The sequence below is a fragment of the Pseudomonas sp. 57B-090624 genome, from assembly GCF_003234055.1.
Taxonomy (GTDB): domain Bacteria; phylum Pseudomonadota; class Gammaproteobacteria; order Pseudomonadales; family Pseudomonadaceae; genus Metapseudomonas; species Metapseudomonas tohonis.
In genome coordinates, this window is sequence record NZ_QKRU01000034.1 from 1 (window position 1) to 57,671 (window position 57,671).

Genomic DNA, 57,671 nt, shown 5'->3' on the forward strand with positions numbered 1-57,671 from the left:
TCCCACCCCCAGGCCAACGCCACCCGTGGCTGGATCAACGGCTTCATCGGCGTACTGATCTTCAGCGGCTCGCTGCCGGCGACCCGCGTGGCCGTGCAGGAGCTCGACCCCACCTTCCTCACCGTCGCCCGCGCCAGCATCGCCGGGCTTCTCGCCCTGTGCCTGCTCCTCGCATCCGGCGAGCGGCGGCCCACCCGCCAGCAACTGCTGCCCCTGATCGTCGTCGCGCTGGGCGTCGTCCTCGGCTTCCCCCTGCTCACCGCGCTGGCCCTGCAATACGTGACCTCCGCCCACTCCATCGTCTTCCTCGGCCTGCTGCCCCTGGCCACCGCCCTATTCGGCGTGGTGCGCGGTGGCGAACGACCACCTGCCGCCTTCTGGGCGTTCTCGGCAATGGGCAGCCTGCTGGTGGTGGGTTTCGCGCTATCACAGGGGCTGACCGCCTCCCCCCGGGGCGACCTGCTCATGCTGCTGGCCATCGTCGTCTGCGGGCTCGGTTATGCAGAAGGCGCGAGACTTTCGCGCACGCTCGGAGGCTGGCAGGTGATCTGCTGGGCGCTGGTCCTGTCGCTACCGGTGATGCTCCTGCTCACCGTGGCCCTGATGCCGCCGAGCCTCGCCACCCTCAGCGCGCCGGCCTGGGCCAGCCTCGCCTACGTGTCGCTGTTCAGCATGCTGATCGGCTTCGTCTTCTGGTACCGCGGCCTCGCCCAGGGCGGCATCGCCGCCGTCGGCCAACTGCAATTGCTGCAGCCCTTCTTCGGCCTGGCGCTGGCCGCCGGGCTGCTCCACGAGCGGGTCAGCCCCGCCATGCTCGGCGTCACCCTGGCGGTGATCCTCTGCGTCGCCGGCGCGCGCCGTTTCGCCCGCTGAACCCCTCCCCGGGCGGCGCGTCGCAAAGCGTCTACAGTGAGTCCGGAGGCGCGCCGGCCACCCCGGCGTCCCGCCGACAATCCCGTCGTCGCCCTACCGGCGGCGACCGTTTCGGCCCCGGCCACGAGCCGGGAGCAACCACTGGAGGGTGCCGCACATGCCGAAGACCGCCTTGAACCGCTTCATCGAACACGCCACCGAACTGAGCCACCAGCAAGCCTCCCCCTGCGACTGCGTCGCCGCCCTCGCGCCCGCCATGGCCGAGTTGCTGCACAACGCTCCCGGCTTCCTCGAACCCGGGCACTACCGCAGCGACCCCACGCACTACGCCCGCAACCTCATCCACTGCGCCGCGAACGACGAACTTTCGCTCTACGCCATCGTCTGGCTGCCGGGCCAGTGGACGCCCGTGCACGACCACGGCAGCTGGGGCGTGGTCGGCATCCTCGAAGGCATGCTGCAAGAGCACACCTTCATCTGCACCTCCTCCGCCAACGATCGCGACGATGGCATCGAACTGGCACGCGGCGGCACCCTCCTGCTGCCACCCGGCGCCGTCACCAGCTTCGTGCCCAACCCCGACCACATCCACATCACCGGCGTGCCCGGCGGTCGCCAGCGCGCCGTGAGCCTGCACCTCTACGGCCGGCTGATGCACAACTTCCACGTCTACGACCTCGCCTCCGGCACCCGCCGGCTCACCGAAGTCGAGCACAACGCGACACGATAGACAGCGCATCACAGCGCCCTCCTCCTCTTCTCGACAAGCACCCCGCCGCGCCCCTAGCATCCGCCGGCGGCTCGAGGCCGCGCCATAGAGGAACGAGGGCCAGGCCCCGACAAGGAAGACAAAACATGGAAAAGACCGATCTCGGCGTCGCTCGCTTTCTCATCCGGGGCTTTCTGTCCCGCGAGGAATGCCAGGCCCATATCCGCATGAGCGAAGCCATGGGCTACGAGGAGGCGGCCATCCAGATGCGCGACGGTGCGCACGAGATCCACAAGAACATCCGCAACAACGACCGCATCCTCTTCGACGACCCGGCACTGGCCAGCCAGTTGCTGGAGCGCGCGCGTCCCTGGCTGCCGGCCTGCCTGGACAACGAATGGCAACTGGCGGGGCTGAACGAGCGCTTCCGCTTCTACCGCTACACGCCCGAGCAGTACTTCAAGTGGCACCGCGACGGTTTCTACCGCCGCAGCCAGGACGAGATCAGCCAGCTGACCTTCCTGCTCTACCTCAACGACGACTACGAAGGCGGCGAGACCCAGTTCCGCGACGAAGACCGCATCCGCCCCGAGGCCGGCATGCTGCTGGTCTTCCCCCACCCGGTCATGCACCAGGGCGCCGCCATCAGGGCCGGGGTGAAGTACGTGCTGCGCAGCGACGTGATGTACCGCCGCCTGCCCTGATCACCACGGAGCCGCCGGCCTTGCGCCTGCGGCTCCTCAAGCCCCCATCACGGCTCGCTGAACGAACGGTGCATGCCGTCGGTGAGCGGGCCGGCGATGTAGTTGAACAGCGAGCGCTCGCCCGTGAGGATCGCCACGCTCACCGGCACGCCCGGCAGCAGCGGGTAGCGCGTGCCACGGTGGACGAAGGCGTCCTGGGCCGGGCGGATGCGCACGCGGTAGTAAGGCACCTTCTGCTCGTCGAGCACCGAGTCCGGGCTGATGTCCACCACCTCGCCATCGATGGGCTGGAAGCCCCGTGCAATCGAGGACACCAGCTGGATGCGCGCCTGCTGGCCCGGGTTGACCATGCCGATGTCGCCCACCGGCAGGCGGGTCTCGATCATCAGCGGCTCGTCGGCCGGCACCAGGGTCATCAGCGTGCCGCCGGGCTGGATCACACCGCCCTCGGTCACCACCTGCAGGGTCATCACCACCCCCTCGATGGGCGAGCGCACCACCTGCCGCTCGCGGCTGTCGGAGAACTTGCGCAGGCGCTCCTGCAGCTCGGTGATCTGCCGGCGCGCTTCGGCCAGTTCCTTCTGCAGCTCCTCGTTGCCGCCGGAATCCAGCGAGGTCAGCGCCGCCTGCTCCTGGCGCTGTGCCGCCAGCACGCGGCCGAGGGAGGCCTGGGTTTCCTGCAGGGTGCCGCGCAGCTGCTCCTCGTCCTTGAGCAGCTCCAGGTGCTCGTAGCGGTTGGCCAGGCCTTCCTTCATCAGCTTCTCGCTGATGGCGATCTGTTGCCGCAGCAGCTTGAGCTTGGCGTTCAGGTGCGCACTGCGCGCCTTGAGCTCCTTCTCCTCGGCATCACGCTGGAGAATCTTCTGCTGCTGCTCCTCGTAGCGGCTGCCCAACCGGCTCTTCTGGGCGATGAACAGGTCGCGGTTGACCTTCACCTGCTCGGGGTAGTCCCTGGCCAGCTCCTCCGGCACCTGCATGGCGTCGGCACCGGCGAGCTGCGCTTCCAGGCGGATGGCGCGGATACGCAACGAGCTCAGCAGCGCCTCGGTCTCGCGGCCTTCGGAGAGCATCGCCACGCGCTCCACCTCAGCCAATGGCTCGCCGGCGGCCACGCGCTGCCCCTCGCGCACCAGGATGCGCCGGACGATGCCGCCCTCCAGGTGCTGCACCAGCTTGGTCTGCCCCATCGAGGCCACCTCGCCGGTGGAGTGGCTGGCGATGTCCAGGGTGAACAGCGCCGACCACAGCAGCAACGCCCCCAGCAGCAACGCCAGCAGGCGGATGGTCAGGCGGCTGCCCAGCAGCTCGTCACCCGGCAGCGCATCGCCCCTGCCAGGCAGGAAGACACCGATCAGGCGGCGCAGCACCGGGTTGTTCTCGAAGGCGCCCAGCACGCGATCAGTGGCGCGGCCGAGGCGGGTCGGCTGGTCGTCCAGTGGCAGGCTCTGTTCAGACATGGCTGGCTCCTGCGCGAGCGGGCTCGCGGGCGGGTTCACGCAGCACGCGCGGCACCGGCTTCTGGTTGAGGTCGATGACCACGTCGGCGGCCCCGAGGATGAAGGGTTCGTTACTCATCACCACCAGCGTGCGGCCTTCGCGCACCAGGCGGCTGAGCAGCGCGGCGATGGCCTTGCAGCCCTCGGCGTCGACGCCCTCGGTGGGGTCGTCCAGCACCACCAGGCGCCCCTCCCCCAGCACCGCGCGCACCAGCGCCAGGCGCCGGCGGATGCCCAGCGGAATGTTCGCCCCGCCGTTGCGCAGCGCCAGGCCGAGGCCTTCGGCGCCACCTTCGACGAAGGCGCCCACGGCCAGCTCGCGGCAGGCCTCCAGCACGCGCGCGTCCGGGGTTTCCGGCGCCAGCACGCAGAGGTTCTCGCGCAGGGTGCCGTCGAAGAACTGCGGCTCCTGGGGCAGGTAGGCCACCTGCCGGCGCCACCATTGCGGGTCGGCCTGGCGCAGGTCCATGCCGTCCACCAGCAGGTGCCCGCGCAGGGGTTCCAGCAGGCCCACCAGCAGCCGCGCCATGGTGGTCTTGCCGCTGCCGTTGGCGCCGGTGAAGGCCAGCACCTTGCCGGCTTCCAGCTGGTAGTCGAAGTGCTCCAGCACCGGCACCGCCTGCTTGGGATAGGAGAACGCCATGTCCTCGAAGCGCAGGGCGCCCTGCATCTGCCCCAGGCGCACGCCCTCGGCGCGCTCGCGGGGGATGGCGCAGAGCTGGCGCACCAGGTCCAGGGCGCGCTGGCCGCGGCCGATCTGCTCGCCCAGGCCCAGCGCCCGGGTCAATGCCGCCAGGGCGCGGCTGGCGAGGATGTTGCAGCCGATCAGCGAACCGACATCGAGGTTGCCCGCCAGCACCTGGCGGGCGCCCAGGCCCATGATCACCATGCCGAGGATCAGCGTCCCGGCGTAGCTGGCGTTCTGCATGGTGTTCTGCAGGCGGTTGAGTTGCGCACGCTGCTCGGCCTGGTCGTCGGCGCAGGCGCGCCATTTTTCCTTGAGCGCATCGGCCGCCGAGAAGGCGCGGACCATCTCGCCGCCAGCGGTGAGGTTGTGCTGGTAGCCGGCCATCTGGATGGCGATGCGGCTCTGCGCTTCCATCGGCTCGCGCAGGCGACGCTGGGCCAGCAGCGAGACCAGCGCCACGCCGGCCATCACCAGCAGCGTCATGCCGGCGAGGAAGGGGCTGAGCATGCCCAGCACCACCACGAAGACGAAGGCGAAGGGCGTGTCCAGCAGGGTCACCAGGTTCGGCGCGCCGAAGCACTGCTGCACCGTGCCCTGCCCGGAAAGGATCTCGCGCCGGGCGCTGTGGGGCAGTTGCTCCACCAGCGCGTACTGACCACGGGCGCTGCTCTCGAACAGGGTCTCGCCCAGCTCGGCATCGGCGCGGGCGCACAGCCACTGCGCCACCCGCAGGCGGGCGTTGCGCAGCAGCACCTCGAAGCCCACCGCCAGCAGCGCGCCCAGGGTCAGGGTCAGCAGGGTCGCGTCCACCCCCAGGGCCAGGTAGCGGTTGAGCACGTGGATGCTGTACAGCGAGCTGGCCAGGCCGAGCAGGTTGATCAACAGCGAGGACAGCAGCAATTCCAGGCGGAGCCTGGGCTGCAGGGCGATGCGGCGGAGAAACTCGTTCATCTCGGTACTACTCGGTAAAAGCGGAAATCCCCTCCGCGTTGCAGCGCGGAGGGGATCGGGTCACACCGTGTGGGGTTGGATCACGTCCTGTGGCAGGTTGTGCGCATCGGGTTGGTTGGCCAGCTCGGCCAGGGCGACAAGTCCGCTGCCGTCCGTGCCGCTGGCGGTGTCGGCGTCGTAGTACAGCCGGGTGACGTCGCCGTTGGAGATCAGGAAGAAGGCCGAGCCACTGTGCTGGCCACTGCCGCTGATCATCGCCTCCAGCTCGTCGAGCTGGCCGTTGCTGCCGGTGCCGAACTGGAACTGCCCGGAGGCGAAGCTCACCCGGTAGACGTCGGCATCGCCTTGGGCCGCGAGCTGCGCCAGGGTGTCCATCACGTCCCCCGTGAAGGCCTGGGACACCGAGGTCAGGTTGCTCAGCCCACCGAAGGCCGTCGGGTCGAAGGTCAGGTGATCGACGCCGGCCTGGAAGTCCAGGATCGCGTCCATGCCGTCGCCCGGCGAGGTGTAGTGGAAGCGGTCCGCACCGGCGCCACCGCGCAGTACGTCCGCACCGCTGCCACCCACCAGCAGGTCGTCGCCGGCGCCGCCGTCGAGCACGTCGCTGCCGGCCCCGCCGAACAGCCGGTCGTTACCGCCCAGGCCAGCCAGGTTGTCAGCACCCGAGGTGCCGGTGAGCAGGTCATCGCCAGCGCCGGCGACATCGTCGTTGCGCAGGGTCACGTCCTTGCTGATCAGCACATAGGGGCTGTTGGCCGCCGAGCGCAGGACGATGGACATCAGCTCATCGGCCTCCACCGCGCGGTCGCCGTTCACCGAGAAGCTGAAGCTCGCGGTGGTGCTGCCGGCAGCGAAGGTCACGCTGCCGGAAGGCCAGGCGCCGCCGAAGTCATCGGCATCCACGCCCTGGCCAGCGCCCGGTTGCAGGCTCCAGTAGAAGGTCTCGGCGCTGGCGGACGGGTTGCGGGTCACCTGGTAGGTCACCAGGGTGGCGCCCGCGTCGCCCTCCAGCACGCTGTCCGGGCCGCTGATGCCCAGGCCCAGGTCGTCGTCACGGATGGTCCCGCCGAGGCTGGTGGAACCGCCGGCGATGGCCGGGTGGCTGAAGGTCAGGGTGAAGGACTCGTCGCCCTCGCGCAGGGCGTCACCACGGATCGGCAGGCTGAACACCATCTCCGAGACGCCAGCGGCCAGGGTGATGGTGCCGGTCAGCGGCAGGGTGAAGTCGTTGGCGTCCACCGCACCGGCGATGCTGTAGGTGAGGGTCAGCGCTGCGTCGTCCGGGCCCGCCCGCAGGATGCGGTAGGTCAGCGGCGTGGTGGTGCCGGGGCCGCCTTCCAGGCGGCTGCTGTCCATGGCCAGCACGGTCAGGGCCACGTCGTCGCCCTGGATGGTGGCGCGGGCGCTGCCCTGCAGCGGGTTGACGCTGCTGCCACCGCCGCTGCTGGAGAGCTGCACGGTGAACTGCTCGTCGGACTCGCCCAGGTCATCACCGTACACCGCCACTTCCAGCACCTTGCTGGTCTCGCCGGCGGCGAACTGCAGCACGCCGCCGGGCAGCACGCCACCGACGAAGTCAGCCGCATCCGCCGGTGCCGAGCCGCTGCCGGCCACCGACCAGTCGATGCTCGCCGCCGAGCTGGTGTCGCCGCTGCGGGTCACGGTGAAGCGGAAAATGGTGGTCGCCCCGCCGTTGCCTTCCGCCAGCACGCTGTCCACCACGCGGATGGCGAACTGGTTGTCGTCGTTGACGATAGTGCCGCTGGCGCGGTCGTTGATCAGGTCGATGCCCTGCGGGCCGCTGAGCACCACCTCGAAGCCCTGGTCCGGGCCGAGCACGTCGTCGCCCTGCGCGCGGATGACGATGTCCTTGTAGGTCTCGCCGTCGGCGAACACCAGCGAACCCGACGGCAGCACGCCGCCGACGAAGCTGCCGGCGTTGGCCGGGTAGGTGCCTGCGCCCTGCAGCGCCCAGTCGACGCTGACGCTGCCGTTGCTGTCGCCCACCCGCTCCACGCGGTAGACGAACTCGGTCACCTGGCCCTGGTTGCCCTCGTCCTGGCGATCACTGCCGAGCACCGCGATGCTCAGGCCACGGTCGTCGTTGAGGAGGGTGACGCTGGCCTCGCCCGTGAGGATGGTCGCCCCCTCGGCGTCGCTGAGCACCACGGAGAAGGTCTCGTCGCGCTCGCCCAGGGTGTCGGCATCCACGTAGACGGTGATGGTCTTGCTGGTTTCGCCGGCGCCGAAGGCCACCACGCCGCTGAGGAAGATGCCGCCGAAGTCCTCGGCGTTGACCGGGTTGGCGCCACTGGGCAGCAGGTCCCAGAGCACGCTGGCCGGGCCGGAGAGGTCGCCGCCACGGGTCACGGTGAAGGTCACCGCGGTCTGCTGGCCGTCGCTGCCTTCCACCACCTGGGCGGCGTCGGCGGCGATCCACAGCACCGGGTCGTCGTTGAGCACCACCGACTCCACCGGGCCGGTGGTGATGGTGGAACCGAAGCTCGGGTTCTCCAGCCACACCTGGAAGCCCTCGTCCTCCTCGCCCAGCTCGTCGCCGCGCACGGCCACGGTGAAGGTCTTGCTGGTCTCGCCATCGGCGAAGTGCACGGTGCCGCTGAGGGCGGCGAACTCGGCGTCGCTCAGGGCATGAGCGCCCACGCCGGCGGCGCGCCAGTCGACGCTGGCGGCGCCCACCGAGCTGCCGCTGCGGTCGATGCGGAAGGTGAACAGGGTCAGGCCGTCGTCGCCTTCCACCGCTTCGCGGGTCACCGCGCTCAGGGCGAGGCTGTCGTCGTCGTTGCGAAGGGTGCCGACCTGGCCGTTGCCGACGATGTCGGCATGGGCGCTGGGGTTGGACAGTTGCAGGGTGAACTGCTCGTCGCCCTCGTCCAGGCCGTCGCCCAGCACGTCGATGTAGATGTCCTTGTGGGTCTCGCCGGCGGCGAACACCAGCTGGCCGCTGGGCAGCACGCCACCCGGGAAGTCGGCGGCGCTGGCGCTGCCGGCCTGCACGGCCCAGTCGACACGGGTCTCGCCGCTGGAATCGCCGCTGCGGGTCACGGTGAAGTGCAGGCGGCCCGGCGTGCCGGCGTCGCCCTCGTACACCTGGGCGGTGACACTGGCCAGGGTCAGGTCGACGTCGTCGTTGCGGATCACCCCGGCGGCGCTGGAGCCGGCCGGGTCGATGCTGCTGCCGGCACCCGGCTGGTACAGCTCGACGCTGAAGCCTTCGTCCAGCTCCACGTCGCGGTCGCTGCGCACCGGAATGCTCAGCACCATCTCGCTCTGGCCATCGGCGAAGGTCAGGGTGCCACTGGTGACGCTGAAGTCGCCGGCATCGGTGTCGCCGTGGACGATGCGCCAGTTCACGGTGGAGGTGCCTTCGGTGCTGCCGGTACGGGTCACGGTGAAGGTCAGCGCGGTGCCTTCATGGGCCTCGGCGGCGCGCGGGGCGATGGCGAACACGTCGTCATCGTTGCGGATCACCGCCTCCACCTGCTGGTTGGCGAAGGTGTGGCTGAGGCTGTCGCCGGGCGCCTGCAGGCTGAGGGTGAAGCCCTCGTCCGCTTCCAGGCGGCTGTCGCCGGCGACCCAGACGATCACGGTCTGGCTCATCTGGCCCTCGGCGAAGGTCAGCTCGCCGAAGGGCAGCTGGCCACCGACGAAGTCATCCGCCGAGGCCGGGTTGGCGCCGCTGCCGGCGACGCTCCAGGCCAGGCTGGTGGCCAGGCCGCTGCCGGTGCGGGTGACCAGGAAGCTGTAGCCGGTGGAGCCGTTGTCGCCTTCCACCGGGGTGGCGACGACGGCGAGGTTCCACTGCACGTCGTCGCTGACGATGGTGCCGGTGGCGCTGCCCACCTTGATGTCGGTGCCGGCGGAGGCGTTGCCCAGCACCACCTGGAAGGACTCGTCGCCCTCCAGGGTGCGGTCGCCGAGGACCACGATGCTGATGGTCTGGCTGGCCGCGTCGCCCGAGGCGAAGCTGAGGCTGCCGCTGGGCAGCACGCCGCCGAGGAAATCGGCGGCATCGGCCAGGCCCTGCAGGCTCCAGTCCAGGCTCGTGGCGCGATCCAGGTTGCCGCTGCGGCTGACGGTGAAGGTGTAGACGGTCTGCAGGCCGTCATGGCCTTCGACGTGGCGCGCGTCGCTGGCGACGATGCTCACCGAGACGTCGTCGTTGACGATGGTGGCGTCCGCCGTGGCCTGGCTGAAGACCACGCCGTCGGCGCTGTTCAGGCTGAGGCGGAAGTCCTCGTTGGCCTCGCCGCTGTAGTCGCCGCGCACCGGCACGCGGATGGTCAGCTGCTCCTGGCCGGCGGCGAAGGTGACGCTGCCGCTGGTGGCGAGGAAGTCATCCGCCGAGGCCGGGTTGGCGCCGATGCCGGCGACGCTCCAGTTGATGGTCTCGGTGCCGCTGAGCTTGCCGCTGCGGGTGAGCACGAAGTCGAACCAGGTGGTCTGGCCGTCGTTGCCTTCCGCCTGGGCGGCGGGGGCGGCGACGTCGATCACCACGTCGTCGGCGCGGATCAGGCCGTCGGCGCTGGCCTGGCCGATCACCAGGCCGCTGGACGGGTTGCTCAGCACCAGGCTGAAGCCCTCGTCGCTTTCGGCCAGCAGGTCGCCGCGCACGTTGACGGTGAGGGTGACGCTGGCCTGGCCGGCCGGCAGCACCAGCGAGCCGGAGGGCAGCACGCCCAAGGCGAAGTCGCTGCCATCGGCCGGGTGCGCGCCACTGCCCACCACCGCCCAGTCGACGGTCTTGGCCTGCTCCAGCGAGCCGGTGCGGGTGATGGTGAAGGTGAAGGCGGTGGTGCCGCCGTTGCCTTCGGCCTTGCTCGCGTCGGTGGCGGCGATGCTGATGCTGGCATCGTCGTTGAGGATGGTGCTGCTGGCGCTGCCGGTCTGGATCTGCGCGCCACTGGCGTTGCCCAGCACCAGGTTGAAGGCCTCGTCGCCCTCCACCTGGGTGTCGCCGTTCACCAGCACGGTGATGGTCTTGCTCGACTCGCCGTCGGCGAACACCAGGCTGCCGCTGGGCAGGCCGGCGTTGTCACCCAGCAGGTCGGCGCTGGCGAAGTCCGCCGCGTTGGCCGCGCTGGAACCCAGGCGCCAGGCCACCGAGGCGCTGCCGCTGGTGTCGCCGGTCCGGGTCACGGTGAAGGTGAAGGCGGTGGTGCCGCCCTGCCCTTCGCCACGGCTGACCTGGTCGGCGCTGATGTTGAAGGCCGCGTCGTCGTTGAGGATGGTGCCCTCGGCCGTGCCCTGGGCGATGGTGTCGCCGGCAGTGCCGGCGCCCAAGGTGATCTGCACGCTGTAGGTCTCGTCGACCTCGGCCACGGCATCCTGGCTGGACTGGATGCTGATGGTCTTGGTCAGCTCGCCCGGGGCGAAGGTCACCGAGCCGGACATCGCCTGGCCATTGAGGTCCGCCGCATCGGCGCTGCCGTTGAGCAGGATCTGCCAGTTGATGGTCTGGTTCTGCTCGGTGCCGTGGCTGCGGGTGATGACGAAGGTCTGCGCCTGGCCCTCGCTGGTCGCCCCCTGCAGCGGCGCGATGGAGAAGGTGGCGTCGTCGTTGCGGATGGTGCCGGTGGCGGTGGTGCGGATCGGGTCGCTGATATCGCCGCTGAAGCTGCCCAGGACGATGCGGAACTGCTCCACCTGCTCGGGCGTGACATCACCGACCACGGTGACGCTGATGGTCTTGCTGGTCTCGCCGGCGGCGAAGCTCAGGGTGCCGCTGGTGGCGCCGCTGAAGTCGGCGGCGCTGGTGCTGTCGTGCAGCAGCGACCAGCTCATCGACGAGCTGCCGCTGGTCACGCCGGAGCGGGTGACGGTGAAGACCAGCACCTGGTTGGCGTCGCTTTCGGTGATCGAGGCGTCGGCGATGCTGATGCCGGTGTCGTCGTTGGTGATGGTCAGGGTCGCGCTGTTCTGCGACAGGCTGCGGGTCACGCCCGGGCCGTTGAGTGTCTCCTCGTAGAACACCACGCGGAAGGTCTCGTTGGCCTCCACCGTGCCGTCACCGCGCACGCTGAAGGTGATGGTGCCGGTGGTGACGCCATCGGCGAAGCCCAGGGTGCCGCTGGGCAGCACGCCGCCGGTGAAGTCGGCCGCGTCCGCCGGGTTGCCGCCGATGCCTTCCACGCGCCATTTCACCGTGCCGGAACCGATGTAGCCGCTGCGCACCACGTTCAGCGAGAAGGTCGCGGACTGGCCGGCGCCGGTTTCCGCCAGGCTGGTGGCGGTGGGGGTGATGCTGTAGGCGGTGTCGCCGTCGTACAGCGTGCCGCCGATGTCCATGCTGGTAGCGGTGCTGGCTGCGATGGAGTCGATGCCGAAGCGCACGGTGGAGCCGGTGCTGTCGCCCGGCGCGCTGAGGCGCAGGGTGAAGCCTTCGGTGCTCTCGATGCTGCCGTCGAGCTTGAGCAGGTTGGCCAGGGAAATGGCGTAGCTGCTCTGCCCACCGGCCAGGGTGAAGCTGCCGCTGGTGCTGACGAAGTCGGCACTGCCGGCGGTGCCGCTGACCAGGGTGTAGTTCAGCGTCACGTCGTTATCCAGGCGGCCGGAGCGCACCAGGGTGAAGTTCAGCGGCTGGCCTTCGTAGCCGGCGACGCTCGGGGTGGCGTTGCCGAAGCTGCCCACCCACAGGCGGATGTCGTCGTTGCGCAGCGTGGTGCTGGCGCTGGCCTGGGCCGGGTCGATGTTGGTGGGGCCGTACTCGTCGCGGTAGCTGCCGCTGATGAACCCGTTGTCGTAGGCGGTCCGCGGGTCCAGCAGGGTCATGGTCAGGCCGGTGTCCGGCTCGATCACGGTGTCGCCCCCGAAGGTCACGGTCACCTGCTTGCTGGTCTCGCCGGCGGCGAAGCTGACCACGCCGTAGGTGGTGTTGGAGTAGGGCGAGGTGGACCAGGCGGTGTTGCCACCGTAGCCACTCACCTGGCCGCCGTTGTTGCCGCCCCAGTTGATGTTGTTGCCGACGATCTGCCAGGCCACGGAGCTGGCGTAGTCGATGCTGCCGCCCGGCTGCACGGTGCGGGTGATGGTGAAGGTCACGCTGGTGCTGGCGGCGCTGCCCTCGAACACCTGGGTGCTGCCGGCGCTGACGCCCAGCAATGCGGCCGGCTCGTCGTCGTAGACGCGGCCCGTGGCACTGGAGCCGATGGAAGGCGTCTCGATGTCGCCGTCCAGGTTCTGCGGGTTGCCCAGTACCAGGGTGGCTTCCTCGCGCCAGGTCTCGGCGAGGCCGTCGTTGATCGTGCGCAGGGTGACGGTCCTGGTCAGCTCGCCATCGGTGTAGGTGAAGCTGCCGCTCAGGGTGCGGGTGCCGGCGTTCCAAGACAGGCCCGGGTTGTTGGCCAGGATCCAGTCCATGTCCAGGTCGGCGGGGTCGAGCTTGTACCAGGTGCTGCGGGTGTTGCTGGTCTCGTTGGTGCTCTCGGAGCCGCCCAGCTGGATGGACCAGTCCACCGAATCCGTGCCGCGCTGGTCGCCGCTGCGGGTGATGGTGTAGACGAGGTCCTGCCCTTCGTTGACATGCGCCACGCTGGCGTCGAAGCGGGTGTCGTCGTTCTGCAGCACCACGTGGTTGTCGACGTAGCCGGGGTTGGCGCTGGAGCCGCCCTGGATGCTGCTGCCCGGGCTGGCCTGGGTCAGGTAAAGGCGGAAGGCCTCCTCCTGCTCGCCGGCATCGTCCACCTTGGTGCGGATGGTGACGTAGGCCACCGACTGCCCATCGACGAACTCCACGCGGCCGGACGGCACGGTGTCGTTCCAGAAGTCGCTGGCATCGGTGGCGGTGTAGCCGCTGACGCTGGTCTGCACGGCCCAGTCCACCCAGGCGCTGCCGGCGGTGGAAACGGTGCGGTACACGGCGAAGGTGTGCTCGATGTAGCCATCGGCCGCGCTGCCGCCGTCGGCCACCGTGTCGCCCTCGACGCGGGTGCGCCCGGTGGTGGGGGTGTCCTGGATGTAGAACTCCGCCTCGTCGCGCTGGATCTCGCCGAACAGGTACACGCCACTGGCGCTGGTGTTGGTCTGCAGCGTGGTGTCGCTGGTGTAGATGTTCTGGCTGCCGGTCTGCGGCGCCACCAGCTCGTCGATGCCGCCCGCATTGCTGAACAGCACCTTGAACCACTGGTCGTCCTCCACCGTGTCGTCGCCGCGCACGGTGAGGGTGATGGTCTTGCTGGTCTCGCCGCTGGCGAAGGTCACGCTGCCCGACGGCAGGGTGCCGCCATTGAAGTCGGCCCCGTCGGCCGCGTATTCCCAGCGGCCGTTGCTGTAGGACCAGACGTCCTGGCCGGTGGTGCTCCAGTTGACCGTGGAGGTCTTGGCCAGGTCGCCGCTGCGGGTCAGGGTGATGGTGTAGGTGGTGTTCTCGCCGGCCACCTTCTCGGCCTGGCTGGCCTGGACCCACTCGACGGTGACGCGGGTGTCGTCGTTGGCGATGGTGCTCTGGTAGCTGCCGTTGGCGCCGATGGAGGTGCCGCTGCTGGCGCCGCTGAGCACCAGGTTGAAGCGCTCGTTGCCCTCGATGCTGCCCACGCCGGTGTCGCCGTAGGCGTAGACGGTGATGGTCTTGCTGCTCTCGCCGGCGGCGAAGCTCAGGGTGCCGGAGGGCGTCAGGTAGGCCGAGCCGTTGGTGAAGTCGGCGACGTTGGTGTCCAGGTGCTGGACGCTCCAGTTCACCGTGCTGGCCTGGTCCAGGTTGCCGGTGCGGGTCACGGTGTAGGTGAAGGGCGCGCCGGTGCCGTGGGCGCCGTCACCTTCGCTGCGGCTGGTGGTGCCGGCGGTGATGTTCAGCTCGGCGTCATCGTTGCGCACGGTGCCGGTGGCGCTGCCGGTGGTGATCTCGGTGCCGGCGGAGGCGTTCTCCAGCACCAGCTTGAGCACCTCGTTGGCCTCCAGCTTGCTGTCGGCGGCGATGCGCACGGTGATGGTCTTGCTGTTCTCCCCCGCAGCGAAATTCAGGGTGCCGTAGGGGATGCCGTCGCCATCGAGCAGCACACCGCCCGGTTGGCTGCCGTAGAAGTCGGCGCCGTCCACCGCGTTGGCCACGCTCGGGTCGACACGCCACTGCACGCTGCTGGCCTGGTTCAGGTAGCCGCCACGGCTGACGCTGAAGGTGAAGTCCACGTAGCCGCTGTTGCCCTCGCCCTTGTCCGCCGACAGCGCGCCGATGCTCAGGGTGGCGTCGTCGTTGGTCAGGGTGGTGGTGGCGCTGGCGGCACTGATGCTGCTGTTGGCCGGCGGGTTGGACAGGGTCACGGTGAGCGCTTCGTCGCCCTCGTACACCGAGTCGCCCTTGACGCGGATGACCAGGGTGGCGGTGGCCTGGCCGTCGGCGAAGCTGAGGGTGCCGGTGCTGCCCTGGCCGGCGCCCAGGTCGCTGGCGTCGAGGCCGCCGCTCAGGGTCCAGGTCAGGTCGCGGCTGCCGGCGAGCGAGCCGCTGCGGGTCACGGTGAAGCTCACCAGGCGCTCGCCACCGTTGCCTTCGGCGAGGCTCGCGGCGTCGGCGACGATGGCGAAGCTGGCGTCGTCGTTGAGGATACGCGTGCTGGCGCTGCCCTGCCCCGCTTCGACGGTGCCGCCCTGCGGGTTGAACAGCTCCACCTGGAGCACCTCGTCGGCCTCGACCAGGATGTCGCCGCGCACGCGGAGGGTGATGGTCTGGGTGTCGCTACCGTTGGCGGCGAAGGTCACGGTGCCGCTGGGCAGGCCACCGTTGTTGCCGTTGCCGTCCTGGCCGCTGGCGAAGTCGCTGGTGTCCAGGCCGGTGGCACTCTTCAGGCGCCACTGCACGGAGCCGGCGGCATTGCTCAGGCCGCTGCGGGTCACGGTGAAGGTGATGTCGGTGAAGGCACCCTGGGTGCCTTCGGCCTGCGCCGCCGGGGCACTGATGCTGAAGTTGGTGTCGTCGTCCTGCACCGTGGTGGTGGCCGTAGCACCGGTCACCAGGCCGGCGCTGGGGTTGCTCAGGGTCAGGGTGAAGGCCTCGCTGCCCTCCACGCGGCTGTCGCCGGCCAGCTCGAAGCTGACGGTGAGCTCGGACTGGCCCGGGGCGAAGGTCAGGGTGCCGCTGGGCAGGCCGCCCAGGGTGTCGCCGGCGTCGCCGCCATTGGCGCCGCTGACGGCGTAATCGACCGTGGCGCTGCCGGACAGCTCGCCGCTGCGCACGATGCGGTAGATCACCGTCTGGCTGCCGCCGGTGCCTTCGCTGACGGTGGCGCGCTCGGCGACCACGGCGAAGCCCTGGTCGTCGTTGCGGATCACGCCTTCGGCGCTGCCGTCCACCACGTTCTGCGGGGTGCCGTCGCCCAGGCGGGCGTTGCCCAGGTTGACGCTGAAGGTCTCGTCGGCCTCCACCACCAGGTCGCCCTTGACCAGGAGGGTCAGGGTCTTGCTGGCCTCACCGGCGGCGAAGCTCAGGGTGCCGGTGCTGGCGTCGAAGTCGGCGGCGTTGGCGATGCCGGCCAGGGACCAGTCCACCAGCGCGGCCGAGCCCAGGTCGCCGGCGCGGGTCACGGTGAAGGTGAAGGCGGTGGTGCCGCCGTGGCCTTCGGCCTTGTCGGCGGCGAGCGGGCTGATGGAGAAGCCCAGGTCGTCGTTGTCGATGCGGCTGTCGGCGCTGCCGACGGTCAGTTCGGTGTTGCCGTCGCGGGCCTCCAGGCTGACGCCGAAGGTCTCGTCCAGTTCGATGTGGCCGTCGCCGGACACGCGCACGGTGACCTGGGCGCGGGTCTGGCCCTCGGCGAACTGCAGGGTGCCGGACGGCAGGCCGCCGTTTGCGCCCAGGGCGTCCTGGCCGCTGATGAAGTCGGCGAGGCTGGCGGCGTCGACGCCCTGCCCCACCGCCACCTTCCAGTCGACGCTGGTGGCGCGCAGGTCGCCGGCGCGGGTCACGGTGAAGGTGAAGCTGCGTTCCTGGCCGGCATCGCCTTCGGCGGCGCTGGCCTGGTCGGCGACGATGGACAGGCCGACGTCATCGTTGCGCACCAGGGTGCTGGCGCTGCCGGTGAGCAGCTGGGTCTGGTCGTGGGCGGGGTTCTCCGCCGGGTTGCCCAGGGTCAGGGTGAGGGTCTCGTCGCTTTCCAGCAGGGCGTCGCCGGCCAGGGTCAGCTCGATCACCTTGCTGGTCTCGCCGGCGGCGAACTGCACCAGGCCGTTGAGGGCGGTGCCGGCGGCGAAGTCGTCGGCCTGCAGGCCGCTGGCGGTCCAGGTCACGCTGACCGGGCCGGACAGGTCGCCGCTGCGGGTGACGGTGAAGCGCAGCACCTGGGTCTCGCCCGTGGAGCCTTCGGCCACCTCGGCCTGCTGCGCCTGGATGCGGATGCCGACGTCGTCGGAAACGATGCTGCCCTGGGCCTGGCCGGTGAGGATCTCGGCGTGGCCGCTGGCATTGCCCAGGGTGAGGGTGAAGGCCTCGTCGCCCTCGACGTCGCGGTCGCCACGCACGGCGACCTGGATCACCTTGCTGGTCTCGCCCGGGGCGAAGGTCAGGGTGCCGGCCGGCAGCACGCCACCGGCGAAGTCGGCCGCATCCACCTGGCCGGAGAGGCTCCAGTCCACGGTGGTGGTGCCGCTGGTGACGCCGGAGCGGGTCACGGTGAATTCATGGATGACGCTGCCGTTGTCGCCTTCCACCAGGCCGCTGCGGGTGGTGGCGATGGAGAGGCCGGTGTCGTCGTTGGTGACGCTGGCCGACGCCGTGGCGGTGCCCAGGCTGGAGCCGGTCGCCGGGTCGTAGAGCTCCACGCGCAGGCCTTCGCTGGCCTCCAGGCGGTAGTCGCCGGCTATCTGCAGGGTGATGGTCTGGCTGGTGTCACCGTTGGCGAAGTCGAGGATGCCGCCGGGCAGCACGCCCCCGACGAAGTCGGCGCCGTCCACCGGGTTGCCGCCCTCGCCCACCACGCGCCAGGCGACGCTGCCGGTGCCGCCGAGGTAGCCGCTGCGGCTGACCACGAAGCTCAGCTCGGCCACCTGGCCATCACCGCCTTCGTTGACGCTGCTGGCCTGGGCCTGGATGGCGAACTGCTGGTCGTCGTTGAGCAGCTGGCCGTCGATGCTGCCGTTGCCCACGGTGGCGCCGGGGTTCGGCGTGCCGAGGCTGAGGACGAAGCTCTCGTCGCCTTCGAGCTGGGAGTCGGTGGCGATGTGCAGGACGATCTCCAGGCGATCGACGCCCGCAGCGAAGACCAGGGTGCCGCTGGGCAGCACGCCGCCGACGAAGTCGCTGCCGTCCACGCCGTTGATGGCGCCGGGCGCGAGGCTCCAGGTGATGGTGTCGCTGCCGGCGAGGTCGCCGCTGCGCTCGACCACGTAGCGCAGCTCACGGGTGCCGCCGCTGCCCTCGAAGCTGTCGGCCTGGGACAACAGGTTGAACACCACGTCGTCGTTGCGGATCACCCCGGTGGCCTGGCCGACGGAAATTTCGGCGCCGGCACTGGGGTTGCTCAGCACCACCTGGAAGGTTTCGTTGGCCTCCAGCACATTGTCCGGGGACAGCGGCAGAGTCACCACCAGGCTCTGCACGCCGCGGCCGAACTCCAGGGTGCCGCTGAAGGCGGTGCCGGAGAGGAAGTCGGCGAGGCTGGCGGAGTCGGCGTCGTTGCCAAACACCAGGCGCCAGTCGACGCTGACGCTCTGGGTCAGGTCGCCCTGGCGCTGCACGGTGAAGTTGAGCTGGCGCGGGGTGTCGCTGTTGCCTTCGGCGGCGGTCAGGCCGCTGCCGTCGAGGGTCAGGCGCGCGTCGTCGTTGATCAGGCTGCCGGTGGCACGGTCCTGGACCACGGTCATGCCCGGGGTGCTGGTGGCGATCACCACCTGCAGGCCCTCGGTGGGTTCGTACTGGCTGTCCGGGCTGGGGCTGAAGCGGATCACCGCACTGCTCTGGCCGGCGGCGAACTCGATGGTGCCGGACGGCAGGGTGCCGCCGAAGTCAGCGGCGTCCACCGGGTTGTTGCCGTAGCCCTGCACCTGCCACTGCACGGTGCCCGGCAGCGACAGCTCGCCGCTGCGGGTGACCACGAATTCCAGCACCGGCGCCGCGCTGGTGCCCTCGCGGACGTTGGCGCTGCGCGCGGTGATGGACACCGCCTGGTCGTCCGGGTCGATGCTTGCCAGGGCCGCGCCGACGTCGATCTGGCTGTTGGCGTCCTGGGCCTGCAGGGCCACGGTGTAGCTCTCGGTGCCCTCGATCAGGCTGTCGCCGTTGAGGCGCACGTAGATGACCTTGCTGCTCTCGCCGGCGGCGAACTGCACCACGCCGCTCATGGGCTGGTCGGCGGCGAAGTCGTTGACGTCGGCCGGCAGCTCGCCGTAGCCGGCGATCTGGTAGCCGATCTGCCCGGCGCCACTGGTGTTGCCGGTGCGGGTGATGACGAAGGCCTGCACGCCACCGGTGCCGTTGCCCTCGGTGGTGGACGCGGTCAGCGCCTCGATGCTGTAGGTGGATTCGTCGGTGCGGATGGTGCCGTAGGCCTCGCCGTTGATGACCTGCACGCCGGCCGGCGGGTTGTGCAGCACGATGCCGAAGGTCTCGTCGGTTTCCGCCAGGTTGTCGCCCTTGACCCAGACAGTGACCAGCTTCTGGGTCTCGTTGGCGGCGAAGGTGACGCTGCCGCTGGGCATGCCATCGGCCATGCCCAGCTGGTTCTGCCCGGCGATGAAGTCGTTGGCGTCGGCGGCGTGGGCGCCGACCCGCACGAAGCGCCAGTCGATGGTGAGGTCCTGGCCCAGCAGCTCGGAGCGGGTCACCAGGAAGGTGATCGCGGTCTGCTGGCCCTGGCCGCCCTCGACCACGTCCAGGGTCACGCCGCGCAGGCTGACGCCGGTGTCGTCGTTGACGATCTGGGTGCTGGCGCTGCCGCCGGAAACCCGCAGGTTGCTCTGGTCGCTCTGCAGGCTGACGGTGAGGGGCTCGTTCTCCTCCACATTGCGGTCGCCGCGCACGGTGAGGACGATGTCGCGGCTGGTCTCGCCGGCGGCGAACTCCAGGGTGCCGCCGTCGATGCCTTCGACCAGGTCGTCGGCATCGACGCCGCTGACCGACCAACGCACCGAGCCGCTGCTCTGGGCGTCGGTACGGGTGACGGTGAAGCTGACGGTGGTGGTGGTGCCGCTGTCGCCCTCGGTGACCTGGGCCTGGTTGGCGCGGATGGACACCAGGCCGTCGTCGTTGACCACGGTGGTGCTGGCGCTGGCGGTGCCGATGATGAGGTTGGCGCTGGGGTTGCCCAGGGTGACCGTGAGCACTTCGCTGGGCTCGACCACGCGGTCGCCCAGCAGCGGGATGGTAATGGTCTTGCTCACCTCGCCGACGCCGAAGACCAGGCTGCCGGAGGGCAGCGGGCCGCCGATGTCGGCCGCGTCCAGACCGCTGGCGCTCCAGTCCACGGTGGCGGCGGCACGGCCGTTGTCACGAGTGACGACGAAGGTCAGCAACTGCTGGTCGCCCTCGTCGCCTTCGAGCACCTGCAGGCGGGTGGCGACGACGCTGACGGTGGCTTCGTTGTCGAGGATCTGGGTGCTGGCGCTGGCCTGGCCGCCGAGCTGGCTGCCGGCGCTGGGGCCGCTGAGGGTCACGGTGGCGGTGCGGTCGCCCTGGGCCAGGTAGTCGCCGGGCACCTCGATGCGGATCTCCTGGCTCATCTGCCCTTCGGCGAAGGCCAGCAGGCCGCCGGGCAGGTTGCCGCCGAACAGGGCCGGGTCCAGGCCTGCGAGGCTCCACTGCACCTGGCTGGCGCCGATGCCGCCGCTGCGGCTGACGGTGAAGACCAGCACCAGGGTGTCGCCGTCGTCGCCTTCGAGCACCTCGGGGGCGCCGGCGACGCTGAGCACCGAGGCCGGCTCGCTGGTATCGCGCAGGGTGGGTGCGGGGGTCGGCTCGAAGCCCGCCGGCAGCTCGCTGTTGGTGCCCGCGGACAGGCTGCTGCCGATGCCGGTATCGCCGCGCAGGTTGGGGAACACGCCGAGGCCGCCGCCGGCCACGCCCGAGGTGCCCTGGCTGGCCGCACCGGTGCCGATGCCGGAGCTGACGCCGCCGAGCAGGCCCGGGCCCATGCCGTCGAGGTTGAGCATGGCCAGTTCCGGCGGTACGCCGGGCGGCAGCATGCCGCTGCCGGTCATGTCGCCGGTGAGCGCGGCCTGCTCGGGGCGGAAGGTGACGTTGGGCTGGTCGAGGTCGATGTCCTGGCCGAACAGGCCGGTGATCTCCGGGCGGTAGGTGCTGTCGAAGGGCGCGGGGCCGGGAATGGTCGAGCCGTCCGGTTGGCCGGGGAGCGGGGTCGCCTCCAGGGCCTGGACGCCATCGTGGCGCTCGGCCGGTGCGTCCGGCTGGGCGGTGAACGGGGCCTCCGCGAGCCAGCCCTTGACCCAGGCGCTGGCGTCCACCGCAGCGTTGCCGGCGACGGCGGCGTTGGCCTGGGCCGCCATCGCCTGGCGCAGCGCGGCAGCCATCTGCATCGGGATGCCGGCAGCCAGGAGCATGTCGTGCATGGTCTGCAGGGCCTGCTCCAGCGAGGTGACCTCGGCGGGCGCATGGCCGGTCAGGAAGTCCGTGACCACCTGAACGGCACGTACCAGGGTTTCGATCTGCGCGCTCGTCAATTCAGCCATCTCGGCTACTCCTGCGGATGCTGTTTACAGCCTGTACTGGGAAAAACACGCACGCACCCGGGACAGGTGCGTGCGCTGGACGGATCGGTCGTGCAACGGGCCTCAGCGGGCCTCGGCCTGGCCGGCATCGAGGGCGGCCACGGGCAGTGCCCGATCGGCCGGGAGCACGATGCCGGGCTGGCGGAACAGCTCGGGGCTGAGGCGGCCGGTGGCGCGCAGCAGGCGGTAGGCGGCGATGATCTCGTCGATACCGGCGGCGGTCGCGTCGCTCTGGGCGTTGATCAGGCCGATCTCGCCGTTGAGGATGTCCAGCAGCGAACGGCGGCCCATCTCGCGCTCCTTGCGCGCCAGGTCGAGGAAGCTCTCGGCGATGTTCACCTGGTTGCGCAGGTGCTCGGAGCGCTCGCGGGAGGTCTGCCAGGAGTCCCAGGCGTTGCGGGCTTCCTCGATGGCCTGGATGCGCACGTAGTCGGCCTTCTCCTCGGCGCTCAGCACGGCCTGGTCGGCGGCACGGGTGACGTGGTCGGCACGCATGCCGAGGTCGAACTGCCAGTCGAAATTGACCATGGCCTTGGTGTCGTCGCGGCGACCCGGGGAGCCGTCGTAGTCGTCGAAGTGGGCCTGGCTCAGGCGGAACGACAGGCGCGGCATCAGCTCCTTGCTGCGGGCGGCGTCGCGCTCGGCGAGGGTCACCTCGGCACGCTTGATGGCGGCCAGCACGTCGGGGTTCTGCTGGCGCACGCTTTCGATGATGTCCACCTCGGAGGCCGGCAGGCGCGCACCGGGAATGGCCAGGCCCTCCAGGCTGTCGGCGGCGATGGCGGCTTCGCCGAAGATCACCCGGTAGCGGTTCAGCGCTTCACGCATGCGGCTGTCGGCCATGACGCGACGCGCCTCGGCACCGGCCAGCTGCGACTTGGCCTGCAGCACGTCGGTGGCGTAGCCGCGGCCGGCCTCCATGCGCGCGTTCTCCAGGGAGGTCTGCTGCTTGATGTTCTGTTCCGACTGGCGGGCGTAGGCCTGGGTGCGCTGGGCCTGGATCACCTGCAGCTGTGCCTCGATGGCGGCCAGAGTCAGGTTCTGCACCTGCAGCTCGCGCTCGGCCTCTTCCTTGACCAGCACCACCTTGGCGGCCTGCACGCGGGACGAGGTGGCGCCGAAGTCGGTGATCAGCTGGTTGATGCCGACACTGGCCTCGGACGGGTCGTAGCTGCCGTTGCCGCCGTTTTCACGGTCGATGTGCTGCTTGCCGGCGCTGCCGTTGACGGTGAGCTTGGGGAAATAGGCGGTCTTCTCGACGGCGACCTGCTCGCGGGCGGTCTCGACGTCGGCATCGACCATGCGCACCAGCTGGTGCTCGCGCAGGATGCGTTCGAGCCTGTCGGCGAACCCCTGTTCCGCGGATGCATTGGCCGAGCACAGCAGCAGGCAGGTGGCGAGCAACTCTCGCCGCGCTTGAAGGACGGGTTTCAAAGTAGAAAGCATGGAGGGCTCACCGCTACAGGTCATCGTGATGGTCCGGCGGCAGGGCACCGGGCATCGCGATGGTAGCTTTATGCCACCTCGCGAAACTGACAAATGCTGACATTCACTCCCTCGCGCGCCCTTTATCCATCGCTTGCGGCGCTCTGGAACGGGCCTCACACAGCACCCTGCCGCTGCGCTCGGGCAAGCGGAGCGGCACCAATCCGTGCTTTTCCATCCCCATGAAGGTTCGATAAGCTGCAGGAAATGTTGTCACTTGAAGGACAGCGCTTTACCGAATGGATGTAGGTAAAGCGGAATTCGAACCAGGGAAGATGCCGTATCGAACCCCGTGAATGATTGATCTGATCCTGCTCGAAGACGAACCGATCCTCGCCCGGGAACTCAGCGAGTTCCTCGGTGAAAGTGGTTACCGCGTGACCCCGGCGAACAGCCTGGCGAGCTTCGCCGAGGCCTTCGACGAGCAGCGCCACCACCTCGCGGTCATCGACCTGGGCCTGCCGGACGGCGACGGCCTCGATCTGATCCAGCAGTTGCGCGAACGCGGCAGCACCCTCGGCATCGTCGCCTTCACCGCCCGGGGCTCCACCGACCACCGGGTCACCGGCTTTCGCGTGGGCGCCGACCACTACCTGGCCAAGGGCTGCGACCTCGAGGAACTGACGGCGGTGCTCGAAGCCCTGCGTCGACGCCTCGGCCTGCAACGCGGCGGCACCCGCTGGGAACTGGAACTGGCCTCGCGCCAGCTGCGCACGCCCAACCAGCAGCGCCTGCGCCTGTCGCACCAGGACATGCTGGTGCTGCAGTGCCTGATGCAGCGCGCCGGTGACATCGTCTCGCGGCGCGAGATCGTCCACGCCCTCGACGAGGACTACATGACCTACGACCAGCGCCGGCTGGACACGCAGATCCGCCGCCTGCGCCGTAACGTGGAGCAGGCCGCCGGCCTGGAACTGCCGCTCAAGACCCTGCGCAACACCGGCTACTGCTTCTACGAGAAGGTGCGCATCGTCGCCTGAGCGGCCCGGGATCAGCCCGCGCAGAGCAGGCGACCGATGAATGCATACCCCTGGTTGCGCAGCGAGCGGATGGGCGCTGGCGCACCATCGAGCCCGGCGATCTTGCGGCGCAGGCGACTGACGATGGCCTCCAGGCGGCGCTCGTCGTAGGTCAGGTAGTCCTCGCCCAGCCCTTCGGCCAGCACGCGGCGGTTGGCGGTCTGTTCCGGCGCTTCACGCAGCAGCCCCAGGATCCGGCATTCCTTGCGGCTCAGCTCCAGTTGCTGGCCGTCCGGTGCGCTGAGCGCCTGGCGTTTCGCGTCGATCACCCAGCAGTCGCCCAGCGGTGCGGCCTGCATGCCGAGGCGCCGCATCAGCGCTTCCATGGCCGACAGCAGTTCGTCTTCCGCCACGGCGCGGCCCAGGCAGTGGTCGGCACCCAGGGTGTAGCCCGCCAGGCGCTGGTCGAGCCGGCCGGGCTCGGTGAGCAGGATCAGCCCGATGCCCGGCCACAGATTTCGGATGCGGGCGGCCAGCTCGAGCCCGGCACGACCCTCACCCTCCAGCTCCAGGAGGACGATGTGCGGCCCGAACAGGGCGATCTCGGCGTCCTGCAGGGCACCGACGGTGCTCATGGTCACGAAGCCGGCCTTGCCGAGCAGGCGCAGGCACAGGTCCGGCTGGCTGTCCGGCGCGGCCTCCACCACCAAAAGGCGCATGTGCGCGAGCGATGCGGCGGCCCCGCCAGCCATGCGCAGGACGGATATCGGCGAGTTTGCCCGGCTGTGTTCCTGCACGGCGATGCACCCTGGCGGCCCCTTGCTGACGAACGGCGTTCCGGAGGCCGCAAGCCCGAAACACGGCGGCACCCTACCCCACGCAGGCCCCGGCAAAACCGAGCAAATCTGAGCGGCGCAGCGAATCGCGTCGCTGCCCGGTTAGAATCCCCGGCTTCCGAAAAGCCCCGGCGCCCAGCGATGACCCGTCCCCTGCACTTCCTGCTGTTCTGCCTGTGCCTGCTGCTGCCCTGGCAGGCAGGCGCCGACACCCTGCAACTGGGCGAGCGCACGCACGACACCCGGGGCTACCTGGAGCGCCTGGACGACCCCGATGGCCGCCTCGACGCCGCTGGCGCCATGCAGGCCGAAGGCTGGAAGGCGCTGCCCGGTGCGCTGAATGCCGGCTTCACCCGCAGCGTGATCTGGCTGCGCCTGCAGGTGCAGGCCGGCCCCGAATCACCCGAGCGCTGGATGCTGACGCTGAACAACGCCCTGATCGACGGCGTGACCCTCTACGACTACGAGACGGGCGGCGCACCCCGGGTAGCCCAGGGCGGCGAATCCATCAACCGCAAGAACTGGGAGGTGGACTACCGCACGCCCTCCTTCGCCCTCACCCTGCAACCCGACCAGCCGCGCTGGCTGCTGCTGCGGCTGGAAGCGCGCAACGCCATGTCGGTGAGCGTGCGCCTGATGCCCACCGCCGAGTTCGGCGACCGCACCCGCGTGGAATACCTGGGCTCGGGCCTGTACTTCGGCATCTACCTGGCGCTGATCGTCTTCCACAGCGTGTTCTGGCGCATGACCCGCGCGCCGGAAAGCGGCTGGTACCTGATCTACGTGAGTTGCTGCATCGCCATCGAGAGCCTCAGCTACGGGCTGCCGCAACAGGTCTTCGGCATCCCCGGGAGCATCAGCGACCGCATGCTGGGCTGCGGCCTGGCCGCCAGCCTGCCGCTGGGCTTCATCTTCGCCCAGCGCCAGCTGAGGCCCAGGGACATGGTGAACCTGCGGCGCGTGCTCACGGTACTCAGCGTGGTCATCGGCCTCGCCTCCGCCACGGCAGTGCTCGCCGGGCACTACCAGACCGGCGCACCGCTGGTGCAGATCGCCTCCTTGCTGACCATTCCGCTGCTGATCGGCATGGCCGTGCGCATGCTGTTCCAGGGCCATGCCTCGGCGCGGGTGTTCCTGCTGATCTTCGGCATCTACTACGCCGGGGTGATCGTCAGCTTCCTGCGCAACCTCGGCATCGTCCCCACCTCCTTCGCCACCGACAACGCCGCCGCGCTCGGCACCCTGCTGCACATGCTGCTGATGAGCATGCGCATCATCAACCACTACCGGAAGCTGAAGGACGAAAAGAGCCGCGCCGAAAGCAGGCTCAAGCACGTGCTGCAGGACCAGAACGCCCACCTCGAACGGCAGATCGACGCCCGTACCCTGGAACTGCGCGACGAGATCCGCCGGCGCACCGAGCTGGAAGGCGAGCTGCGCGAGCTGCTGCGCCAGGAGCAGCGCATCCGCGAGGAGCAGCGCGACTTCGTGGCGATGGTCTCCCATGAATTCCGCACGCCACTGGCGATCATCGCCACCTCGGCCCAGCAGATCGCCCGCAACCTCGGCAGCGCCCCCGAGCGCAACGAGCAGCGCTGCCAGAACATCCGCGAATCCACCACCCGCCTGCTGACCCTGGTGGACAACTACCTCAACCACGACCGCATGGCCGAGACCAGCACCGAGCTGCGCCGCACCGAAGAGAACCTGCCCGAGCTGCTGGCGCGCAGCACCAGCGACGTGCCCCCCGGTCGCGCCCGCATCGAGTACCACAGCCAGCGCCAGACGCTGCATTGCGACACCGGCCTGACCCGCATCGCCCTGCGCAACCTGATCGCCAACGCCGACCGCCACGCCCCGGCCGACAGCGTCATCCGCCTCGACGTGCGCGAGCGCGCGGACGCGGGGATGCTCGACATCCGCGTGGTCAACGAAGGCCCGGAAATCCCCCGTGAACAGGCGCCGCTGCTGTTCCAGAAGTACTTCCGTGGCAGCCAGGCCCAGCAATCCCCCGGCGCCGGCCTGGGCCTGTACCTGGTCAAGCGCATCGCGGCCCTGCACGGTGGCGAGATCGCCCTGGAAAGCACCGGCAAGGACGGCCCCATCTGCTTCCGCCTGAGCCTGCCGGTGCAGCCCGAGAGCCTCGCCACCGGTTGAACGCGCAAGGCAGAGCGGCGCACAAAGATGTAATTGAGAAGTGATTGCATACGCATTAATCTCGCAATCCCTTTCAACGAGTCGCTGCCTGCCCACCCATGAGCAAGCCGTCGCCCTTCCTGGCCCTCTACCTGCGTGAACAGAACCGGCTGCTGCAGCTGATCCGGCGCATCGTCGGCGATCGCAGCACGGCGGAGGACCTGGCCCAGGACACCTTCCTGCGGCTCTGGGACCGGGAGCTGGGCGATGGCGACCGCAGCCTGCTGTTCCGCACGGCGCAGAACCTTGCCCTGGACCACCTGCGGGCGCGCCAGGTGCGCAACCGCCATGCCCGCGAACAGGCGGAGGACGAAGGCGACGGCCTCGACCTGCAGCAGCAGGCCGAAGCGCACCAGGAACTCGAACACCTGCTGCGCCGCCTGCAAGGCCTGCCCCGCCGTTGCCAGCAGGTCTTTCTCCTCAGTCGCCTCGATGGCCTCTCCTATGCGAGCATCGCCGAACGGCTCGGGGTTTCCCTGAGCACGGTGGAGAAGGACATCATTCGCGTCCTCCAACATTGCCAGCGCACTGAGGGCTGACCCGGTGTCGCACGTTGTAATGGCAGCCCCCTCGATTCGTGGAACGCAAGCAGAGTGAAGACCTCGCCCGAACAGCAAGCACGGCAGGATCGCCAGGACATGGCGACCCGCTGGTACGTGCGCCTGCAGAACCCGCAGTTGCCGGCGAGCGAACGCCTGGACTTCCGCCGCTGGCTGGACAGCGACCCGGCCAACGCCGAAGCCTTCCAGGCGGTGGAGCAGCTCTGGCAGAAACTCGGCGAGCCCGCCCGGCAACTCGCCGGCGATGGCTGGCACCGGCGCCGCCCCGTGCAACGCCAGCGTTGGCCGGCACTGGCCGCCGCCTGTGTGCTCGGCCTGGCGGTAGGCACGCTGTTCTGGCGCGACCCCGGCCTGCTGCAACGCTACGCGGCCGACCACGCCAGCGCCCCCGGCACCCAACAGCAGCTGACCCTGGCCGACGGCAGCCAGGTGCTGCTGGATGCCGACAGCGCCCTGGACCTGCACTTCAGCGATGGCGAGCGCCGCGTCACCCTGCTGCGCGGCCGTGCCTGGTTCGACGTCAGCCACGACGCCAATCGCCCCTTCGTGGTGGAAAGCCCGGGGCTCCGCACCCGGGTGCTCGGCACCGCCTTCGCCGTCGACGCCAGCGGCCAGGGCGAGCGGGTCACGGTCAGCCGTGGACGGGTGGAGGTCCGGGGCAACGCCGCCGACTCGCTCGTCACCCTGATCCCCAACCAGCAGGCCAGCCTCGATGGCAGCGGCCTGCACGGCCCGGAAACGGTGAACAGCGAGCGCGCCCTGGCCTGGCAGCGCGGGCTGCTGATCTTCGATCGCACCCGCCTCGGTGAGGTGCTCGACAGCCTCCGCCACCTCGGCCACCCGCCCGTCGTGCTGCTGGACGATAGCCTGCGCAACCAGCGCATCTCCGGCACCTTCCGCACCAGCGATCCCCAGGCGGTGCTCAGCGCCCTGAGCATCGAACTGGGCCTGAAGACCACGCAGATCCCTGGGTTGGCGGTGGTCCTGCATCGCTGATGCAAAAAATCTGAAAATTTCTTGAGGGGTTTCCCGGTCTCGCCCGTTGTATCGGCAGTGAATCATTCGCATTTGCCATTCCCGGGGGAGAACCACCGCATGACCAACCGCCACCGCCTGGCCCGGACCCTGCTCGCCAGCGCCCTGCTCACCACCTTCGCCGCGCCCATGCAGGCCCATAGCAGCGAGGCCGCCAGCGAGCAGCGCCAGCCGCAGTTCCAGTTCGATATCCCCAGCCAGCCGCTGCTCGACGCCCTCGGTGAATTCACCGCCACCACCGGCATCGCCGTGCTGCGCACCACCGAGGAGCAGCTCGCCGGCCAGGCCCCCGCAGTGCGCGGCCGCTACACCGCCGACCAGGCCATGGGCTTGCTCCTCCTGGGCAGCGGGCTGAGCTTCCGCCACGGCGCGGGCAGCATCACCCTGGAACGCCCGAGCGGCGACGGCACCCTCGACCTGTCGCAGATCGACATCAACGCCAGCGGCCAGCAGTCCGCCTTCGGCCCGGTGAGCGGCTACGTGGCCACGGCCGCCGGCACCGCCACCAAGACCGACACGCCGATCATCGAGACGCCGCAATCCATCTCGGTGGTGACCCGCGACCAGATCACCGACATCCATGCCCAGAGCCTGCGTGACGTCCTCGGCTACACCGCCGGGGTGATCGCCACCGAGGCCGACGACCGCCTCACCGACACCTTCGTCCTGCGCGGCTTCCAGATCAGCGGCAGCACCTTCCGCGACGGCATGCGCTACATGAGCAACATCTACGACGGCACCCAGGAGCCCTACGGCATGGAGCGCGTGGAAGTGCTGCGTGGCGCCTCCTCGGTGCTGTTCGGCCAGGCCGCGCCGGGCGGCATCATCAATGTGGTGAGCAAGCTGCCGACCCGCGAAGAGCTGCACGAGATCAAGGCCGAAACCGGCAGCAACGACCGCCACCAACTGGCCACCGACCACGGCGGCGCCCTCACCGACACCCTCAGCTACCGCTTCACCGCCCTGCAGCGCAAAAGCGACACCACCACCGACCACGTGCCGGACGACCGCACCTACATCGCCCCGTCCCTCACCTGGCAACCGGACGACGCCACCAGCCTCACCCTGCTGGCCACCTACCAGAAGAGCCGCACCGCCTATGTCTACGGCCTGCCCGCCGAAGGCACCGTGCTGCCCAACCCCAACGGCCATATCTCGCGCCACACCTTCACCGGTGAGCCGGGCTACGACAAATCGGTGATCACCGCCTGGGACATCGGCTACCGCTTCGAGCACGCCTTCAACGACGACCTCAAGGTGCGCCAGAACCTGCGCTACTTCGAATCGGAAAACGAGATGCCGTCGGTGTGGCTCGACAGCTTCATCGACCCGCAGATGACCACCGTCGCACGCGGCGCCCAGGACCGCGTCGACGACTCGCGCAACTTCGTCGTCGACACCCAGCTGGAGGCGCGCTTCCACCACCAGCGCGTCGAGCAGACGGTTCTGGCCGGCGTCGATTACGGCGATCGCCACCTGCAGACCGACCGCTACGACTACGACCTGACCCCGCTGAATGTCTTCAACCCGGTCTACGGCGGCACCTTCACCGCCAGGGGCCCTGCGCCGTACAGCTCCAGGAACCGCACCCGCCAGAGCGGCGTGTACCTGCAGGACCAGATCAAGTTCGACGAGAGGTGGGTGCTGCTGCTCGGCGGCCGCCAGGACTGGGCCAAGCAGAAGGAAGATGCGCTGTACGGCAACGACCGCTCACGCCAGGACAGCGACGCCTTCACCAAGCGCGTGGGCCTGGTCTACCTCGCCGACAACGGCCTGGCGCCCTTCGTCAGCTACAGCGAATCCTTCGAGCCCCAGGCAGGCCGTAGCCGTGCCGGCCAGGACTTCGACCCCACCGAAGGCGAGCAATACGAACTCGGCATCCGCTACCAGCCACCCGGCAGCAACGCCCTGTACTCCGCCGCGCTGTACCAGCTGACCCGCAGCAACGTACTGACCACCGACCCGGTGGACACCAACTTCCAGGTGCAGACCGGTGAGATACGCTCCCGTGGCCTGGAACTGGAGGCCAAGGCCGACATCGGCAGCAACGCCAGCGTCACCGCCTCCTATGCCTACACCCAGGCCGAAGTGACCAAGAGCAACAGCGGCAATGAAGGCCAGAAGACCGGCGGCATGCCCCGCAACATGTTCTCCGTCTGGGGCGACTACCGCTTCGGCCAGGTCGGCCCGGGGGAATTGCGCGCCGGCGCCGGCGTGCGCTATGTGGACGAAGTGCCGGGGCTGTTCAGCACCCGCATCGTCGCGCCCTCCTACACCCTGGTGGACGCCATGCTCGGCTACGCCATGGGCCCCTGGGACCTCACCCTCAACGTCACCAACCTCACCGACGAGGACTACCTCAGCTACACCTACGCCGCCTTCTACGGCGCCGAACGCCAGGTCACGGCCGGCGTCGCCTATCGCTGGTAAACCCCAGCGCATATGGCGCACGGAGCAACCTGCAGGTTGGCGCCGAGCGCAGCGAGGCCCAACGCTGCGAAATCCAACCCGCAGGTTGGGCCTCTTGCTTCTAACCCGCCGACAAAAGAGCTAGCCCCAGCGGCGTTCAGCACCGCACACTGCGCGTCCCAATCCGCTCCCTCGACCACGGACGATCACCCCATGCTGCGCACCACCTCCGCCCTGCTCCTCACCCTCGCCGCCACCCCTGCCTTCGCCGGCACGCTCACCGAGCAGGCCGAAGAAATGCTCGGCGGCACGGTGCTGAACTGGACCAGCGACACCCAACTCGAAGGCCCCGCCGGGCTCAACGCCACGGTAGTGGTACCCAAGGACGGCAAGGCCAACTACGCCACGCTGGCGATCGTCCACCGCACCCACAAACCCGTCATCGAGCCCTGCGGCATGATCACCTGGACGGTCGATGGCGCTGTCGCCAACGAAGGCTATGGCGAGCTGCAGCTCGACGCTGAAACCTCCAGCGAGAAGGTGGTGATGATGGTGGACCTCGGCCTGTTCAAGACCCTCGCCACCGGTGGGAAAGTGGCGTTCAGCAGCTGCGGGCTGGAGGGCACGGTGAGCGAGGCGGACCAGAAAGGGCTGCAGACGATCCTCGGCAAGCTCTAGGCAAGCATCCGACTCGCCGTAGGTTGGCGCCGAGCGCAGCGAGGCCCAACAGGGGGTGCTGAGCCTCGTGCAATGGCCGAGCCTTATCGCGGATGAATCCGCTCCCACGGCAGCCCTTTGGGCTGCTGGGCGACTCAAGTCGCCCCTACAGGGCAGTAGCCTGGGCTTCAGCCCAGGGTTACTGCATCAGAAAGCTCTGCGATAACGCTGCTGAGGACTTCGTGGGGAGTCCGGGGCGGTCATCTCGATCAAACCCGCCATCAGTGCTGGCTTCAGGTAGTTCTGCGTAAAGGTCGGTCGGTGACTCAACTGCAGATGCTGCATCAGCTCACTCGTTTTCATGCTGACACCCGGTGCGAGTACCTGAAGCAGTTGCGCTACTTGATCGGTTACTTGATCGGTTACTTGATCGGTCAGAGCCACTTCGAGCAACGCCTGATGCAGCGCCGCCAGCATGAACTCGACAAAGGGCGTTGCCTCCCCCGCTCGGTCGGCAGCCGCCAGGGCCGCGTAATAAGCGCCCTGTTGTTCGCGGATAACCGATTCGACAGGCAGATAGGCAAGTACCGGCCGCCAGCGGCTCAGGATCAATGTCTGCCACAACCGGCCGATACGCCCATTGCCGTCCGCGAACGGGTGGATGAACTCGAACTCGTAATGAAATACGCAGCTGGCAATCAGGGGATGCAGCTCGCAGTTCGATAGCCACTGCAACAGATCCCCCACCAGTGTTGGTACACGATCCGCAGGGGGAGCCATGTGCAGAAGCTCGCCATCTCGATAGATGCCGACGCCTCCCTGGCGGTACTGACCTAGCTCATCGATCAGCCCCTGCATCAACACACGATGAGCCTCGAGCAAGTCTGCTCGCTGGCCGGGCTGCCAATGCTCCATGGCCTCGTAGGCCGCGAAAGCATTACGCACCTCCTGAATTTCCCGCGGCAAGCCAAGTACCCGCTTGCCATCCAGCACGGCTGTCACCTGCTCGACGCTCAGCGTGTTGTTTTCGATGGCCAGGGATGCCTGGATGGTTCGAATGCGATTGCCACGACGTAACTGGGGTGCCAGTGAGCCGTCCTGCTGAATCGCCAAACTCCCGACGCGCTCGCCGATATCGGCTACAAGCTGCAGCATGCGCGGTGTCAGGGTGAGTGGGGGGTGATAGGGCTTCATGCAGGCCACCTTATTTCACCGGTGGATTGCGGGTAAAGCGCTGAGCAGCTGAAGCATTGAAAAGCCCGAGGGGCGGGTCGCTACAGAACGAACCAAGCACTGGTCATCGCCTACTCCATATCAACCGCACGCCGTTGAATCACTCACGTCGGCTGGGGGTTAGCAAGCCTGCCAGCCCACCAGCTGCAGCTGACCCAATGGCCACAAGCCCATCCGGAATATCCATGTTGACAAAGCTGAGGTTCCAAAGGGCCAGGATGGTCAGCAATACCGCGACCCCGAGAATCCAGATGGCCCATCGGAAGGTCCAGCGGTCACTGGCCGGGGTGCTCTTGCGCAGTTCGTCGATGAGAATCTTCTTCTCATCGGTCGACAGGCTCACATCGGTTACGACGACTTTAAGCAAGTCATACAACTCGGTGGATTGAGACGTAGCTGTCCGGGCGGTGCCAATCGCCGTCGGGGTAGAAGCCAACGCATCCGCTGCCTGGGTGATCTGCTCGTCCATAAAGAATCCTCGCTGTTGAAAAGCACAAACCGCATGTACCGAAAGGCTGGCTCGGCCCTTTCCACGTCTGGCAACTAGAAAGCGAGTGTGGCGCTTCCAAGCGCATTGCCCTTGCGTTCATAGAACGTCACCACGGCAGACGCCTGGTCGACTTCGATACGCGCGAAGTTGTCTTTGGAGTGCATCTCGGAAGTAAGAGCGCCGACGTAGCGCTGGTTCCCCTTGCCCTTCAGTACGTCACCAAAACCGAAGCTTGATTGGCGCATGTGCGGCAGAGGCCAGAAGAACGATGAGGAAACGATCTGGTGCACGAGGAAGTCGTCGTCTCCTTCCAGGCGCAATTCACTGGTGAACGAACAGTGCACATCACCGGAAACGAAGACCACTTTCCTGATCCGCTTGCTGTGAATGAAGTCGAGGATCTGCTGGCGTTGTTCAGGGAATGCATCCCACTTGTCGTTCTTGTCGCTTTTCATATCGGGGAACATCGGCACCGAGGTCACGATGAACTTGACGTTCCCGGAGCCATCATCCAGCCATTTGAGCAGCGCGCCCATTTGCCCGTCGTTGACCATTCTCCGAGCGCCCGCCTCGAGTACCCGCTCGGTCCGAGAATCCATGACAAACCAGTCGGCGCAGCCGTCCCGGAAGCTGTACCAGAAATGCGAGAGCGTCCCCTCGATACGCTCGCCGTTGCTCGGAAAAAGTGGACTGTGGCTGCACTGGTAAATCTGGTAGGCATGCATTGCCCAGATGTACTTCGAAGTCCGGTCACTGCTCGTGGCTTCAACCGGCCAGTTGTCCTCGATTTCGTGGTCATCGAGAATCATGTAGGTCGGCACTCTCGCCATGAGCTTGCGTATGTATTCCTGCGCGAAAACAGCTCGATAACGCTCAAGGAATTGATCCAGGGTCTGGTCCGGTGCCAGCCCCTTGAGGTCGTCCGCGTAGATCTGATCGCCGATCATCAACAATGCATCGACGGATTGGCCACCGGCGATCTGCTCCAGAACAGAACGGAAGGCTTTGTCGCCCCGATCATCAAAGAAGTTGCCACCGAATAGCCGCAGTACATAGCGGCAGGAACCCACGATGTAGCGGCGCGGGGCTGTATTCCCTGATGGGCCCGTCGTGAAGCTCAGTTTGAAATCCGGTTCTGGAGCCGGCCATTGCAGATCGCCGGCAAGGGCCTGGACGCCTGCCAATTCAGCCTCGGCAAAGAACCAGCCGACCTGGTACTCGTACAAGGTCTCAGGGGCGAGCCCCTGAATCACGAATACGCAACTGAAGTCGAAGATAGGAGAGAGCTTGTTGAAGATGGGCAAGGACCAGGCGGCGCTCCCTGCCTGGCGCCAACGCAAAGCCCCAAAACAGCGCCGCTGATCCTGTCCGAGCACCTCTTTCCCAGCCCTGATGAAGACACGTGTCTCGTCGGGGCCGGTCGCTCCGACAATAGGTCCAACGCTTGGCCAATTCAGTTTCATTGCACGCTCCCTGTGAAGTATTCCATCACCACTGTGTGCCAGTTGAGGCACTGGATATAGGAATAGCCGCTTATTGGCACATTGCCAGCAGAGCGAAGGGTGGGAGCAATAGGAGCTTTAAGCGCCGTAGATTGGCGCCGAGCCTAGCGAGGCCCAACGGAGCAAGGCTCGGCCTGGCTCGTTGGGCTTCGTGCCTCAGCCCAACCTACAAGAGCGGGCTTCGGCGCCCATCACCCCCACGGCAACTCCACCCGCGCACGCAGGCCGCCTTCGGGGCGGTTGTGCAGGTGCAGTTCGCCGCCGTGTTCGCGGGCGATGGCGCGGGCGGCGGAGAGGCCGAGGCCGACGCCGCCGGATGCGGGATTACGCGAGGGTTCGAGCCGGTAGAAGGGTTCGAAGACCTCCTCCAGGTGCTGCTCGGGGATGCCGGGGCCCTGGTCGCTGATGTCGATGAGGATGCCGTGCGGGTCGGTGTGGAGCGTGATCGCCGGGGCGCGGGCGTACTTCAGGGCGTTCTCCAGCAGGTTGGTGAAGACGCGCTTGAGCCCCAGTGGGCGGCCCAGGTAGACGAGTTTGGTGGGGCCGCTGTAGGGGATGTCGATGCCCTGGTCGCGGTAGTCGTCGATCAGGGTCTGCAGCAGCTCGGCGAGGTCGAAGGGGGTGGCGGGCTCCAGGCGCGCGTCGTCGCGGAAGAAGTCGAGGGCGGCGTTGATCATGCCCTGCATCTCGTCCACGTCGCGGAACAGCTTGCGCTGCTGCTCGGGGTCGTCGATGAATTCGCCGCGCAAGCGCATGCGCGTGAGCGGCGCGCGCAGGTCATGGGAGATAGAGGCGAGCATCTGCGAGCGGTCGGCGACGAAATGGCGGATCTGCGCCTGCATGGTGTTGAAGGCGAGAATGGCCTGGCGGATTTCACGCGGGCCGAGGGGCTCGATGGGCGGGGCGCGGAAGTCGCTGCCGAAGCGCCGCGCGGCATGGGCGAAGCTCTCCAGGGGCCGGGCCAGCCGGCGGGTGGCGACCCAGGCCACGGCCAGCGAGGCGACCAGCGCCAGGGCGACGATGATGCCCAGGCGTATCTCCGGGTCCAGGCCCCAGCTGCGGTAGCGCGCGGAGAACTCCAGCCAGCTGCCATCATGCAGCTTCACCAGCAACTGATAGGGGCGATCGGCATTGGGTGGCGGCCAGTCCTCGGGGTCGTAGGCCTCCAGGTGGCGGGCCTCGCCGAACAGTTTCTCGATCAGCCCGCTATCGTCCTGGAAGCCGTCGTCAAAGCCCGGCGGCAGAGTCAACTGGTTGCGGCCGGCGACCCAGCGCACGGAGAAATTCGGCGCGCTGGCGGCCCGGGCCAGCAGCGGACGCTGGGCCTCGGGGGCGGCCTCGATGATCTGGGTGGCGAGCGCCGCCCGCTCCAGCACCCCGCTGCGGAGCAAGGAGGGCTGCGCCCAGACGCCGGCCAGCTCCACGAACAGCCAGTTGAGCAACAGCGAGGCAAGCATGGCCATGACGATGGTCAGGGCGATCCAGCGGGCGATGGTGTCGCTGCCGCGCGGCCAGTTCATCGGCGGCTGACCTCGGGGCTGAACTGGTAACCGCCATTGCGCACAGTGCGGATGATGTCCGGGCGCTTGCTGTCGGGCTCGATCTTGCGGCGCAGGCGGCTGACCTGCACGTCGACGCTGCGGTCGAAGGCGTCGTGGGCGTTGCCGTGGCAAAGGTCGAGCAGTTGCTCGCGGCTGAGGATGCGCCCCGGGTGTTCGAGGAACACCAGCAGCAGGTCGAACTCGCCGCCGGAGAGCGGGATCATCACGCCATCGGGCGAGCGCAGCTCGCGGCGGGCGACATCCAGCTGCCAGCCGGCGAAGACGATCACCGGCCGCGCCTCGTCGCCGCCGGCCTTCACCGCGGCCCCGGTGCGGCGCTGCACGGCGCGCACGCGGGCCAGCAGCTCACGGGCGTCGAAGGGCTTGGTCAGGTAGTCGTCGGCGCCCAGCTCCAGGCCGATGATGCGATCGCTCAATTCGCCCATGGCGGTGAGCATGACGATGGGGATGCCCAGCTCACCGTGCACCCGCTGGCACAGGCTGAGGCCGCTCTGCCCGGGGAGCATCACGTCGAGCACGATCACGTCCGGGCGCTGCCGGGCGATGGCAGCCCACATGGCGGCGCCGTCGGTGGCGACTTCCACTTCGTAGGAGTGCTGCAGGAAGAATTTTTTCAGCAGGGCGAGGATTTCCACATCGTCGTCCACGATCAACAGTCTGTTCACGATGCTCGGTTCGGGTTGGCTGGGGTCGCTCATCTAAAACCATTTGCGCCGGGCGGTCATATATTTCAATCGGGCAACAATCCTTCAACGCCGGCATCAACGGGACATCTTCCAGCAAAGCCGCCAGGCCATCCTCGCCGCCATTCATTGGGAGGTAGGCGGTATGTCGGTGATGCAGAAAAGATTCGAAAACGGGATGCGTATCGGGGTGTTGTGCGGCTGCCTGTTGCCGCTGGTGGGGTGCAGCAGCCAGGTGACCACCCAGGCTGACTGCGCGGATCTGGCACCCGGTGTGAGCGACCCGGCCGAGGGGCTCAACCGCAAGGTGTTCGCCTTCAACCGGGTGGTCGACGATTACGCCCTGGCCCCCGTGGCACGGGGCTATGCGCGGTTGCCGGAGCCGGTGCGCGACGGCGTGCACAACTTCGCCGCCAACTTCGCCGAACCCAAGGTGCTGGTGAACGACCTGCTGCAGGGCAACGGCCAGCGGGCGATGAACACCCTGGGCCGCTTCACCTTCAACACCATTCTCGGCGTCGGCGGGGTGTTCGATACCGCCGGGCGCATGGGCCTGCCGCACCACGAGGCGGACTTCGGCCAGACCTTCGGCGTCTGGGGCATCGGCAACGGCCCCACCGTCGAGTGGCCGCTGCTGGGCTCGGCCAACAGCCGCGACAGCGTGGGCCGCGTAGCGAACTTCATTTTCTCGCCCTTCGGCAGCGGCAACAGCGACACGGTGGACGCCATCGACACCGCGCAATCGGTCGGCGACACCGTGGACCAGCGCGCCACCGCCCTGCCCCTCACCGACCAGTTGGAGCAACACCCCGACTATTACGCCGCCCTGCGCGAGTACATCGCCGAGCAGCGCGCACAGTTGGTGGCCGAGGGCCGGGCGGGCCAAGTGGACAGCAGCCGCCTGTGGCTGGGCTGCAAGACGCAGGCGGAGTAACCCATGAACGACCCGCGCCAGGCCCCTCTGATGCTGCGCCAGGACATCGAGCGCAACGCCGACGAACTGCAGTACCGCGAGCAGGGCCTGAGCCTGTCGGAAGACGGCCTGGCGCTGGTGCTCAGCTACTACTTCGAGAACTATCGCCCCGGCTACGACGTGCGGGTGGTGTACAGCTACCAGGTGCCGCTGGCGGAGTTCACCCGCTGGATGATCGACAGCGGTCGGCTGCAGCTGTATCGCCCCTGAAGAAGCCAGGCGGGCATTGCACTCCCGCCAACCCCGGGGGCCTTCATGCCGAACCGTGAGGCGGTGCTTGACCGGAAGGGGCGCGCCACCACAATCTGCGAATCTTTCTCATTAACGGATCTAATGGAGTTCACATGTCCCGGCTCCCCGCCCCGCTGGATCGCTTGCCCTTCCCCGTCATCGGCTCGCCGCTGTTCATCATCAGCAACCCGAAACTCGTGATCGAACAGTGCAAGGCCGGCGTGGTCGGCTCGATGCCGGCACTCAACGCGCGCCCCGCCTCGCTGCTGGAGGACTGGCTGGCGGAGATCACCGAGACGCTGGATGCCTACAACCGCGCGAACCCCGACAACCCGGCGGCGCCCTTCTCGATCAACCAGATCGTGCACAAGAGCAACGACCGCCTGGAGCACGACATGGCGTTGTGCGTGAAGTACAAGGTGCCCATCGTCATCACCTCCCTGGGTGCCCGCGAGGACATCTACGCCGCCGCGCATTCCTATGGCGGCGTCGTGCTGCATGACGTGATCAACAACGCCTTCGCCCGCAAGGCGGTGGAGAAAGGCGCCGACGGCCTGATCGCGGTCGCCACCGGTGCCGGCGGCCATGCCGGGGTGAAGAGCCCGTTCGCGCTGATCCAGGAGATCCGCCAGTGGTTCGACGGCCCACTGGCCCTCTCCGGCGCCATCGCCACCGGCGGCGCCATCCTCGCCGCCCAGGCCATGGGCGCCGACTTCGCCTATATCGGCTCGGCCTTCATCGCCTGCGAGGAAGCCAACGCCAGCGAGAACTACAAGCGCGCCATCGTCGAGTGCTCCTCCGATGACATCGTCTACAGCAACCTCTTCACCGGCGTGCACGGCAACTACCTCAAGCCCTCGATCCTGGCGGCGGGGCTGGACCCGAACAACCTCGCCGAGAGCGACCCGAGCAAGATGAATTTCGGCAGCAGCGAGGCCAAGGCCTGGAAGGACATCTGGGGCTGCGGCCAGGGCATCGCCCCGATCGACAAGGTGCAGAAGGCGGCGGAGTACATCGCCCAGCTCAAGCGCGAATATGCCGAGGCCAGGGCGCGGCTGCTGCCGATTTGACTGCTGGTCAGCGGAAACAAATAGGGCGCCGGCGGTTTCGATCCACTCCACCGGTGTTCCAGAAGTGGGATGGAGCTCAGCCATCCACATAGGGCGAGTTGGCTTCGTGTGTAACCAAGGGCGCCGCAACGGCAACACCGTCAGTTTTTAACAGCCTGCTAGCTGAAGGTCTGCATGTACGGCCCAGCATTCAGGCGGATTGCGGCAGCCACGTTCGGCGCCCGCTCACACAGTTCGGTCGAACGCGCCAGCACACGCTCCAGCGCTGCTAGTTGCCCACGAATGACCTCCTCCGGCCGAGCTACGTCGCAAACGCTGGCGAACTCGAGCAACCCCTGCCTGGAAGCGAGCAGTGACTTGTTACCGACCAGCTCCAGTGCCAGTACGTCCTCGGGAATGTAGGCCGTGGTGTTGACGATGTCGTAGGCAGGCGCCAGCCGTGCATCACGCTGCGTAGGGTCGGAATACAGCAGTCCGAAGTTCTTCAGATGGGCATCACCATTTCCAACGATGCAGCTCAAGCTGACCATCGCGAACAACTGCGCCAATGAATCCTGCACCTGCTCCGGCGAGCAGAACAGACGGATGGCCTTGGCGATGGCCGAGTAGCTCTTGCTGTACTTCTGCTCTGCAGCCAGGCCCATCAACGCGGCCATGTCTTCGAAGCCGATGGGATCGAGTTGCTCGTCCCGATCAAAACGGCGCATGACGAACAGCCTGGTGTTGTCGGACAGGTAGAACTCCGGCACCACAATTCCCGCCTCCCTGGCCACGGACATGCAGAGGAACTCGTTGATAGCCAGCCCAGGAAACTCGTCTCGGCCACTCTTGATGATCAGTTCGGAGGTTTTCGACGTGAGCTGCTGTGAAGCTGCGCCCGACTGTTCTGGAACCAGCACCTTCGGCTGCACGCCCGAAATCCCGGCGCGCAGAATGTAACGATCCACCAGGCTGGCAAAAATATCCTCAGTACCATCCCAAGCCAGGATTTCCTCCAGCCTTTCGCCCGGGAACTGCTGTCGCCGCAGAAGCGCATCGACCTCATCCGAGCTGACGGCTACCCGCCCGATAGGCGAACTGCTGCCGGAAAGCGCCAGCAGCAACATGGGATCGACACGCACCATCTTGGCCAGGCGATTGCGCAATTGTTCCAGGACATAGCCTTCCGGCAGGTTCATCTGGAAGATGGGGTGCAGCTCCCGGTAGCGGTATTCATCAACACGCACAGGCATGAGCAGGCTGATGGACGCCTGCGCCCTGGCCTCTTCGTGGTAGCGAAACAGATAGTCCCCGTTGGAGCTGAGCACCCTCCCACTCTCGCCCTCCGGCGTTGCCACCCGCAGCACGGCTGTCATCAGGCGAACACTCCCTGGATCTCGTCCAGCGTCGGCATGGCCGCAGGTACCAGCGCGAACTCACAGTCCATGGCTCCCAGCGCTCGCGCGTAGGTCAGCATGCCAACCGACAAATCGCCTCTCTCGATAGCGATGACCTTCTGCCGGGTGATACCCGCCAGCTCAGCCAGCCTGGCCTGCGTGAGCCCGCGATTCAGGCGGCACTGCCGGATCTTCTCGCCAAGGCGTGCCGTGATAAGGGAATGATCCATGTTCTATATACGTAACAAATGGTATTGAATGTAACGTATACCTGACTCATGGAAAGATCAAAGCGAACCAGCACCGCCCTGATCACGCACCGAGATCGACGTCATTCAGGCGGCCCAACTACCGCCGTCAGCGTGAGCAGCGGCGGCTGTCCCGACATCCCAGGGCTGCGGAACCTCATATGAGCCACCGCCGTGACGCTCAACCCCGCGCGTTGGGCCTCGTGCCCCGGCCCAACCTACACCTACATCTCTCCCCCTCAAACCCTCGGCCAGAGCACCGGAAACAGGCGGTGTTCCATGGGTGCGCCGGCTGCCAGTTCGTCCGCCAGCCCGGGGAATTCCGGGGAGGTTTTCCAGGGCCTTGGGGCGTGGACCATGTCTTCACCGAGAAAGCGCAGGGAGAAGGCGCGGCGTCGGCTCTTGCCGCCCACGCCACCGGAGCCGTGGAGGGTGAGCATGTGGAAGAACACCGCGTCGCCCGGCTCCAGCTCCCAGCCGAGGATGTTCCAGCGGAAGCGATCGGCCTCGATATCCGGCAGGTCGGCCAGGGTGCCTTCGGGGAACCAGCGGGCCTGGTTGTCGAGGAAGGTGCGCGGCATCAACCAGGGGCCGAGGTGGGAGCCGGCGACGAACTCCAGGGTGGAGGCGCGCGCCACCGGGTCGACGGGCATCCACATGCTGCAGTTCTGCCGGCCCTCGACGTTGTAGTAGGGCTGGTCCTGGTGCCAGGGCGTGCGCTGGCGGGTGTTGGGCTCCTTGACCAGCAGGTGGTCGTGGTAGAGGCGCACGGTGCCGCCGCCCATGAGCTGCGAGGCGACGGAGCCGACACGGCTCTCGAAGATGAAGCGGCGGTATTCGTCGAATTCCCGCCAGTTGCAGAAGTCCTCGAAGAACCAGCCCGGGTCGTCGGGACGGCTGGCGACCTTGGCGCGCTCGCTGGGGTTGGCGAGGTTGCGCTCGATGCCCTGCTTGAGCAGCGCCACCTCCTGGGCCTTGAACAGTTGGCGCACGCAGATGGCGCCGTCGCGGTGGAAGTCTTCGATCAGCGAATGGGGCAGCTCGAATTCATAGGGGTGCCGGGTCATGGAGGTTTCCTTTGCGTGCGTGATCAGGGACGAAGGGTCGATGCCGCATCCGCCGGCTCGTCGCCAGGCCCCTTCATGAGGTAGGCGATGCCCAGGAGCATGAGCCAGAGGCTGCCGATATAGAGCGCGGTACGGGTGTCTGGGAAGCTCGCCATCACGGCGAAGACGAACAGCATGAAGGCGATCGCCAGGTACTGCCCCCAGGGCCAGAACGGCACCGGGAAGCGCAGCGCGGCGACCTCCTGCGCGTCGAGGCGACGGCGCATGGCGACCTGGGAAAGCAGGATCATCAGCCACACCCAGACCACGGCGAAGGTCACCAGGGAGGCGAACAGCAGGAACAGCTCGTTGGGCAGCAGGTAGTTGAGTAGCACGCCGACGAGCAGCGCGAGGGTCATCACCAGGACCGTCATCCAGGGCACGCCGGCAGGTGAGAGCCGGGCGAAGGAGGCCGGCGCCTGGCCATTGCCGGCCATGCCGTAGAGCATGCGGCCTGTGCAGAAGATGTCGCTGTTGATGGCGGAGATGGCCGCCGAGATCACCACCAGGTTGAGGAGGGTGGCGGCGGCGTCGATGCCCAGCCCGCTGAATATCTGCACGAAGGGGCTGCCCTGGCTGCCGATCTTCGGCCAGGGGTAGATGGCCATCAGCACCAGCAGGGTCAGCACGTAGAACAGCAGGATACGCAGCGGCACCGAGTTGATGGCCTTGGGGATCATCCGTTGCGGGTCCTGCGCTTCACCGGCGGTGAGGCCGATCACCTCGATGCCGCCGAAGGCGAAGATGACGATGGTGAAGGACGCCACCATGCCCTCCAGCCCATTGGGGAAGAAGCCGCCATGGGCCCAGAGGTTGGCGAAGGAGGCCACCCCGCCCGCATCGCCCAGGCGGATGCCGAACACCAGCACCGTGAGCCCGGCGAGAATCATCGCGACGATGGCCACCACCTTGAGCAGCGAGAGCCAGAACTCCAGCTCGCCGAACACCCGCACGTTGCACAGGTTGATAGCGGCGATGACGAACACGATGCCCAGCACCCAGACCCAGCGCGGGGTATCGGGAAACCACAGGCCCATGTAGATGCCGAAGGCGGTGACGTCGGCGAGGCACACCATCAGCATCGAGAAGACGTAGGTCCAGCCGGTGAGAAAGCCGGCGAAGCGCCCCAGGTAGCGGTTGGCATAGTGGCCGAACGAGCCGGCCACCGGCGTGCGCACGGCCATCTCGCCCAGGGCGCGCATCATCAGGTACACCGCCGCGCCGGCGATCAGGTACGCCAGCAGCACCGAGGGGCCGGCGCGCTGGATGGCCGCCGCCGAACCGTAGAACAGCCCCGTGCCGATGGCGGAGCCGAGGGCCATGAAGCGGATATGCCGGGCATTGAGCCCACGGCGCATTGTCGAGTTGTGCATTGCGTTACCCCTTTCTTGTTGTTGTTCGTCAGTGTCGGCGTCACAGGTGCGGCACCAGCCGCTCGCCCCTGGCCCGCGACAGGCACGGCATCAAGGTGCGCTGGGCCGCCTTTTCTGCGTCGCTCCGGTACCGGTCCTGGTGTTCCGCCTCGCCCTCGTGGATGCGGGTTTCGCACCGCTATCGGTTTGGAATCGTCGACCATCCTCAACCTCCTGCCTGCAGCGGGGCGCCGGCGAGGCCGTGAAGCGCCGCGCGCGGTCAACGCCCCTGGTGCGCCTGTGCGACCAGGCGGTGGAAGTGAGCGATGCCGTGTTCGCTCTCACCGCTGCGCTTGCGGTCGGTCATGATGCGCCCCTGGCCCCGATAACCCCGCGAGCGCAGGCCTTTCTGCACGCTCTCCACCAGGCGCAGGTCTTCGGGGCGAAAGACATCGCGGTACCACTCGATCAACGCCCTTTGCGCGGCGGTGAGCTGCTTGTCGAGGAAGTAGATGTCGTACTGCTGCAGGGTGACTTCGGCGCTGACCGGCAGCTCGTAGATCACCGTCATGAAATCCGCGCCCGGCGGTACGTTGAACATGGTGCAGGGCCAGGCCCAGAAGCCGGCGAAGGATGGGTTCTGCACCGAGTCGTCGAACCTGAAGGACCGGGCCGAGGGCTTGGCCTCGCCGTATTGCAGCGTCCAGTTGCCGTGCAGGCTGTGGGTATAGCGATTGATGTCCACCGAGTCGGAGAAGCCGGGGTGGGCCGGCCCGCAGTGGTAGCACTCCATGTAGTTGTCGACGATGGACTTCCAGTTGGCCGCCGTTTCGGTGACGAAGCGGGCGGCCAGGTGCAGGTCGTCGATCACCGGGCAGGCCTTGCGCATGGCGGCCTCCAGCCCCGGCAGCTGCTGCTCCACCGGGCCGGCGTCGCTGTCCATGTTGATGAAGACGAAGCCGGCGTACTCCTGTACCCGCAACGGCACCAGGCTCGAAGCGCTCTTGTCGAACCCGGCCACCTCGGCGCAGTTGCGCGCATGGGCCAACTCCCCGTCGAGGCGGAAGGCCCAGGCGTGGTAGGGGCAGGTGATCACGTTCCTCGCCATACCGCTGCCCTGCAGCAACTGGTGCCCGCGATGGGGGCAGACGTTGAAGAAGGCGCGCAGCTCGGCATCCCGCCCCCGCACGATGAGGATGCTCTCGCCGATCAGCTCGCGGGTGACATAGGCATTGTTCTCGGCCAGCTCACTTCGGTGCGCCACGCAGATCCAGCTGCGGGCGAGGATGGCCTCCTTCTCGTATTCGAAGATGTCCGGGTGCGTGTAGTAGCTGGCGGGCAGCGTATGGGCGAACTCGGGATCAGCGCAGAAGTCGGCGGGCAGTCGCTGGATGCTGTTCATCATCGGTACTCCTCTATGGCGCCTGGCCGGGCAAGCCCGGGCGTAGGCAACTTCTTGTGGTATCGCTCGATTAGGGGGGCTTGCTGGCCATGCCCGCCCCCATCCGGGCATGACGTCGGGTCAGGGTGCCGGGGCGATGGCGGCCCCTCCGCCCTCCTCGCGCGCCGCGCGGGACTCCTCGGCGATGCGCTGGGCGGGTACCTGGCCGTAATCCTCCAGCAGCCAGCGGAACAGGCCCCAGATCATAACCAGCAGGATCAGCGTGAACGGGATGGCCGTGAGCACCACCGCCGTCTTCATGGTGGGCAGGGAGGCCTTGGCGAACAGCATCGCCAGCGGGATCAGCGTCAGCATCACGCACCAGAACAACCGATGCGTGGGCGTCGGGTCCTGCCCCTCGCGCAGGTTGCGTGTACTGGTGGCGGCCACGGCATAGGCGACGGCGTCCATGTGCGAGGCGCAGAACACCGCCATGAGGACGAGGTAAGCCGCAAGGAACAGCTTGCCCAGGGGCAAGGCGTTGAACAGCAGCTCCACGGCCACCTCGCCGCCTTGAGTCGCGAGGACACCCGGTACATCGACCACGCCGGCAACGAATTGATGAACGCCGTAGCTGCCGAGCACACCGAAGAAGAACCAGCAGCCAGCGGTGCCGCCGAGAATGAGCGCGGCGATCACTTCGCGTACCGTGCGCCCTCGGGAAACGCGGGTGACGAACATCGCCACCCCCGGTGCGTAGGACACCCACCAGAGCCAGTAGAAGACCGTCCAGTTACGGGTGAAGGCGCCCTCGCCGGCCGGGTCGGTGAACAGGCTCATGCGCACGAAGTTCTGCAGGGTGATGCCGAACGCGTTGGCGGTGTTGTCCAGGATGAAGCGCGTCGGCCCTATCACCAGTATCAGGCCGGCGAAACCGAGCACACCGAAGCCCACCAGCCTGGCCAGGCGCTGCATGCCGCCATCGATGCCGACGTAGGAGCTGAGTGAGAACACCAGCGCCACCAGGCCGATGACCAGCACCTGGGTGATGAAGGTATCGGGAATGCCGGTGAGGCTGGCCAGGCCGCGGGTCAGGGTGGTGGCGGTGACGGCGAGCGGTACCGTCAGCGCGCCGAACATGGTGAGCAGGAAGGTCAGGTCCACCAGGCGGCCCATGGGCCCGGCCGCGCGGAACCCGGTCACCGCCTCGACGATCGATGCCAGCCCCAGGCCACTGCGCTTGCGCACATGGAAGTGGTAGGCCAGCGCCAGGGACGACAGCGCATAGACCGCCCAGGCGCTGATGCCCCAGTGGAAGAAGGTGAAGCTGACGCTGTGCTCCAGCGCCTGGGCCGAGCCGGCCGCGAGGTTCAGGCCCGGCGTCTGGTAGTAGTAGGCCCACTCCATGATTCCCCAGTAGAGGGTCGAGGAGCCCAGGCCCGCGCAGATGAACATGAATACCCAGGTGGTGTTGCCGAATTCCGGCCGCCCGGCGCCGAGGCGGATCTGCCCGTACTTGCTGAACGCCAGGTAGAGCACCGCCACCCCGCAACCGAAGACGAAGAGCTGCACCAGGGTGCCGAAGGTCCGGGTCGAGGAGTCGAAGATGCGATCGGCAAAGGCCTCGGACTCCTGGGGGAACAGCGCGAGACCGGCCACGGTGATGGACACGGCGATCAGGCTCGCGGCGATGAGAAAGGAGTCCTTGCGGGGGTTCTGGGGCATGCATGCCTCCCGGCCACGTCGGGCCGAACTCGACGGATGGGTTGTTCTTGTTGGTCTTGATGGCCACAGCCACCCCACGCGCACGGGGAACGCACCTCAGCCCCGGTACCACCCCCAGGGCTCCTCGCTGATGTATTCGGTCACCTGCTTCACCTCCAGGTAGTTGTCGAGCCCCCAGGGGCCAAGCTCGCGGCCGAGGCCGCTGAGGCGGGTGCCGCCCCAGGGGGCCTGGACGAGGGCCGGTTGCGAGCAGTTGATCCAGGCCACGCCGACCCGCAGCTGACCAGCGACGCGGCGGGCGCGGTCCAGGTCGGTGCTCATCACCGCGGCGGCGAAGCCGTAGAGGCTGTCGTTGGCCATCGCCACGGCCTGCTCCTCGGTGCCGAAGCGCTTGACGCTCAGCACCGGCCCGAGGATTTCGTGGCGCCAGAGGGGGCTGCCGGTGTGGGGCTCGTCGAAGACGGTGGGCTCGATGAAGTAGCCGATGTGCAAGCCCGGCGGGCGGCGCCCGCCGGTGAGCAGGCGCGCGTCCTGCCGGCCCTGGGCGATGACCTCCATCACCTGGCTGTAGCGGGCCGCGCTGACCAGCGGCCCCATCTGCACGCCCGGCTCGGTGCCGGGGCCGATGCAGATAGCCCGCACGGCCTCCACCAGCCGCTCCAGCAGGCGTTCGGCGATGTCCTGCTGCACCAGCAGGCGCGAGGTGGCGCTGCTGGCCTGGCCCTGGTTGTGGAAGATGCCGTAGAGGGCCCACTCCACGGCGGCATCGAGATCGGCGTCGTCGAAGACGATGAGGGAGGATTTGCCGCCCAGCTCCAGGGTCGGGTTGTTGAAATCGGCAGCGGTGCCGGCCACCAGCTTGGCTCCGGTGATCAGCCTCCCGGAGAAGGCCAGCTTGTCCACCTCCGGGTGCTGCGCCAGGGCCTGCCCCGTCTCCTGGCCCCGGCCGGGCAGGATGTTCAGCACGCCCGGCGGCAGGCCCACCGCATGGGCGGTATGGCCCAGTTGCAGGGCGGTCAGCGGTGTCAGCTCCGAGGGCTTGAGCACGCAGGTGGCGCCCGCCGCCAGGGCCGGCGCCACCTTGCGGGCGGCCATGAGCAGGGGGAAGTTCCAGGGCACGATCAGCGCGGCCACGCCCACCGGCTCGTGGCGGATGCGGCAGCTGAAGCGTGGGTCGTCCAGCACCAGTGGCTGCTCCTGGCGCTCGTCCAGTTCGCAGGCCAGAGCGGCGTAGTAGCGGAAGCAGGCGATGGCCTCGGTGACATCCTGCCGGGCCTCGGGCAGCGGCTTGCCGTTGTCGAGCACCTCCAGCAGGGCCAGCTCCTCGGCACGGCGCTCGAGGTCATCGGCCATGGCCTCCAGGAAGCGCGCACGCACGGCACCCCGGGTGTGGCCCCACTCCCCTTCGAAGGCACGGCGCGCGGCCTGCACCGCCAGGTCCACCTCCTCGATGCCGGCCGCAGACAGCTCCTGCAGGGTCATTTCAGTGGCGGGGTTGATGCTGCTCAAGCGGTTGGGGCGACTCGGGCCGACCCAGCAGCCGTCGATGTAGAGCGTTGTGTCGTTCATGGTGGTTCCTTCACTCATGGCCCTGCATGGGGCCTGGCTGTGAGCGTCGCCTGGGGCAAGCCCCTGGCGACGCGCAGTGGCGGCGACGTTCAGCACGGCCCACTCCCCTCCGGCCTCGCCAGAGGGGTGCTCGGCCGAGGCGGGCCGCTGGCGAGCCGGGTAGAAAGGCGACCGACGCAAAAGAGCGCGCGCCGGCCGATCGGGAAGCGTCATTCCGGCGCCACGTTCAGCAAGGCGCGGCGGCGATAGCCCAGTACCGCCAGCGCGAGGCTGGCCACCAGCACCGGTACCGCGAGCCAGATGAAGAAATCGGGCAGGCTGCCCGCCTGGGCGAACAGCCAGGCACCCATCATGGAGCCGACGATGGACCCGGCGCGCCCCGCCGAGAGGGCCCAGCTCACCCCCGTGGCCCGCGCGTCCACCGGGTACAGCGTGGCGGCGAAGATGCTCAGGTTGGACAGCAGCCCGCTGAGGCCGAAGCCCGCGATGAACACCATCAGCATCAGCTCACTGGCGCTGCCCAGCTGCGAGCCGATCATCCCCAGGGCCAGCGCCGAGAACGCCGCCTGCAACGGCAGCACCCAACGCGGCCCGACGCGGTCCAGCACCAGCGCCATGACGATGCTGCCGAGCACCCCGCCCATGGGAATCATCGAGGCGATATGTGCCGACTCGCTCGCTCCGTAGCCGCTGGAACGGAGGATGGTGGGCAGCCAGTTGGTCAGCAGGTAGAAGACGAAGAGCCCGCAGAAGAAGGTCAGCCACAGCATCAGCGTGCGCAGTACCCGTTCCCGCTGGAACAGGACGGACACCGGCGAGCGCGGCTGCTCGGGCAGGTCGCCCACCAGGATCGCGCCGCGCCAGCTGTCCCTGCCGCCGATGGCGGTGACCAGGCGCAACAGGGTCTTGCGCTGGCGCTTGTGGCCCACCAGGAAGTACAGCGACTCCGGCAGCCAGCGCATCAGCACCGGCACCAGGACCAGCGGCGCCAGGCCGCCGAGGGCGAGCATCCCCTCCCAGCCCAGTGCCGGCATCAGCCAGGCCGCCACGCTGCCACCCAGGGCCAGGCCGAGGATGAACCCCGAGTAGCTCAGGGTGGCCAGCAGCATCCGCCGGCGCCGTGGGGAATACTCCGATGACAGGGTGATGCAGTTGGGCAGCACGCCGCCCAGGCCGATGCCGGTGACGAAGCGCAACACCACCAGTTGCCCCAGCCAGGTGGAGAACGCCGCCGCCAGCGTGCCCAGGGCGAACACCAGGATGCCGGCCAGCAGCACGCGCTTGCGCCCGAAGCGATCGGCCAGCGGCCCGCAGCACACCGCCCCCAGCAACATGCCGAACAGCCCTGCGCCGAAGGCCGGCGCCAGCTCGCTGCGCTCAAGCCCCCACTCGAGGATCAGCTCCGGCGCGACGTAGCCGATCACGGCCGTGTCGAAGCCATCCAGCAACACGATGAGAAAACACAGGACCAGCACCCGCACCTGCAACCAGGAGAGCGGGCTGTCGTCGATGATGTCCGCTATACGCACGATTCTCGGCATGAAGGCTTCTCCCTGAAGCGAGCCCCGAATGGGCGAAAGCGACGCTAGCAATGCAGGGAGAACGGGGGCTATGGCGTGGGCGGTAGAGAGGCGATGGCGGGGATGTAAGGCGCGATGCGGGTGGCGTTGGAAACACGGACATACACGGAAGGGGCGCCTGCCAGAGCGGAGGCGGAAGTCCGCACACGACAGACCCGCCGCACGCTAAGCGATGGGCCCACCAATGCAGCGCTCGAAGATTCGCTCAAGGCCCCGGTAGTCACAGAACACAGCCTCGATGTTGGCCCGCAGCCACTCGTCCGCCTCTACCGACCACCAGCTGATTTCATAGCCCGCATTGACGATGAGGTGTTCGAAGAGAATGCGCTGGGCACGACCGTTGCCATCACGAAAGGGGTGAATCACGTTCAGGTCGCCAAAGTACTCAGCCGCCGCAATCACCAGTTCGTCACGGGGCAACCCCTCCAGCCAGGAGGCCTTCTCCAGGGCCGCGAAGATCTTGCCGGCTTCAGGTTCTATGCGCTGCTGGACGCAGAAGTGAGTATCACCTTTGGAGATATCCAACGTTCTGAGCTCGCCAGCCCAGTCATAAACATCCGCAAAGAGTTGCCGATGGATTCGCTGAAGTGCTGCCAGGTCATAGGGGGGAAGTGCGAATTCAATTTCGCTGGCAGCAATCTCGGAGAGGGAGCGTTCGGCTCGGTTCAGAGCCGCGTCGCTGGTCAGACCCAGGCGATTGCGCAAGACCCGGGTGGCGGGGTAGCAGTACGGGTCCTGGCCCGTACCGTACTTGTCGACCATCAGTCTTGCCTGGAGCGGTAGGCACTCAGTACGGACTCACGTGAGGGCAGCTTTCGCTCGCCATCGGCTGGCGTGGTCTCGAACCCTTCCAGGCGCAGGCTGGCCGCGTAGTTGGACCGGCGCGCCTTGGCGTAATAAGCCCTCTTGGCTTGCAGGGACGGCGTTGGCATCGGTGAACCTCCTGTCAGCAACCGCACGATTATAGCGGATCGCCCCACACTTCTCCGCGCCCGTTGGCGGCGTCCGCTCTCCTGGCAAGCCCTCTACCCTCTCCCCCGATCCGCCTCAGAAGCGTTCGTCCGCCATCGCCGGCAGCACCAGCTCGCGCACGAAGGACGCCGTCGACAGGCGCAACGATGCGTCGACCAGGGTGACCACGTCATGCAGCGGGATCAGTTGCCCCTCCCCTCGTGCCGCCGCCTCAGCCAGCGGAGTGGCGAGGTCGTCATCGGTATTCAGGTAGCCCAGTTGCAGCACCGTCACCGCCAGCCGCTGCTCGCGGAAGCCCTCGCGCAATGCATCGGCCATCCCGTTCAGCGCGAACTTGGAGGCACCGAACGCCACCTCGGGCCGCCCGCTGCGATGCAGGGCGGAGGTGGAACCGGTGAGGATCAGTTGCGGCCTGGCAGAGCCGAGCAGCCGTGGCACCAGGCGCTTGAGCAACAACAGCGTGGCGGTGATGTTCACCTCCACCAACCTGGCGAGCGTCTCATCGCTGTCGTTCAGGAAGTCGTATCCCTCGCTGAAGGCCTGCGGCTCCCAGATGCCGATGTTGCAGATGAGCACGTCGAGCTCCGCCGGTGCCTGGGCCTCGATATGCGCCATGGCTACCTTCGGCTCGGCCAGGTCGGCCTCGATCCACTGGATGTCGACGCCCGCAGCGACCGCCAGGCGATCCGGCCGACTGCGCGACACGCCCACGATCCGGTCCCCCGGCTTGCCCAACCCCTCCACCAACGCACGACCCAGGCCCCGGCTGGCGCCTATCACCATCATCTTCATCAGGTCAGCTCCAGCGCAGATTGAGCACGAGGAAGTTCAGCAACACCCAGATCACCAGCACCAGGTGCGTCAGTTGCAGGCCCTCCTGGCGTATCCAGTAGGCGAACCAGAGCCCGCCCAGCAGCATGGCGAAGAGCGAGGCCAGGGCCACGCTCAGCGCCAGGTTCAACCAGGGTCGAGCAGCCTCCAGCCCACCGCCGAACAGCAGGAGATAGCACCCCGCCCATACGGCGAGAACGGCCACCGCCTGCAGCAGCACGATCACCCCCAGCGCCAGGCGATGCAGCGTCAGCGAAACCAGTGCCCGGCTGAGCAAGGGGATGTCGACCACGGGCGGCTGGCGCAAGGGCGCCATCGACAGCGTCGCCCCCACCGCCCCCACCGAGCTGGCGAAACCGTGCAGGTTGTTGACCAGGGCAATGCCGAGCCACAGCGCAAACCCGAGGAAGCACGTGGCCTGGAAGATCATCAATGAAGTCTGGGTGTCCATTCCGGGTCCTTGTTGGTTGCAAAAGACGCTTGCCGCGCCATGGGTGGCGGGCAAGAACGGGCAGGACGATAAAACCTCAAGCTAAGTTGAGGTCAATAGCCGACGAACAGGGAAAGTGGGCTTGGCCGAGGCGGACGAGCGATACGGCCAGGGAGCCCGCAAACCACTAAGCCGAAATCAGCGAGCCGTCTGGCCGAAGCCCCCTTCCCCACCTGCACAACCCTGGTGCGGAACCGAACCGAATCCATCGACCCGGACATTTCCAAACATGGTATTGATGCACCCCCGTTATCAATACGGTGACTCGGATGAGCATCAACTTCGATTTGAACGACCTCCAGGCGTTTCGGGCGGTGGTGGAGAACGGCAGTTTTCGCAAGGCGGCCGAGGCGGTGAAGATCACCCAGCCGGCACTGAGCCGCCGCATCGAGAAACTCGAATCCGCACTCAACGTGAAGCTGTTCGAGCGGACGACCCGCCGGGTGAGCCTGACGGCGATCGGGCGTGCCTTCGTTCCCGAGGTGGAGCGGGTGCTCGACGAGCTGGACAACGCGTTGATGAGCATCAGCGATATCGCCTCCAGCAGGACGGAGCGCGTCACGGTCGCATGCGTGCCTTCGGCGGCCTATTACTTCATGCCCCAGGCGATCAGCGAGTTTCATCGGTTGTATCCCCGCATCAGGATCGCGGTCGTGGATGCGAGCGCCCATGAAGTGAACGGCGCCGTGGCCAGTGGCGAGGCGGATTTCGGCGTCAGCTTCAGTGGGCACCTGAGCCCGGAAGTGACGTTCGACCTGCTGCTCGAAGAGCGCTATGTGATGGCCTGCCGGCGTGATCATCCCCTGGCGGACCGGGCCTCGGTGACCTGGTCGGAGATGTATGAGCACGACTACATCGCCCTGGACAAGACATCCGGGAACCGCCTCATCATGAGCCAGGCGCTGAAGCGCCTGCACCCCGCAAAGGACAGCATCTGCGAGACCCGGCACGTCACCACGGCGATAGGCCTGGTGGAGGCCGGGTTGGGCGTGGCGGCCGTTCCCTCGATCGCCATGCCGCGTACCCCTCACCCGATTCTCAAGGCCGTACCGCTGGAGGAGCCGCAGGTGCTGCGCAACGTGGGCCTGATCAAGCGGCGCGGGCGTACGCTGACGCCCGCCGCGCTCGAGCTGGAACGGCTGGTCCGGAGCATGCCGGCCAGGCTAGCGGGGGATTGAGTCCAGGCCGGTGGAACGAACGACGGGTTGTGCCGCCGGCGAGGACAGGTAGGCCAGCAACGCCTTCGCCCGCTCCGGGTGCTCGGCATTGCGGGGAATACCGGCGGAGTAGCGGGTTACGGACTGCAGCGACTCCGGGATCTTGCCGACGAAGGTGACACCCGGCACGGGCAAGAGTTCGGCGACTTGCTGGAAGCCCATCTCGACCTCACCCGAGGCGACGGTGGAGGCAACCGGAATCCGTTCGATCATTCTTGCCTTCGGGCCGACCTGCTGCTGGACGCCGAGCTTCCTGAACAACTCGTTCTTGATATAGACCCCGCTGGCGCTATCGGAATAGGCGAGCGCCCGGGCGCTCAGCAGCGTGCGCTTCAGCGCTTGCTCGGTATCGATCGACGGCTTGGGGGCGCCCTGCTTCACGACCATGCCGATGCGCGAATCCGCCAGTTCCACCCTGGAGGCCGGGTCCACCTTGCCCTGCTTGATCAGCTCATCCAGTGCATACCCGACCATGATCACCACGTCGGCGTGCTCCCCTCGCGCCAGGCGATTGGGGATGGCCTCGCGAGCATTGCCCATGGAGGGGCCGAGAATGGTGTTCACCGTGTCGCCGCTGCTCTGCGCGTACGGCGGGCTCAGCAACTTGAAGGCCGCGGTGAAGCCGCCCGAGGTCATGACGTTCAGCTCTTCCGCGCGTGCGGTTGCGTGGATCGCGCACAGGCCGAAGGCGAGCGCGACGAGACGTTTTGCAAATACCTTCATCGAAAATGAATCCTCAGCAAGCGGGGACGGGCGCGCGCGAGGCGCTCCGGCGGTAGAGCACGAGGGTGGAACAGAGGGCGCAGAGCGCGGCGAAGGTCACCCAGTAGCCCGGCGCGCCCTTGTCGCCGCTCAGGTGGATGAGCCAGGTGGAAATCGCGGGGGTGAAGCCGCCGAACACCGCGGTGGCCAGGCTGTAGGCCAGCGAGAAGCCGGCGACACGGACCTCCACCGGCATGATTTCGGTGAGGGCCGGGATCATCGCGCCGTTGTAGAGGCCATAGATGAACGACATCCACAGCAGCACTTCCAGCATGTGCTCGAAACTCGGCGCCTGGGCGAGGAACGACAGCGCCGGGTAGGCCGTGAAGATGGCCAGCGTTGTCATGGCGACGAGGATGGGCTTGCGCCCGAAGCGATCGCTCAGGTGCCCGCCGATGGGGAGCCAGAAGAAGTTCGAGAGGCCGACCAGCAGGGTGACGAGCAAGGCGTCGGTGGTGCTGAGATTCAGCACCGTCTTGCCGAATGTGGGCGCATACACGGTGATGAGGTAGAACGCGGTCGTGGTCATCGCCACCATCAGCATGCCGCCCAGGACGATGCTCCAGTTCGCGGCCAGGGTGGCGAAGACCTGCTTCATCGTCGGGCGCTGGGTGCGGCGGGTGAACTCCTCGGTTTCCTGGAGGCTGCGACGGAGGAAGAAGATGAAGGGGATGATGATACAGCCGATGGCGAACGGAATCCTCCAGCCCCAGTCGGCGACCATCGAAGGCGCCATCAGCTGGTTGAGGCCGTACCCCAGGGCGGCGGCTACGACGATGGCCGCCTGCTGGCTGGCGGACTGCCAGCTGGTGTAGAAGCCCTTGCGCCCCGGCGTGGCCATCTCCGCCAGGTAGACCGACACGCCGCCCAGCTCGGCGCCCGCCGAGAAGCCCTGGAGCAGCCGCCCCACGAGCACGAACAGCGGAGCCCACAGGCCGATGCTCGAATAGCCCGGCACGAGAACGATCAGCAGCGTACCGCTGGCCATGATGGAAAGCGTGACGATCAACCCCTTCCGGCGGCCGACATCATCGATGTAGGCGCCCAGGATCACGGCCCCCAGCGGGCGCATCAGGAAGCCGGCGCCGAACACGGCGAAGGTCATCATCAGCGAGGCGAACTCACTCGAGGCGGGGAAGAAGACGGCCGCAATCTGCGTGGCGTAGAAGCCGAAGAGAAAGAAGTCGAACTGTTCGAGAAAGTTGCCGGACGTGACTCGGAATACAGCACCCGCCTTGGAACGGGCGGCTGACGAGCCTGGCTTGGGGGAGGCATGCATGAGGTGTTTCTCCAGCGGTCTTGTTTGGGCTTATTAGCGCTTTCTGCCGCCGGATTCTGATTGACACACTTTGGAACGATAAGTGCTTTGTTTGCATCCATTGATGCATGGAATTTATCAATCCACCTGAAGCGGACCCGCCCAGGCAGGCAGGAAGAAACATGAATGCGACGCTCGATGGCGCGCGGGGATGGGGCTCATTGGCTCCGGCTGGCAGCAGAGCGCGACTGGGCACGGTTGCGTCGCTGCGGCCGGCTGAACATCCGCGCGCCCATCAGCTCACGCACGAACAGCCCGAACAGCTCCGCCTGGGTGCCGATCTCCAGCTTGTCGTAGAGGTTGCGCCGGTGGACCTTCACCGTGCCCCGGGTGATGCGCAACTGCTGGGCGATCTCGCTGCTGGAATAGCCCTGCAACAGCAGCTGCACCACCTTGCACTCGCGCGGTGTCAGCAGCTCCTGCGCAAACAGGCTGAACACCTCGCGCACATGGTCGCTGGGCTGCAACGCGTCCGCCGGCGGCTGGCCGCGCGCCTCACAGGCCAGGCGCACCACCTCCTGCACCACCGGCGCCGCGATGCCCAGGAGCTCCAGCTCCTCCTCGCCGAACGCCGCCCCGCCCTGCCCGCGCATCAACGACAACACCGCGCGGCAACCCGGCGTCGGCGTGGTGAAGAAGCCCAGCTCCTCGCTCAGCTCAAGGCGGTGGTAGTAGAGCTGGAAGTAGTGGTTGTCCCGAAAGCTCCCCGGCGCCAGCGTGCGCATGCTGTAGAGGCCATCCGGGCGCTCGAAGGTGCAGGCGAGGAAGAACGGATCGAACAGGTACGCACCGCCACGGTAGTCGTCGATGAAGGTGGCCTGCAGCTCAGCAGGCAAGGTGTGGAACAGCGGCAAGGGCGCATCGCTGCCTTCGAAGAGGAACAGCGAGACGTGATCGACCGGAGCGGTGCGCTGCAGCCAGTCGGTCAAAGCCTGCAGCTGGGGTTCGCCTGGGGGCTGGGTGAGGACGGTGGTGATGTCTTGGGTCCATGTCTTGAGATAGCTGTGCATTCCTTTGAGTCCTCGGCGTCAGCGCGAAGTGCCACGGAAGAGTTTTAGCTCTCTAAACCAAGGAAGTTTAGAAAAATAAACCAACCATGACAAGGAAACTAAACCAGACGCTGTTTAGCATCCTCAACCATGGATTTTTCCGATCGCATCAGAGCACGCATGAACGCCCTGGGGTTGAGTGCACTCGACCTTTCCAAACTCGTCGGCGTCAGCAAAAGCGCAGTAAGCCACTGGACCTCCGGCGCCAACCAGACCGGCGGGAAGCATCTGGTCGCGCTTGCAAAAGCCCTCGACTGTGATGTTGCATGGCTCGCCATGGGAGAAGGTCATCCGTCTGGCTCGCCCAGCAAGAGCACTCACGCTGCCAACTCAGCCGCCGCCGAGGCGAAAGAGGACACCGTCGAACTCGTGCTGGAGATGCTCAAGACACACGCCGACAAAAGCCTCAACAGCGCAGCCAGGCAGCGCATAGCCAAGGCCATCGCCGAGAGCCTGGAAAACCGCTTCGACCAGGCAACCGAAAGCGCCTCCTCCCCTCCCCTGCGCAAGGCAGACGAAGGCGAACTCCGCATCCCCCACTTCGATTTCCGCTCGATAGAAGGCGCACAGCTACCCGCTAACTATAGCGAAGCCGTGCGCAGCATCACCGTCAGCGAGGCCTACCTGCTGGCACAGGGCGTGCGTTACAGCAGCGCCGAGCAACTGGCCGTGGTGACCTGCTGGGACAAGGGAATGGAAGGAACGCTAGGTGAAGGCGATGCAGTAATAGTCGACTGCGGCATTAACACCTTCATCGACGACGGCATCTACCTCGTCAGCTGGGCTGAACACACCTTCATCCGCCGCCTGCAGCTGGCGGGCAAGGGCCGCATCGAGCTGATCGCGGATAACAGCAAGCACAAGGCGCGAGTTGTGGGGGCTGGGGATTTGGTGGTGCATGGGCGGGTGTTGGTGGGGCTGGGGCTGCAGAAGTTCTGATCCCCCTTCGTTAAGAAAGCTTTCTACGACCGACTACTCGTCAAGTAACGCGAAAGCGCTCCTTCAAACGCTCAATGGTCCATCGCCACTTCGGCGTAGTTGGCCGGCAGACAGTGTTCTGGTTGCCGAACAAGCCCACCTCTTTCACGGCCTCATTCTGTGGAACGGTGTGAATCCAGTTTACGGGCACAAAGTATTCGCAACGCTCTAGGTCGTTGACGACATCTCGGTGGTAGTGAGCCTGCGTCACTACTTCCAACACCGGAGTGTCTCGCCCGTCATGTATGACCTGAAAGTCCGCAGCGGGCGTGGCGACACCGGTAACCAGCCCTACCCCCACGTAACCCTGCTGGGGAATGTTCACCCAGACGCGATCACCAGGGGCAAGCATCCTGAGGCTGTTGCTATACCAAGCTCCGCCCCCACCGCTGATGAAACCGAACTGCACCGCCTCCTGCCATGACCGATTGCGCGAATCACCGAAGGAACAATAGTGCTCGCCATTCCAGGGCTCGCTGGGAGTGCCCGGTTTGCCTACTACAGAGGTTTGCGGAGTCTCGGCCGGATCGAGCAACCAGGCACGGCTAATCAGTTGCTGTTCCCCACATTGGAAAACCTGGAAGCACAGAACGTTGATAGCGATATCCCGCTCACTCAGGTAAGCAACGATTCGCTCACTACTGGTATCCAGCTCAGCAGCAACAATCACAATCTGATGGCTTTGATTGAGCGAGTCGCTCTCCAACGGCACACCAAAGCGTACGAAGAAATCGACTGCCAGATCACCAGCCGGA

Annotated in this window: 40 protein-coding genes (1 of these 40 running past the window's edge); 14 read left to right on the forward strand and 26 right to left on the reverse strand. The window is 67.3% G+C overall.

Annotated features, from left to right (window positions below):
- Positions 1 to 33 precede the first annotated feature (33 nt).
- The 3 genes from DMX10_RS17040 (at position 34) to DMX10_RS17050 (ending at position 2,286) form a co-directional block, all read left to right on the forward strand.
- Positions 34 to 873 carry a DMT family transporter gene (locus tag DMX10_RS17040; protein WP_256604827.1) on the forward strand — a complete coding sequence of 280 codons (840 nt, stop codon included), beginning with the start codon at positions 34 to 36 and terminating at the stop codon, positions 871 to 873.
- A 157-nt stretch (positions 874 to 1,030) separates the two neighbouring features.
- Positions 1,031 to 1,603 (forward strand): cysteine dioxygenase family protein, encoded by a 573-nt coding sequence (locus DMX10_RS17045; RefSeq protein WP_111262179.1) that lies wholly within the window; start codon positions 1,031 to 1,033, stop codon positions 1,601 to 1,603.
- A 125-nt stretch (positions 1,604 to 1,728) separates the two neighbouring features.
- Complete coding sequence (locus tag DMX10_RS17050) at positions 1,729 to 2,286, forward strand: 2OG-Fe(II) oxygenase (RefSeq protein WP_111262180.1); 558 nt, start codon at positions 1,729 to 1,731, stop codon at positions 2,284 to 2,286.
- Positions 2,287 to 2,333: 47 nt separating this feature from the next.
- Here DMX10_RS17050 and DMX10_RS17055 read toward each other — a convergent pair whose 3' ends face one another.
- The 4 genes from DMX10_RS17055 to DMX10_RS17070 form a co-directional block, all read right to left on the reverse strand.
- Positions 2,334 to 3,743, reverse strand: coding sequence for an HlyD family type I secretion periplasmic adaptor subunit (locus DMX10_RS17055; RefSeq protein ID WP_111262181.1), 1,410 nt, complete (start codon positions 3,741 to 3,743; stop codon positions 2,334 to 2,336).
- Positions 3,736 to 5,421, reverse strand: coding sequence for an ATP-binding cassette domain-containing protein (locus DMX10_RS17060; RefSeq protein ID WP_111262182.1), 1,686 nt, complete (start codon positions 5,419 to 5,421; stop codon positions 3,736 to 3,738). The genes DMX10_RS17055 and DMX10_RS17060 overlap by 8 nt, the downstream gene beginning before the upstream one ends.
- 60 nt (positions 5,422 to 5,481) lie before the next feature.
- Positions 5,482 to 21,042, reverse strand: coding sequence for a Calx-beta domain-containing protein (locus tag DMX10_RS33440; protein ID WP_111262183.1), 15,561 nt, complete (start codon positions 21,040 to 21,042; stop codon positions 5,482 to 5,484).
- Positions 21,043 to 21,144: 102 nt separating this feature from the next.
- A complete protein-coding gene (locus DMX10_RS17070; protein WP_158545610.1) occupies positions 21,145 to 22,485 on the reverse strand; it encodes a TolC family protein in 1,341 nt (446 codons plus the stop codon).
- 377 nt (positions 22,486 to 22,862) lie between these two features.
- On the opposite strand from DMX10_RS17070, the gene DMX10_RS17075 reads away from it, so the two are divergent.
- Positions 22,863 to 23,546 carry a response regulator transcription factor gene (locus DMX10_RS17075; protein ID WP_111262185.1) on the forward strand — a complete coding sequence of 228 codons (684 nt, stop codon included), beginning with the start codon at positions 22,863 to 22,865 and terminating at the stop codon, positions 23,544 to 23,546.
- A gap of 11 nt (positions 23,547 to 23,557) precedes the next feature.
- Here the strand turns inward: DMX10_RS17075 and DMX10_RS17080 are convergent, their stop codons facing one another.
- Positions 23,558 to 24,244, reverse strand: coding sequence for a response regulator transcription factor (locus DMX10_RS17080; protein WP_158545611.1), 687 nt, complete (start codon positions 24,242 to 24,244; stop codon positions 23,558 to 23,560).
- 258 nt (positions 24,245 to 24,502) lie between these two features.
- Between DMX10_RS17080 and DMX10_RS17085 the strand changes: the two genes are divergently transcribed.
- The 5 genes from DMX10_RS17085 to DMX10_RS17105 all read left to right on the forward strand — a co-directional run bounded on the left by DMX10_RS17085 (position 24,503) and on the right by DMX10_RS17105 (position 31,239).
- Positions 24,503 to 26,518, forward strand: a complete 2,016-nt coding sequence (locus DMX10_RS17085) for a sensor histidine kinase (RefSeq protein ID WP_111262187.1) — start codon at positions 24,503 to 24,505, stop codon at positions 26,516 to 26,518.
- 98 nt (positions 26,519 to 26,616) lie between these two features.
- Complete coding sequence (locus DMX10_RS17090) at positions 26,617 to 27,096, forward strand: RNA polymerase sigma factor (RefSeq protein WP_111262188.1); 480 nt, start codon at positions 26,617 to 26,619, stop codon at positions 27,094 to 27,096.
- A gap of 54 nt (positions 27,097 to 27,150) precedes the next feature.
- Entirely contained in the window at positions 27,151 to 28,113 is a 963-nt protein-coding gene (locus DMX10_RS17095) for a FecR family protein (protein WP_146603023.1), read from the forward strand.
- 99 nt (positions 28,114 to 28,212) lie between these two features.
- Positions 28,213 to 30,582, forward strand: coding sequence for a TonB-dependent siderophore receptor (locus DMX10_RS17100; RefSeq protein WP_218281326.1), 2,370 nt, complete (start codon positions 28,213 to 28,215; stop codon positions 30,580 to 30,582).
- Between the two features lie 192 nt (positions 30,583 to 30,774).
- Positions 30,775 to 31,239, forward strand: a complete 465-nt coding sequence (locus tag DMX10_RS17105; RefSeq protein ID WP_111262190.1) for a hypothetical protein — start codon at positions 30,775 to 30,777, stop codon at positions 31,237 to 31,239.
- Between the two features lie 186 nt (positions 31,240 to 31,425).
- On the opposite strand, the gene DMX10_RS17110 is transcribed toward DMX10_RS17105, so the two are convergent.
- The 5 genes from DMX10_RS17110 to DMX10_RS17130 all read right to left on the reverse strand — a co-directional run bounded on the left by DMX10_RS17110 (position 31,426) and on the right by DMX10_RS17130 (position 36,703).
- Positions 31,426 to 32,412 carry a Fic family protein gene (locus DMX10_RS17110; RefSeq protein WP_111262191.1) on the reverse strand — a complete coding sequence of 329 codons (987 nt, stop codon included), beginning with the start codon at positions 32,410 to 32,412 and terminating at the stop codon, positions 31,426 to 31,428.
- 139 nt (positions 32,413 to 32,551) lie between these two features.
- A complete protein-coding gene (locus tag DMX10_RS17115; RefSeq protein ID WP_111262192.1) occupies positions 32,552 to 32,920 on the reverse strand; it encodes a hypothetical protein in 369 nt (122 codons plus the stop codon).
- 74 nt (positions 32,921 to 32,994) lie between these two features.
- Positions 32,995 to 34,404: an alkaline phosphatase D family protein gene (locus DMX10_RS17120; RefSeq protein WP_111262193.1), complete on the reverse strand. Its 1,410-nt coding sequence runs from the start codon at positions 34,402 to 34,404 to the stop codon at positions 32,995 to 32,997.
- Positions 34,405 to 34,634: 230 nt separating this feature from the next.
- On the reverse strand, positions 34,635 to 35,963 hold the full coding sequence (locus DMX10_RS17125) for an ATP-binding protein (RefSeq protein ID WP_111262194.1): 1,329 nt from the start codon (positions 35,961 to 35,963) through the stop codon (positions 34,635 to 34,637).
- A complete protein-coding gene (locus tag DMX10_RS17130) occupies positions 35,960 to 36,703 on the reverse strand; it encodes a response regulator (protein WP_111262195.1) in 744 nt (247 codons plus the stop codon). Before DMX10_RS17130 ends, DMX10_RS17125 begins: the two co-directional genes overlap by 4 nt.
- Positions 36,704 to 36,842: 139 nt before the next feature.
- Between DMX10_RS17130 and DMX10_RS17135 the strand changes: the two genes are divergently transcribed.
- From DMX10_RS17135 to DMX10_RS17145, 3 genes are all read left to right on the forward strand, one after another.
- Positions 36,843 to 37,622: a VacJ family lipoprotein gene (locus tag DMX10_RS17135; protein WP_111262220.1), complete on the forward strand. Its 780-nt coding sequence runs from the start codon at positions 36,843 to 36,845 to the stop codon at positions 37,620 to 37,622.
- A 3-nt stretch (positions 37,623 to 37,625) separates the two neighbouring features.
- Positions 37,626 to 37,871 (forward strand): hypothetical protein, encoded by a 246-nt coding sequence (locus DMX10_RS17140; RefSeq protein WP_111262196.1) that lies wholly within the window; start codon positions 37,626 to 37,628, stop codon positions 37,869 to 37,871.
- A gap of 134 nt (positions 37,872 to 38,005) precedes the next feature.
- Positions 38,006 to 38,962: a nitronate monooxygenase family protein gene (locus DMX10_RS17145; protein ID WP_111262197.1), complete on the forward strand. Its 957-nt coding sequence runs from the start codon at positions 38,006 to 38,008 to the stop codon at positions 38,960 to 38,962.
- A gap of 158 nt (positions 38,963 to 39,120) precedes the next feature.
- Here DMX10_RS17145 and DMX10_RS17150 read toward each other — a convergent pair whose 3' ends face one another.
- From DMX10_RS17150 to DMX10_RS17210, 12 genes are all read right to left on the reverse strand, one after another.
- The gene (locus DMX10_RS17150; protein WP_111262198.1) at positions 39,121 to 40,317 is read right to left on the reverse strand and encodes a type II toxin-antitoxin system HipA family toxin; all 1,197 of its coding nucleotides are present in this window, start codon (positions 40,315 to 40,317) and stop codon (positions 39,121 to 39,123) included.
- On the reverse strand, positions 40,317 to 40,568 hold the full coding sequence (locus DMX10_RS17155) for a helix-turn-helix transcriptional regulator (RefSeq protein WP_111262199.1): 252 nt from the start codon (positions 40,566 to 40,568) through the stop codon (positions 40,317 to 40,319). Before DMX10_RS17155 ends, DMX10_RS17150 begins: the two co-directional genes overlap by 1 nt.
- Positions 40,569 to 40,825: 257 nt before the next feature.
- Positions 40,826 to 41,653, reverse strand: coding sequence for a phytanoyl-CoA dioxygenase family protein (locus DMX10_RS17160; protein ID WP_111262200.1), 828 nt, complete (start codon positions 41,651 to 41,653; stop codon positions 40,826 to 40,828).
- Positions 41,654 to 41,676: 23 nt separating this feature from the next.
- Positions 41,677 to 43,065 (reverse strand): amino acid permease, encoded by a 1,389-nt coding sequence (locus tag DMX10_RS17165; protein ID WP_111262201.1) that lies wholly within the window; start codon positions 43,063 to 43,065, stop codon positions 41,677 to 41,679.
- A 259-nt stretch (positions 43,066 to 43,324) separates the two neighbouring features.
- Positions 43,325 to 44,446, reverse strand: a complete 1,122-nt coding sequence (locus DMX10_RS17175; RefSeq protein WP_111262221.1) for an aromatic ring-hydroxylating dioxygenase subunit alpha — start codon at positions 44,444 to 44,446, stop codon at positions 43,325 to 43,327.
- 120 nt (positions 44,447 to 44,566) lie between these two features.
- The gene (locus tag DMX10_RS17180) at positions 44,567 to 46,150 is read right to left on the reverse strand and encodes a BCCT family transporter (protein WP_111262202.1); all 1,584 of its coding nucleotides are present in this window, start codon (positions 46,148 to 46,150) and stop codon (positions 44,567 to 44,569) included.
- Between the two features lie 96 nt (positions 46,151 to 46,246).
- Entirely contained in the window at positions 46,247 to 47,719 is a 1,473-nt protein-coding gene (locus tag DMX10_RS17185) for an aldehyde dehydrogenase family protein (protein WP_111262203.1), read from the reverse strand.
- Between the two features lie 209 nt (positions 47,720 to 47,928).
- On the reverse strand, positions 47,929 to 49,260 hold the full coding sequence (locus DMX10_RS17190; protein ID WP_111262204.1) for an MFS transporter: 1,332 nt from the start codon (positions 49,258 to 49,260) through the stop codon (positions 47,929 to 47,931).
- Between the two features lie 204 nt (positions 49,261 to 49,464).
- Positions 49,465 to 50,061: a putative adenosine monophosphate-protein transferase Fic gene (locus DMX10_RS17195; protein WP_111262205.1), complete on the reverse strand. Its 597-nt coding sequence runs from the start codon at positions 50,059 to 50,061 to the stop codon at positions 49,465 to 49,467.
- The gene (locus tag DMX10_RS17200) at positions 50,061 to 50,231 is read right to left on the reverse strand and encodes a YhfG family protein (RefSeq protein WP_111262206.1); all 171 of its coding nucleotides are present in this window, start codon (positions 50,229 to 50,231) and stop codon (positions 50,061 to 50,063) included. Before DMX10_RS17200 ends, DMX10_RS17195 begins: the two co-directional genes overlap by 1 nt.
- A gap of 115 nt (positions 50,232 to 50,346) precedes the next feature.
- Entirely contained in the window at positions 50,347 to 51,063 is a 717-nt protein-coding gene (locus DMX10_RS17205; protein ID WP_111262207.1) for an SDR family oxidoreductase, read from the reverse strand.
- Positions 51,064 to 51,067: 4 nt separating this feature from the next.
- Positions 51,068 to 51,553, reverse strand: a complete 486-nt coding sequence (locus DMX10_RS17210; RefSeq protein ID WP_111262208.1) for a DUF2165 family protein — start codon at positions 51,551 to 51,553, stop codon at positions 51,068 to 51,070.
- Between the two features lie 308 nt (positions 51,554 to 51,861).
- Between DMX10_RS17210 and DMX10_RS17215 the strand changes: the two genes are divergently transcribed.
- Positions 51,862 to 52,770 carry a LysR family transcriptional regulator gene (locus tag DMX10_RS17215; RefSeq protein WP_111262209.1) on the forward strand — a complete coding sequence of 303 codons (909 nt, stop codon included), beginning with the start codon at positions 51,862 to 51,864 and terminating at the stop codon, positions 52,768 to 52,770.
- On the opposite strand, the gene DMX10_RS17220 is transcribed toward DMX10_RS17215, so the two are convergent.
- The 3 genes from DMX10_RS17220 to DMX10_RS17230 all read right to left on the reverse strand — a co-directional run bounded on the left by DMX10_RS17220 (position 52,756) and on the right by DMX10_RS17230 (position 55,899).
- Positions 52,756 to 53,532 (reverse strand): substrate-binding domain-containing protein, encoded by a 777-nt coding sequence (locus DMX10_RS17220; RefSeq protein ID WP_111262210.1) that lies wholly within the window; start codon positions 53,530 to 53,532, stop codon positions 52,756 to 52,758. The two genes, DMX10_RS17215 and DMX10_RS17220, sit on opposite strands and share 15 nt — an antisense overlap.
- A gap of 13 nt (positions 53,533 to 53,545) precedes the next feature.
- Positions 53,546 to 54,850, reverse strand: a complete 1,305-nt coding sequence (locus DMX10_RS17225; protein ID WP_111262211.1) for an MFS transporter — start codon at positions 54,848 to 54,850, stop codon at positions 53,546 to 53,548.
- Between the two features lie 197 nt (positions 54,851 to 55,047).
- Complete coding sequence (locus DMX10_RS17230; protein WP_111262212.1) at positions 55,048 to 55,899, reverse strand: LuxR C-terminal-related transcriptional regulator; 852 nt, start codon at positions 55,897 to 55,899, stop codon at positions 55,048 to 55,050.
- A gap of 129 nt (positions 55,900 to 56,028) precedes the next feature.
- Between DMX10_RS17230 and DMX10_RS17235 the strand changes: the two genes are divergently transcribed.
- Positions 56,029 to 56,877, forward strand: coding sequence for a helix-turn-helix domain-containing protein (locus DMX10_RS17235; RefSeq protein ID WP_111262213.1), 849 nt, complete (start codon positions 56,029 to 56,031; stop codon positions 56,875 to 56,877).
- A gap of 40 nt (positions 56,878 to 56,917) precedes the next feature.
- On the opposite strand, the gene DMX10_RS17240 is transcribed toward DMX10_RS17235, so the two are convergent.
- Positions 56,918 to 57,671, reverse strand: partial view of an endonuclease NucS domain-containing protein gene (locus DMX10_RS17240; RefSeq protein WP_111262214.1) — the 3' portion only. Its footprint extends 329 nt past the window's final position; 754 of the gene's 1,083 nt are visible here — the last part of the coding sequence; its start codon lies beyond the right edge, outside the window; it ends in the stop codon at positions 56,918 to 56,920.

Coding starts and splice junctions, on each gene's coding strand:
- DMX10_RS17045 (WP_111262179.1), top strand. CDS start 1,031: ATGCCGAAGACCGCCTTGAACCGCTTCATCGAACACGCCACCGAACTG.
- DMX10_RS17050 (WP_111262180.1), top strand. CDS start 1,729: ATGGAAAAGACCGATCTCGGCGTCGCTCGCTTTCTCATCCGGGGCTTT.
- DMX10_RS17055 (WP_111262181.1), bottom strand. CDS start 3,743: ATGTCTGAACAGAGCCTGCCACTGGACGACCAGCCGACCCGCCTCGGC.
- DMX10_RS17060 (WP_111262182.1), bottom strand. CDS start 5,421: ATGAACGAGTTTCTCCGCCGCATCGCCCTGCAGCCCAGGCTCCGCCTG.
- DMX10_RS33440 (WP_111262183.1), bottom strand. CDS start 21,042: ATGGCTGAATTGACGAGCGCGCAGATCGAAACCCTGGTACGTGCCGTT.
- DMX10_RS17075 (WP_111262185.1), top strand. CDS start 22,863: ATGATTGATCTGATCCTGCTCGAAGACGAACCGATCCTCGCCCGGGAA.
- DMX10_RS17080 (WP_158545611.1), bottom strand. CDS start 24,244: ATGCGCCTTTTGGTGGTGGAGGCCGCGCCGGACAGCCAGCCGGACCTG.
- DMX10_RS17085 (WP_111262187.1), top strand. CDS start 24,503: ATGACCCGTCCCCTGCACTTCCTGCTGTTCTGCCTGTGCCTGCTGCTG.
- DMX10_RS17090 (WP_111262188.1), top strand. CDS start 26,617: ATGAGCAAGCCGTCGCCCTTCCTGGCCCTCTACCTGCGTGAACAGAAC.
- DMX10_RS17100 (WP_218281326.1), top strand. CDS start 28,213: ATGACCAACCGCCACCGCCTGGCCCGGACCCTGCTCGCCAGCGCCCTG.
- DMX10_RS17105 (WP_111262190.1), top strand. CDS start 30,775: ATGCTGCGCACCACCTCCGCCCTGCTCCTCACCCTCGCCGCCACCCCT.
- DMX10_RS17110 (WP_111262191.1), bottom strand. CDS start 32,412: ATGAAGCCCTATCACCCCCCACTCACCCTGACACCGCGCATGCTGCAG.
- DMX10_RS17115 (WP_111262192.1), bottom strand. CDS start 32,920: ATGGACGAGCAGATCACCCAGGCAGCGGATGCGTTGGCTTCTACCCCG.
- DMX10_RS17120 (WP_111262193.1), bottom strand. CDS start 34,404: ATGAAACTGAATTGGCCAAGCGTTGGACCTATTGTCGGAGCGACCGGC.
- DMX10_RS17125 (WP_111262194.1), bottom strand. CDS start 35,963: ATGAACTGGCCGCGCGGCAGCGACACCATCGCCCGCTGGATCGCCCTG.
- DMX10_RS17130 (WP_111262195.1), bottom strand. CDS start 36,703: ATGAGCGACCCCAGCCAACCCGAACCGAGCATCGTGAACAGACTGTTG.
- DMX10_RS17135 (WP_111262220.1), top strand. CDS start 36,843: ATGCAGAAAAGATTCGAAAACGGGATGCGTATCGGGGTGTTGTGCGGC.
- DMX10_RS17140 (WP_111262196.1), top strand. CDS start 37,626: ATGAACGACCCGCGCCAGGCCCCTCTGATGCTGCGCCAGGACATCGAG.
- DMX10_RS17145 (WP_111262197.1), top strand. CDS start 38,006: ATGTCCCGGCTCCCCGCCCCGCTGGATCGCTTGCCCTTCCCCGTCATC.
- DMX10_RS17150 (WP_111262198.1), bottom strand. CDS start 40,317: ATGACAGCCGTGCTGCGGGTGGCAACGCCGGAGGGCGAGAGTGGGAGG.
- DMX10_RS17155 (WP_111262199.1), bottom strand. CDS start 40,568: ATGGATCATTCCCTTATCACGGCACGCCTTGGCGAGAAGATCCGGCAG.
- DMX10_RS17160 (WP_111262200.1), bottom strand. CDS start 41,653: ATGACCCGGCACCCCTATGAATTCGAGCTGCCCCATTCGCTGATCGAA.
- DMX10_RS17165 (WP_111262201.1), bottom strand. CDS start 43,065: ATGCACAACTCGACAATGCGCCGTGGGCTCAATGCCCGGCATATCCGC.
- DMX10_RS17175 (WP_111262221.1), bottom strand. CDS start 44,446: ATGAACAGCATCCAGCGACTGCCCGCCGACTTCTGCGCTGATCCCGAG.
- DMX10_RS17180 (WP_111262202.1), bottom strand. CDS start 46,150: ATGCCCCAGAACCCCCGCAAGGACTCCTTTCTCATCGCCGCGAGCCTG.
- DMX10_RS17185 (WP_111262203.1), bottom strand. CDS start 47,719: ATGAACGACACAACGCTCTACATCGACGGCTGCTGGGTCGGCCCGAGT.
- DMX10_RS17190 (WP_111262204.1), bottom strand. CDS start 49,260: ATGCCGAGAATCGTGCGTATAGCGGACATCATCGACGACAGCCCGCTC.
- DMX10_RS17195 (WP_111262205.1), bottom strand. CDS start 50,061: ATGGTCGACAAGTACGGTACGGGCCAGGACCCGTACTGCTACCCCGCC.
- DMX10_RS17200 (WP_111262206.1), bottom strand. CDS start 50,231: ATGCCAACGCCGTCCCTGCAAGCCAAGAGGGCTTATTACGCCAAGGCG.
- DMX10_RS17205 (WP_111262207.1), bottom strand. CDS start 51,063: ATGAAGATGATGGTGATAGGCGCCAGCCGGGGCCTGGGTCGTGCGTTG.
- DMX10_RS17210 (WP_111262208.1), bottom strand. CDS start 51,553: ATGGACACCCAGACTTCATTGATGATCTTCCAGGCCACGTGCTTCCTC.
- DMX10_RS17215 (WP_111262209.1), top strand. CDS start 51,862: ATGAGCATCAACTTCGATTTGAACGACCTCCAGGCGTTTCGGGCGGTG.
- DMX10_RS17220 (WP_111262210.1), bottom strand. CDS start 53,532: ATGAAGGTATTTGCAAAACGTCTCGTCGCGCTCGCCTTCGGCCTGTGC.
- DMX10_RS17225 (WP_111262211.1), bottom strand. CDS start 54,850: ATGCATGCCTCCCCCAAGCCAGGCTCGTCAGCCGCCCGTTCCAAGGCG.
- DMX10_RS17230 (WP_111262212.1), bottom strand. CDS start 55,899: ATGCACAGCTATCTCAAGACATGGACCCAAGACATCACCACCGTCCTC.
- DMX10_RS17235 (WP_111262213.1), top strand. CDS start 56,029: ATGGATTTTTCCGATCGCATCAGAGCACGCATGAACGCCCTGGGGTTG.